Genomic DNA, 57,671 nt, shown 5'->3' with positions numbered 1-57,671 from the left:
GCGATAAGCGCTTTTTGCGGCGCTTGCTTCACAAAATCTCATCCCGGCCGGGCTACAAAAACCCCTTGTTTCAACATTTCTGACACGATTTCAGGCTATTTCAGCGCAATTAGCGCGCAGTTACCGCGCGTGAAATTCATGCCCGTTCTGTCTGCGCGGCACCCCCTGCTGTTTCATGCCGGGGCTGCCAGATCAATCAAAACACGCTCGTTACGGGTGTGGTCCGCAAAAGAGCGATTGGGCCTTCACTGCGGGCGTGTGCTCATGCAAGCGCCCGGGCGTTTCGCCGTAAAGACGCGCTAAAAAGTATTCCAGAACGAAGGCTTGAGCGGGCGCAATTTCTTGCGGGCCGCCACCATGTCCAGATGCATCATGCCCAGAGCCAACGCATCCAGATCGGGCCAGCCTTCACGTTCACGCAAGTCCACAGTGGGGCAATAGCTCTTGCACTTGGTGCACCAGTCCAGCCGCTCGCCGTGCGCTGCTCCGCTTTCGCGCAGCATTTCCATCACGCCTGTGCCGTCCTTGCCGCACGAAGGGCAAATGCCGCGCATGAACTTCCAGTTAGCGCCACACTGGCCGCAATGCAGATGCTTTTTGCCGCCGCCGCCCGCCAGATAGGCGTTTTTTTCGTCCAGCATGGGCTTGTCCAGCCAGCCGATGGTGGCAAAACTGCCGCATACCGGGCAATACCCGTGCTTCCAGCGGCTGCCGGCGTCCCAGGGGGCGTCGCCTTCTTCGGGCAGGCTCTGCGCCACAAGAGTGCGCAAAACAGGGGCCAGCACAAAGCTGAAGGCAAACAGAAGCACTGAGGGGTCAAGGCCGTTTTCTTCGGCCAGGCGTGCCTCTTCCTCACTGTTGCCGGAAAGCATTGCTTCGGCAAAAGCTTCACGGGGGTCAGCAGTTACTGCGCCCGCGCTTTTTTTCTTTTTTGATTCCGCTTTGACCGGAGCCAGCAGCATGGCTTCAAGCGCCGCAGCATGGGGAGCCATGGCTTCAAGGCTGACCACCAGAGGCAGCAGCTTTTCAGCGCTGCTGCGCAGGGGGCCAGCAAGGCCAGCCAGCGACACGCCAGCCAGCAGTGAAAGCCCTTGCTCCAGAGCCTCGGCTTGCGGTTCTGGCAGGCGCAGCCCAGTAGCGCGTACGCTTTCAGCCAGTTCTTCAGTCAACTCTGCCTGAGCAGCCAGTATTGGTTCAAAAGCCCGCAATACGGGTTCCAGAACAGGACGGCGCGCCGCCACGTCCGCCAGGGTCTTTGCCACGCTTTGGCAGGATGAGGCCATTGATGCTCCAAAACCCGGAGGCCTGGGCCCCCGATCGAAAGGTGACAGCGGCGCACGGGAAGCCCCGCACGCCGCACTTGATACAAAGCCGCTCCCGGCCGCAATGACGGCCAGGGCTGCTGCCGGAGAAAATAATTTCGCCGGGGCGTATTCAAGTGCCTCGCCAAGCTGTATCGGCGCTATCAGCCTCTCGCCTGCCCGTAAGCAGGCAGCCTTTAAACGCCGATACAGCTATAGCTACAATGCTGTAAACCAGCATAATTTCAGTTTAGAATTATAGCAATGCCAAACTGAAACCTGACTGAGACACTCTACATAAAGGCCGCGAACTCGTAGTACTTGTCCTTTGTGTCTGCCAAAAGATAGATGACGCTGACGTCTTCCATATCGGCAAGAAAGGCCTTGGGCCAGCGCTTTTTGGCAACTTCAAGGCGTTTTTTGGCAACGGGCAGCAGTTCCTCACGCTCACCGAAAACCATTGCCCCTGTGGGGCAGGTTTTGACGCAAATGGGCTGCATACCCGCAGAAACACGGTCAATGCACATATCGCATTTGGTCAGGCGGCCATTCTTGGGGTCACGCCTCGGTATGTTGTAAGGGCATGCGTCCTGTACGGCCTGGGCGTCTTCCTCACTGAGTTGCGAGGATTTTTCCGTGGCCAGTACGGCTCCGGTTTTTTTATCCTGAATCATTGCGCCGGGTACGGCCATATCCGCCACATCCACGCAGGGGGGCGTCAGGCAGTGGCGGCACTGTTCGGGAAAAAAGTTCCAGACCACGTTGCCCTGTTCGTCCAGATATTCGTGAAAGCGCACAATCTTGAGATTGTTCGGGTTCAGGTCGGGCGGGTTCTGGTGCGTGCCAAGCTGCTTGGTATGATTGGCGGGCAGATCGTGCCACTCTTTACAGGCCAACTGGCAGCCACGACATGCCGTGCACCGCGTGGTGTCAACTAAGAATGTTTTCGGCATAGTATGCTCCTTGTCGGGCGCGTCCCCTCGTGGGGACGCGCCGCGCTCGTTAGCCTATTTCGGTCAGCTTGTCGGCCTTGTGCAGGTTCACGCAGCAGGCCTTGGACTCGGGGATGGTGGTGTTGGGATCATACGCTCCCACAGTCAGCCTGTTGGTGGAGTCGCCGCACTTTGGTGTCGTCCAGCCAAAGGCAAAGGGCATGCCCACAAGGTGAACAGTCTTGCCCATAATCGTGAAGGGCCGTATGCGCACGGTCACCATAGCGATAGCTTCGCATTTGCCTCGCGCGCTTTCCAGCAACACGCCGTCGCCGTTTTTGATGCCTTTTTCCTTGGCCAGCTCGTGGCTCATTTCCACATAGAGCTGGGGTTCGGTTTCAAGCAGGTTGGGCACGTTGCGGGTTTCGCCGCCGCCGCACCAGTGCTCGGTAAGGCTATAGGTGGTCAGCACTATGGGGTAACGCGGATCGGCAGGAGGCGCGATCTGGTCCATAGGCGATTTGTGGTACTTGTACACCGGGCTGCTGAGCTGCTTGGAGAACGGATGACTCGCCAGCGGCGTTTCAGCAGGTTCATAGTGTTCGGGGAAGGGACCGTCGGCAGGTCCGGGGCCATAGAACTGGGAGTGCCCGTCTTTGACCATAATGAAGGGCAGCTTGCCCTTGGGGTCAGACATGGGCGGCCAGGGGCCGTCGGGCACGTCGCCCACCCATTTTGTGCCGTCCCATTCAATGACGACCCGCTTGGGGTTGAAGGGCTTGCCGTTCACATCCACCGAGGCGCGGTTGTACAGAATGCGCCGGTTGAGAGGCCAGCACCACGACCAGTTGGGGAAGAGGCCAATGTTGGCCTGCAATGGCGTCTGGCTGGGGTCACGCCTTCTCGATTTGTTGCCGTCTTCTTCTGTCCAGCTTCCCGTATATATCCAGTTGAGGGAAGAAGTTGTGCCGTCGTCCTTCAAAACGCCGAACGTGGGCACAAGCTGGCCGCGTTTGTAGGTCTTGTCGCCTACCTTGGTGTCGGCCCAGAAGAAACCGTTGATGCGCCTGGCCCATTCTTCGGGATCATACTTGTCAGTCCAGTGCATCTTCATGATGGGCTCGGGCAGCACGCCGCCCTCTTGCTTGTACATCGTGCGGATGGTGTTGAAGAGGGGCACGACGACGTCAGCGAAGTTACGCGCTTCGCCGCCGGGCTCTACCGCCTTATCAAACCACTGGAGCCAGCGCCCGCTGTTGCTGATGGTTCCCGCCTTTTCAATGCGGTGGGCCGACGGCAGCAGAAAGACTTCAGTTTTCTTGGTCTTGGGGTCAACCCCGGGGCGCATCCAGTTGTCCGTGGTTTCGGAGTTGTGGATTTCAGAGCAGACGAGCCAGTCCAGATTGTCCAGAGCCGTCCGCATCTTGTTGGTGTTGGGGAAGCTGTTCATGGGGTTGACGCCCATGATGAAGCCGCCCTTGATCTTGTTATTGTATATCTTGTCCATGATATACATGTACGAGTAGTCTTCGCCCGGCTCCAGCTTGGGCAGCAGGCCGTAACAGAAGTCGTTTTCAGGCGTGGCGGCATCACCGAACCAGCCCTTGAGCAGACTTGCTACGTACTTTGGCCTGTTGCCCCACCAGTTGGCACTGTTGGGAAGCGTGGTGACAGGAGTATTGGCCTTGTTGTACTCGGCCAGGGTCTGCCACGGAGCCTGGGGAGTGCCGTGATACCCGGGGATATTGTTGTACAGCAGGGCGTGGTCTGTGGACCCCTGCACGTTTGGCTCGCCGCGCAGGGCGTTGATGCCGCCGCCGGCAATACCGATGTTGCCCAGCAGAAGCTGTACCAGGCTGGAAAGGCGGATGTTCTGCACGCCCACGGTATGCTGGGTCCAGCCCAGGGCGTAAAGAATGGTGCCTGCCTTGTCGGGCCTGCCAGTTGCGCAGAAGTTCTTGTAGACCTTGAGCAGGTTTTCCTGCGACACGCCCGTGATGTCAGAGACATTCTTGAGAGTGTAACGGGAATAGTGGTCCTTCATAAGGTTGATGACACAACGGGGATTCTGATGCGTGGGGTCGATAACCGGCCCGCCGTCAGCGCCCTTGGCCTTGGCCCACAAGCTTTTGTCGTACTTGCGCGCCTCTGCGTTGAATCCGCTGAAAAGCCCGTCTTCAAAAGCATAGCCGTCGCCTACAACAAAAGCCGCGTCAGTGTAGTTATTGACGTAGTCTTTGTGGTAGCAGCCGTTTTCAAGGATGTAGTTGACCATGCCGCCAAGGAAGGGAATATCCGTGCCGGAACGCAGAGGCACATGGAAATCACACCTGGCGGATGTACGCGAGAATTTGGGGTCGACGTGCATGAGCACGGCCCCGTTGTCCTTGGCTTTCATGATCCACTTGAAAGCCACGGGATGATGTTCAGCGGCATTACTGCCGATAATAAGCACCGAATCGGCATTCTTGATGTCGATCCAGTGGTTGGTCATTGCACCGCGTCCGAACGACTCTGCCAGAGCCGCAACAGTGGGGCTGTGTCAGACCCGTGCCTGGTGGTCCATATGGACAACACCCAGGCCGCGCAAGGCTTGATGGATAACGGCGCATTCCTCGTTGGAGGCGTGCGAGGTGCCCATCCAGAATATGGTTTCCAGACGGTTGACCGTCTGGCCTTTTTCGTTTTTGAGGATCATGTCCTTGTCGCGGGCGTCCTTCACGCGACGTGCAATCTGCTCAAGAGTCCAGTCCCAGTCCTTCTCTTCCCACTTATCGCTGTGGGGAGCACGGTACAGGGGTTTTTTCAGGCGGTGATCGCTTGTGTACATCGAATAGAGAGCCGCGCCCTTGGCGCACAGCGCTCCCTCGGTAATGGGAAAGTCCGGGTCGCCTTCGGTGGAGACAAGCTTGCCGTCTTTTACATAAGCGATGATCTGACACTGAACGGAACAAAAGGGGCAGATGCTCGATACTTCACGAGCCCCTTCAATCTTGAGTTTAACGGCGTAAGCCTGAGCTTCGCCCAAATCGAAGCCCAGGTGCCCCAGCGTGAGGCATATTACCCCCGCACCGACACCTTTGAGAAAACTCCGTCGGGTGCTTTTCATAAGACCTCTCCTTGTTTAAGCCTATCGTATGCGCGGGATCGAGGCAGACAACCGCGCAAAACTGCTTTGGCGAACAAAAAACGCTCGCCCTGATGATAAAATGAATCGTAGTCACCATATTCCAAAAATCGTGATGTCGCAAGATTGTTCGATTATTTATATTGGAGTCTCAGCAGATTGTGACATTTTTCTCTATATAGTAAAATGTCATACCATTACGAATGCATACTCGTTAAACAGCACTGAAAAACTTTTCGCATTGCTGAAATCTGATTCCAGAGCACTGCCACCATCATGCTGAAATACATGCCATTTTATCTGACAATTTTAATACGGGCTTTATCTGAATTTTTTTGCGCTACATGAAAGAAAAACACGCAAAATCTAAACAGACAGGCCGCCCGGATACCGGACGGCCTGTTGACATCACCGCAAAACCTGCGTGCATGTTTTTTCAATACTTTAAAGTCTGCTGAATTCTATTTCAAACTGCCAAGCCTATGCCCGTATCTCAGCTTTCTGCTTTTGCAATCTCGCTACAAAACTAATTTTGATACACTTCAGGCGGAATACTTTTAGCAACATAAATATTGCAAATCTTGGTGTAATTCTGCTCAATAAAATCCTTAAACCCGCTGTCATTAAAATAGCCGTCCACAAAATCAACCCAAAGAACCTTTGGTGATTTTGCCATGATAAGCTCGGGAATATCGTAAAGTTCCTTGCCTCTGGAAAAATGCTCCGTGTCAAGTTGGCTTAATTCTAAATTATGCCAGTAATATCCCTGAACATCCCGCCGGACAGGGCAGACTTCGTGGCTGCCCAAAATCTCTTCATCTTCGCTGGTAACGCGCAACACTATGTCATATTGCCGCTTAACACACCCATCCATGCCATCCATTACAAAGCTGCTTACATTTTGAACAGCATTGTAAAAAACAAGAAGAAGAAGCAAGGCAACAATCGCATTTTTAATCTTGCGATCCTGCAGTATGCTGAAGCTGCTTGAAAGAGTTATGACTAGGAAAGGAAAGAGCGGAATGTAATATTGCTCGTATGGCGTGGGCAAAAGAGCAAAGAAAACGCAGAATCCCAGAAAAATTATTGAAGTAAACTGGAATGGAGCTCTTTTTATGATTCTTACTTCCGCTATAATGAGAGATATGCTGCAGAAAAACAGGGGAAGCTTCAACCGAACCCACCCGTAAACCATTGAAATTTTAAAATTGAACAGCCAGTTCAACTCAAAATAATCTACAAGCACGTGCTCTTCCGACATGAAATACAGCAGATAGCCAAGCACCGAAAGAGGAAGCACCAAAGCTATCAAAAAATCCCGAAGGTAAAGTTCTTTCTTATAGAGCTGGTAGATTGCGCAGAGGCAGAAACCAAAAAGAAGAAAGACGGCTTTTTGAAGAAACAGAAAGGATGCAAAAAAGAGCAGAAAAGAAAGAACTAAACACAGTAGGTTTTTATTTTTCAGATAGATAATGTAATAATACAGGCCTGAAAAAAATGCGCCCACCATAAATATATCAGGTCTCACCAAAAGACTTGAATGAACGATCATATCTATACTTAACAGTACGGTAACAAAAAGAAAGACACTCTTCTTGTCGCCTCCTTTCAATATCGATATCTTATATGTATAAAAAGCCGTTATAAGTAGTGCGCAAAGCGACAAACTGCGGCCGATATAAAGGAGATAGTATGTATCTGGAAAGTTTTTTACAAAAGGAGCAAGAAAAATCCAATATAAAAAATGGTGGTGCTGAAAAAAGTCTCTATAGGGAATTTGCCCTTGCAACATCAGGTATGCGGAATACAAATGTTCGTATTCGTCATGATCCAGCGGGCTAAAGATTACGGAATACCCCAGAATAAGCAGGCTGGCGCAAAAAAGGAATACACAAAGAAAAAAGACTGACGGCCTCATGTCTGCTGAGTTGACGCCAGACGCATCAATCATTGCTGGTTTGGCATCCATACTAAAATGACAGGCCAAGCAGGTACTGCGCCACAAACCGTGTTGCTTTGGACATTCTACGCTTTCCGGTAGGCGGCCTTTCCTGCCTGATACATAACCCAAGCCTCCCCAGCGGCATCAGAGGCTCCATAGATTTCCTATTTTTCTTCATGATATTCGCTTTCAGCGTTAACTTTCCAAATATCATGCTTGCTGACATTACTGCCCAGGATATGGTCCACGCAGAAAAAAGATGTAAGCATGGAATGGTCCATATTATTATATCTGTGCTGACCATTGCGGCCAACGCAGTAAAGCCCGCCCACTCCGGTCAGCCAGCGGCGAAGCGTTTCAATCTCTTCATAGGTATCAAAATATGCGGGGTAGGCTTTCTTGACCTTTTCGCAATGCATATCAAGCACATCTTCGCGGCTGATAATATTCATAGTGACCATTTCATCAATTGCGCGATTGATGAGTTCCTGCTCAGAAAGCTGCCAGAAGCTGTCACCTTCAGAGCAGAAATATTCCATTCCAACCCATACCGTATTCTCAGGGTCCTTGACCAGATAAGGTGACCAGTTGTTGAATATTTGCAGCCTCCCGACCTGAACTTCGGGTTCCTGCACATATATCCAGCAATCGGGCACAATATTGCCCAAGGTCTTCATGGCGGTGGTGTTTTTCAGTTTGAAGCGCTGTACAAGCAACCCTACCGTGATGAAGTCCCGATAGGGCAAGCCAGCGGCTACACGGGCCACATCTTGTGGAATTTCCACGTTGCTCATGGCCTGCATCAGATCTTTGAGCGGCATGGATGATATTACGGTATCGGCCTCAATAACCTGTGTGCCTTCGGCGGTGTCACAAGCCACACCAGTGACGTTGCCATCCTTACAAAGGATACGTCTTGCCGTGTATCCTTTCAAAATCTTACCGCCCATAGACTCGATATCGGCGGCCACCTGTTCCCACAGCTGGCCCGGGCCAAATTTGGGATACCAAAATTCTTCAATCAGTGACGTTTCAGCTTTTCCGCTGTCTTTCTGTCCCAGGGCCTTTTTGACGCTGTCCAGTAAAAGCTTGAAGACAGAAAGGCCCCTGACCCTCTGAGCACCCCAATCGGCGGCGAGCTGTGAAGGATGCCGCCCCCAGACCTTGGTGGTGTAGGATTCAAAAAACATTGAATAAAGCTCACGCCCAAACCGGTTGATATAAAAATCTTCCAGCGATTTTTCCTGCCGCTTGAACACGCAGGACCACAGGTAAGAAAACCCGGCTCGCATGGTGCGCAACAGTCCCATGTTAAGAAAAGTCGCCATCTTGAGGCTGAGCGGATAGTCGAAAAAGCGCTTGGCAAAGTAAATTCTTGAAACACGGTCACGCAACAGCATAACCCTGTTTTCAGTTTCCGGATCAGGCCCGCCGGGGGCAAGAGCGCGCTCCCGATGCAGTATCAGGTCATCCTTGGCAGGAGCGCCCTGCAAGGGCAACATTTTTTTCCACCAGTCCATTATCGTCTGATCTTTGGAAAAAAACCTGTGCCCGCCAATATCCATACGGTTGCCGTTGTGGCATACGGTTCTTGAAATACCGCCAATTTCCTGTGTTTCTTCAATAACAATGACGTCTACTTCACTGTTTTTAACAAGAAGGTCATAGGCTGCCGTCAGTCCGGCAGGACCAGCTCCGACAATGATGATACTTTTCATGCACCGCTCTTTATACTTGCGATAGTTCTACGCAATTGATTGCGTATGCCAACATTGAAGGAAAAATACTTGTGCGCAATAAAGGAATAGATGGTTATGACGCCAACAGAAAAAACATGCGCTACAAATTGCGAAGAAACAGCAAAGCCCGCCAAGGCAACGTCTTCAATTTCGAAAAAAAGAAGTAATTGCATGGAAAAATGGGCAACAACAGCCGTCAGCAGTGTCCCTATTGAGGCAACAACCAAAAATGTTCCAAACTGCTGAGAGAGCTTGCGCCCTTTGTACTTGAAGTTGAGTTTGTAATTCAGAATGAAATTTACGAGCAAGCCTGCGCTGGCTGCAATAAAAACAGAAACGATATAGGGAAACAGATTCGCATTATAAAGCAAATAACCACAGAGAAGGTTCACCAGAGCGGCTGTACCACCAAATGCGATGAAGTATAAAAAGTTTCTGGAAAGCAGAAAATTAAACATACACCACTAAAATCCCTAGTATTCATACCCACCAGGGCCGGACAAATCCGACCTTAAATCCGTAAAGATGTGGTCATTATATTATACGGATCAGTAAAAAAATACAATGCACGTGCACCAGCCCAATAGGCAAAACCTTGTGTATCATAGACTCCCAAACAGGGAGAACTAGAAAAACACACTATTTGTGCCAACGACGATGCCTGATACAGCCTCTTAAACAAAAAAATTAAGGGTAGCCAGCATTTTTTGTGGCTACCTCTATTTTTTATTTATTTGCTATGAAAAGCCTGTACTGCGCTTATTCAATGTCCAAGGTTGGTAAAAATATACTTTAATTCAACAACTTTACCTTGATATCAGCTTACCCTGAGCAGACTGCCCTTAAAATATTCAATATTTCAAAGTTGTCATTCTGCCGATAAATGCAACTCTCGGCAGAATCCACGCCGCGCTGTGGCTACGGCACTTTCGCCCACAGCCTGAAGCTGTTTCTAAAAAAATCTTTTGTCCAACTGGCTTGCGTCAACAGGCCGTTTTTACGAAAAAAGTATACGCGAAAGCACACTTTTCCCGTAAAAACGGCCTGTTGGCTTGGCGCTAAATCATTTATCTGGGGAAGCACTGATTAAAGAGCTTCCTGGAAACGCACAGTTATTTCGTTTGGCAAGGCGCGATCTTTTCTTTGAAGCAGGAGTAGACTCTTCCGTCCTCGACTGTTTTAAAAAAGTGAAGCAACGCAGCCAAACGGAATAAATCAGCGTTCCCTTATAAACAGCCCCTTGAGCATGTAAACGCTACCAAAACCAAAATGCTCTATTTGCCGTACCAGCACTTTGGCCATGTGCAGGTATGGCAGGCAAGGCAGTAGCCCCCCTCGCCCAGACGGGCGAGTTCCGCGCGGGTGATTTCCCGGCTGGCCAACAGGCGCGGCAACACCAGATCCAGAAAGGTTGTCTTGAAGTAAAGCGCGCAGGCGGGCACGCCAAGCACCTGCATGTCGCCGCCAGAACCGGGTATGCGCCCCATAAGGCTCATGGTTCCCGGCAGCACGGGCACGCCGTGCAGTACGTCGGTCAGCCCGGCGTCAACGAGCGCCTGACGGGTTACATCGTCGGGATCAACCGAAAGACCGCCCGTGGTGACCAGCAGGTCAACCCCGGCCTCACGCATGTCAGCCACAGCCTTGGCCATCAGCGCCCTGTCATCGGGGACAATGTCCGTCTTTGCCACGCTGCATCCCAGCATGGTGACCTTTGCCGTTATGACAGGAATAAACTTGTCTTCAATGATGCCCTGAAAAACTTCCGTCCCGGTCACCAGAATACCCACTTGCGCCTTGCGCAGGGGCAGCACGCTGAAAAGCGGCCCGCCTTCCAGAACCTCAAGAGCCTGCGCGAGCCGCTCGCGCGTGATAAAGAGCGGAATGGCGCGCGTGCCAGCCAGAGGGCCATCCTGCTTGACCAGGGTGGCGTCCTGCCGGGAAGCCACCATTATTTCAGGCACAAGGTTAAACTGGCGCATGCGTTCCACATCCACGCTAAAGAGGCCGTCCCTTGCGGCGGTAAATTCCACCTTGCCCTCGCGGGGCGGCAGGGAGTAGGCCACGCCCTCGCCCGCCATGCGCCGGGCAAAAATTTCAGCGGCTTCATTTTCATGCACCAGATCGCTATCGCCAGCGGCAAGGAAAGCAGCCCCATCTTCGGCAGGGCTGTCAGTGACAGCCACATGAAAACGCCCCATCTGTTGCAGACGGCAGATATCGCCCACGCTGATACGCTGCCCGGCCTTGAATTCCGGCCCTTTGAACTGCCCAGGCTCTATGCGGGTCATGTCGTGCGCCACGGTTTTTCCCACAGCTTCTTCCACTGGCACGACGCGCACACCCGTAGCGGCTTCATGACGTTCAGTTGCCCTGATTTCGCGCCGGGCTACCACATAGGGAGCTTCGCCCTGGCAGCCACGGCATACGGGACCATCTTCAACCGGATAGGCCTCACCGCACACAGGACAGCAGACAATGCGCGTCATGTGCTTGTGCCCGATGAAACGGTGCTTCACCGTTATTGGTTCAACCTTGCATATGGTGTCGCCAGCCTGCTCTATTTCGGCCTCAAGCCGCGGCACATCCTGATCTTTTTTGGGTTTTTTCTTAAAAAACCACCCTTCTATTTCCGGGTAGGCGGCCATCTTCACCGGGTCAATGCTCACGCGCACGCCTTCACCGGTATATTTGTCGAAGAGAGACACGGCATAACGGCCCAGATTGTGTATCTTCATCCACCCGTTGCCAATGCTGCACAACGTCAAAAGTTGCACCGCGTCAGGCAGGCACTTGCCTGATTCCACCACGGCTTCGAAAAGCGTGCCTTCGGGCAGATGTTTTTTGGCCAGCTCCACCATATACCCGCCCACAAGCAGGCCGGGAGCCGCATAGCCGTGAAAATTCTCCGCCAACTGGCGAAATTCATCAAAAGTATAGGAGCCAATATTCATGCTCTTCTCCAGATAATGCTGCCCTTATTCAGACAGATGGGGGCTGTGTTTCACACTTATTTAAGTCAATTTGCTCTTTATTGCTACCTGTGAACTACATTTATCCAACATGGCCGGATATCCCCTCGAGGGCAGATGCCAAGGCTTTTCGCCTGGCCCGCTATTTACGGCGCAAAACAATTTTCTGGCTTAACAGCCAGCCATTGCTACGAAAATCACTCTTTTTCTAAAAACCGTGTATTTTATGTTCCAGCATGGCTTGAGCCGAGGCCAGATCTTCAGGAGTATTACAGTTGAAAAAAGGACCAGACTCTTCGGGTTCGTAGTCCAAAAAACTCTGAAATTCCCGCGGCACGACACTGGCGAGCCTCCGTTGCCCCTGCGCCAGAGCGTCTGAAAAATACGGCAGGGCGGCTACCTCGTAAATCGCGGTCAGGGCCTGCACACGGCCTGTAAGCCGCTCACGATACGCTGTCACCAGACTCGTGACCGGAGCCTGGCTTCTGGCCGCAAGCAGCCTGCGCAAGGTGGACGTGTCCATAAATGGCAGATCGCAGGAAAGCGCCAGAACGGCCGCATAGCCGAGTTCTTCAGCCCGGCACAAAGCCGCATGCAACCCCGCCGTGGGGCCAACCCCCTGCACGGCGTCAAAAACACACTCATACCCCTGACGTGGAGCATCCACGCGGCAGGAAACAAAACAGACGGGCAAAAGGGAAAGCAACAGAGAATGGGCACGGGCCAGCATGCTGCCATCGGCGCTTTCTTCAAGAGGTTCTGCCGCCGCTGCGGTTGTCAGTGGCAGCAAGCGCAGCAGGGCCTTGTCCTTGCCCATACGGCTGGAAAGCCCACCCGCAAGCACCACCCCGGCTACCGGACCCCGGCCCTCGTTTAGATTCATGCCCGTTCTCCCCCCTAGCTGTGATCCGTCCCGTCTACGCCTTGCACACACGGGCTGAGCCCATCGCACAATCACACATCCTTCGCGTATTCTTCGCGCACTCTTATAATGTAGCCGCTGTGCTGTTCATGTCAAAACAGGAATGCAATGGGAAACAGATTTTCTCATTGCGCAGAACCGTAACACTTTCAGCAACTATTCATATTACCAATATTTTCTGCAGATGCACGCCTCTGCCGGACACATTGTGCAGCGCCCATGCATTTGCTATGCTGCCTTGCGCTGCCGTCTGCGGGGGGACGCCGTGACTGACGCGGCAAAGGACACGTTTCAGGGAGAGAGCATGGGCCAGGATATTTTTGACCTTATTGTCGTTCTGACGCTGGCATTCTTTGCCGGGCGGGGCTACATAAACGGCTTTGTGGGCGAGGTAGCGGGCATAGTGTCCCTTTTGGGCGGCTTTTGGGTGGCCCACAACTATCACGACATGCTTTCGCCCCACCTGGCCTTTATTACTGACCCGGGCTGGCGTACCATTGCGGCTTATGTTCTGGTTTTTCTGGGCGTACTTATTGCGGTGGCCCTGCTGGCCCGCCTGCTGCAAAAAATTCTTTCATTTTCTTTCGTCAGCTGGGCTGACAGAATGGCCGGAGCCGCGCTGGGGCTTGCCAAGGGGGCGCTTCTGTGGTCTCTGGGCATGATTGTGCTGCAAAAATTTTTCTCCCATGCGGCCTTTATGCAGCACAGCCGCGTGCTGCCCTACTTTACCGCTCTTACGGCGCAGGTTCGGGGCTGGCTGCCGCCTGACCTGGTATCGCGCCTGGGGCTTTAACATCGCATTCGTAACTGGCAAGGAAGCGTAGATTTTATGGAAAAGAACGCAGTTGAAGAGTTGCAGGGTATCATTGACAAACTCACCAGCCCCGAAGGCTGCCCCTGGGATAAAGAGCAGACAGCCCAGACCCTGGCCGACTATGTGATTGAAGAAAGTCATGAGCTGGTCAGCGCCATCCGCTCCGGCAATGTGGCCGATATCCGCGAAGAACTCGGCGATGTGGCTTTTCTGCTGCTTTTTGTGGCCCGTCTGTATGAAAAAGATGGGCAGTTCACCTTTGCCGACGCCCTCAATAACAACAAGGCCAAGATGATCCGCCGCCACCCGCATGTCTTTGGCGATACGGTATTTGACAGTCTGGACGAACAGCTCAAGGCCTGGGAAAAAATCAAACGGGCCGAACATGCTGACGAAGACGGCAAGCCCAAGGGACTGTACGACAGCCTGCCCGAAAGCCTGCCTCCGCTGCTCAAGGCCTACCGCATCCATTCCAAAGCGGCCCGCGTTGGGTTCACCTGGCCGGAGGATGAAGAAGTGGAACAGCAAGTCGAAGCCGAATGGCTGGAATGGCTGGACGCCTCGGCCAACAACGATGCCGAAGCCCAAAAGCACGAACTGGGCGACCTGCTTTTCAGCATTACCGAACTGGGACGCCGCAAGGGCATCAAAGCCAGCGAAGCCCTTGATCTCGCTACCCGCCGCTTTTTGAAGCGCTTTGCCAGAATGGAAGAACTGGCCCGTCAGCAGGGACAGGACTTTGCAGCTTTGAGCCTCGACGAAAAGGACGAACTGTGGAATACGGCCAAGGCAGAGGAAGAGGCCAAGTCCTGACCTCACGGCAAGTGCAGCCAGCACAGCATGCCGGAGCATTCCGGTCTTTTTATGCGGCATCACATCCGGCTTCGCGCTTTGTGCCGCTCTTTTTCTGCGTGCTGCTGGCTTTTCTGCTTTGCGCCTGCACGCCACGGCAGCAAGGCGCGGCACGGCATGGCTCTGGCGCAGCTTCGGCGGCGTCCGCAAAAAACGGCGTTTTGCCACGCGCTGACCCGGGCTACCTGCAATGGCTTGAACGCCAGTCCATGCTTGGCTCCACACAGGAGCTGACCGCCCAGGTCTCCGGCACAGAACTTATCTGGCGCAACAGCGCTGCGGCCCGGCGTGTGCCCTTGTTGCTCTCCGCCGCTCCGGCGTGGCTGGATGTGAATCCGCATACGGTCATATCAGGCCAGCCTTTCTGGAAGGCGCTCGGCTTGTCGGGCCTGCCGGAATCTCTTGGTCAGGCGGGCCTGAACGGGTTGTTTGTCGCCCCCACAGGCGAAAAAGGCGACATCTGGGCCAGCCACAAAATGTCTACCCCCGGCGGTGTCAACGTGACGGCCCTGCGTCTGGACCCGGCTTTGGGCACAGAAGAAGACTTTGAAAAAACAGCCGCCCGCCTGGAAAAACAGAATATCCAGATGGGCGGCGAATTGCCGCCCGCTGCCACGGGCCTTGGGCCGGACTTTATTCTACAGGCGCGTCATGCCTCGCGTTTTGACGGTCTTTATGCAATGATGGCTGTGCCGCAAAAAGATTGGGACGCGCTGCCAGTCACCGGTGATGAATGGGATTGCCTGCCCCTGCGCCCACAGGCGGTACAAACCCTTGTGCAACGCGGACTTTTGCCTCCGACGCTCAGCCGGGACACCCTACCTTGGGCGACTCCCGGCGGCTGGGCGGTCACGGGTGAAGTGCGCGGCGCTGACGGCCAGACCCGGCGCTGGGTATACCGCTACAGCGGCCACGCCCTGCGCCCCGTGCTGTTGTGGCAGGACCCTTCGGGGCAGACCCGGCGTATATTTTCCGCAGCGGTTATCCGCCATACCGGTTTGCAGCAACAAACTCTGGCTGGCCTGCGCCTGGAAGCCCTCATGGGGCTGGATGTGCCAGCCCAAACTGGAAGCGCGGCCCCAGGCCAGACAGGCGGCCAAACAAAAGATCTGGCAAAAGATCTGACAAAAAATCCGGCTCCGGCGGGCCGTCATGCCGAGGCGTCAGCCCTGGCGGAACTGACGCCCGGTCTGGAAGCTCTGGATGCCCTTGCACGCGAAATTCACCGTTATGGCGGTTGGGCCATGCAGGATGACGCGCTGCCGCCATCCCTGACCAGAGCGGTGCTCGATACAGCAATAGATTTTACGCGTGATACGATTACCGAACCCGCCACGGCTTACGCCCTGCTGAGCGGCGACGCCACACCCCTGACCCGGCTTTTGCGCGCCTCACTGGAGCAAGGCGTCGACCACAGCCGCCTGGCGCGCGGGCAGAAGGACGTACAAGGCGTGGATTGGCGGCCCCTGCTGGATCTGCCGCAGGGGCGGGACATGATACGCCGGGCGCAGCAGCTGGCCAAGGCATCGCCAGAAGATACCACGCTGTGGAGCACGCAGGCGGGGCTTGCAGCTCTGACCCTGGGGCTGGATTCCACATCCGCTGCCCGGCCTGAACATGCGGCGGCCATGCGGCAGACAGTTTTGCTGCTGCTCTCGTTTCGTGTGGGGCTTCCCGGCCTGACCTTTGTCAGCCCGCAGGACATGACAGGCGCGCTCAACCTGCCGCAACCCCCAGCGGGCATGCCGGGCAGTATGGGCAGCGTACCCCTGTGGGATGAGCGCCTGGGCGTTACCGGGGGTGTACCTCCTGCGCCGCTGGCTTTTGGCGCTTTGGACAGGCAATGGGCCGACAAGCAGAGTTTTGTTCACGAACTGGCCGCACTTTTGCGGGCCCGGCGGGATGCTGGTCTGGCGGGGGGGCGTGTTGTAAATATTTATTCCGGCCCATCCGGCTGCGTGGGTGTGCTGAGCACCTTGCCCGGCGGCGGCTACTGGTTGCTGGCTGCCAATTTTTCAAACAAAAGCCAGCGGCTTGCCTGCGCCCTGCCAGCCCCGGCGCGTGGAGCCAGAGATATCCTGAAAGGCCAGAACCTGCCCGTGCAAGGGCGTACTGTGGAACTTGACCTTGACGCCCGCCAGTCCCGGCATGTGCTGCTCGTGGGACAGGCGGCAACTTCTGAAGGAGCGTACCAATGACCCAGAACCCCACCAAGCCTGAAGACGACCAGCACAACCGCACGGACACTGTGGATGCTGTGGACCAGGCCCCTTCCAACGGGGCTGGGCAGGGCGCTCAGGCCCATGCGCCCGATGGGGAGCAAAGCGAAAAACTGCTGTGCTCCTGCACGGCTTCGCCTGACCCGCATGAAACGCACTCTGACTCGCAGGATCCGCACCAAGCCCACAATGCGGGCTATGTGCCCGACTCTGCTTCTGCCCAAACGGCTGGCCATATTGCCGGGCAAACGAGTGCCCAGGCTTCGACCAGCCAGAATGAAGAAAAACCCAAGGGCCGGGGCATGCTTTCATCGTGGCGCGGCAGGGCTAGCAAATCCGTACCAGCCAAGGAAAGTGTCGCCGCTGCCGATCCCGCTACTGCTGCCGCCGCTGTACAGCCCAATCCCGCGCAAAAATTTTTTGAAACCGCCAGCCGCGTAGGGCCGTTCTTTTTACTGCTGATACTGCTGGCGCAGGCATGGCCCGCATTTATGGGCAATGGCCTGTACTGCCCGCGCGAAGCCGAAAGCATTCTTATTTTCAACCAGACGAGCCAGAGCGGACTGTGGCTGGCCCCCGCCGCTCCGGGGCTTGCCCACTGGCCCGTGTACCACTGGTATCTGGCGGGCATGCAGTGCCTTCTTGAAATGGCTGGTCCCAGCTTCGGGCACCTGCTCTTCCCCCTCGCTGGCCTTGCGGGCGCAATACTCTGCGTTCTTGGCGTGTGGACTCTTGCCCGCGTGGCAGGTCTCAACTCGCAGGCAGCCCTGGCTGGCGGCATGATTCTTCTTTCCGCCCCGCTTTTTGTTCCTCTGGCCCATTTTACCGGGCCTGAAAGTCTGGCCACTGCCCTTACCCTCTTTTCGCTGGCGCTGCTCTGCCACGGCTGGCAAAAGCCCCATGCCTGGATAAGCCTGCCTGCTGGTTTTGTGCTGGCGGCTCTGGCCGGGCTCACAGGCGGTCTTTTCCAGATCATGCTGCCGCTGATAGCCAGCATTTTCTTTCTTGGCTGGCGCGGTACTTTCCGCCGGGCGCAGGGTCTCGATGGCGTAACGGGTTTTGTGCTGCTGCTTCTTCTGGTGGCCTGCTGGCTTGGCGGCGTCATGCTGTGGCAGCAACCCGAAGGATATTTGAAGTTTCTGGGCGAACGCCTCATGCTGTGGCCCTGGCCCAGCACCAACTGGTGGCTGCCCCTGCTCATAGCCGCTGCGGGCCTGCTGCCCTGGCTGGCCATTGTTGCCTGTGTTTCGTGGGTACGGGTGCTGCGAACCGCTCCCGGCGATCTCGCGTCCTCACGCAAGGACAGGGCTGGCATCGCCTTTATGTGGATAAGCGTGGCCGTGGCCGCCGTACTGAGCTTGACGGCCTATGACCCGGTCAATGCGTCTCTAACCGTTATCTGCCTTGCTGCCCCTCTGCTGGGCAAGGCGCTCTTGCGCCTCACTGGCCTGGGTGGCCGCCTGTTCTTTATTTTCGCCGCGCTTTGCCTGCTGCATGCAGGTATGGCTCTGGCCGCAGCGGGCTTTGGCCCCACGCTGGACTGGATGGGGGGCTTCTTCAAATTCACCCTCACCGCCGACCAGCGTGAAATGGTTCTCGGCCTCAAGGCCCTGCCCATTCTCGGCGTCATATGCATTGTCGCCGCAATACTTCTGGCCCGCATGGTACGCAAAGGCGCCCACGGCGGCATGGGCGGCGCGTTGCTTATCTGCGCAGTCATTGTGATCCTGCTTGCCCAGCCGGGTACCCTGCTGCTTGGCCCGCAACTGAAGGCAGTTCCGCAGGCCAAATTGCGTCATATAGAAGAAATTCTGATGCCCGCCACCGCGCCTGAACTTCCTGCTGCTGAAACTCCCGCGCCTGAAGCAACAACGCCTGCGGCACCTGCCGAAGACGGCGCTACGCCCGAAAGCGCTTCGCCTGAAAACGCTTCACCGGACGCGGCTGCCCCACAGGCTCCTGCCTCTGAAGGTTCCAGCCCGGATTCAGGCAAGCAGCTTTCGCCTGTGGAAGCGGCGCTTGAAAAGGCTGCGTCTGAAGCCGCTGCCTATGATGCCAAGATGATGGAAGAGATGGACATGAAGCACGGCAAGATTCCTGCTGCGCCCGCTGCGGCCCCCAAGGTTGAAGATACTGCGCCTGAAGCAGCCGATACCGCCAAGGTTGCCCCCGCAGACTCTACTGCCGAACCTGTGCCCGCAGCACAACCGGAAGGCGCTCCCGCTGTTGGCGGTGTTGGCGGCGGCGCAAACGACGCCCCGCAGACTTCCGCTCCTGCCCCTGCTTCCGCGGAAGAACAACAGGCGAAATAATGCCACTTCAAGCAGTTGAATAACAGCAGCGCCCTCTGCCAGCAGGCAGGGGGCGCTTTTATCATGGGGATAAAGCTTGAGTAGGCGCTGCGCTTAAAAGGCTGAAAAGTTATTGCCTAGGCCGGAGATTATTTTATCGGCAGATTAGCTTTGATAAGCGAAGCACTTCAAATTAATCAGTTTCAGATAGTATCCGGCTATGCGCAATAAAAAATTACGCTTCTGCCTTGGCCGGGCGCACCTCAAGTCCAGCCTGACGCAACACCGCGCGAGCTCCGGGCAGGTCAAATTCCCGCCAGGGGCCAAGGCTTGATACAGTGTCGCGAGGGTTGGCGGCCTGCTCCACAATAATGGTATTGGCCCCACAACGCAGAGTTTGCGGGGTGGGCGGGTGAACGCAAAGGTGCTGCCCGCCGTCGGGGTATTCAATCCGGGCAACGGCGGTCACGCGCTTCAGGTACGAGTCCGACACCTGCCCGAGCCGCGCCAGCGGCGTGCCCATAATGGGCACCCGCGCCATTACCCCCGTGCCTGACGCTCCCAAAGACCGCGCGCGGCGAGCCTCGGTAAGAATTTCCTGGGCGCTGTGTTCCGGCCCAAGCGGCTCAATAAGATATTGCAGTTCAAGGCCGCCCTTGAGCACGTTCTCAATGGTGCGCATGCGCATATCCACGCTGTGCCCCGTATCCCGGCCTTCCCGCAGCCGCACCACATGATAGGACATGGAAAACCCGGAATCCTTGAGCGCCCGAACCGTCTCCAGACTCATTTCGCCCGTATTGATAACAAGATGGATGTCGTTGCCGATGCGGTCTCGCGTCAGACGGCCCAAACGCTGCAATATTTCCAGAGGATAATGCTGCGTCGTGCGCAAAACCACAAAATCTGCCCCGCCGTCAGCCAGTTGCCCGGCTTTTTCCAAAATGGCCTCTTCGGTAAGGGGCGGAGAAGTTTTATAGGCGTCCCACTGGGCGGCATGACTGCAAAAAGTACAGCCCATATCGCACGGGGTACTGTCAATACCAATGGCCCCCCAGATGAACCCCCGGTTGCCCGCAAGGGCGCGGCTCATGCTGTCTGCCTTTTCCAAAAGGTGAACAACGTGCCTGTCGCTGACAGCCGTATCCAGCAGCATATCTATTTCTTCAGCGCCAAAAACCTCTTTCGTTTCTCTATCACCCGGCATAGCAAGCCTCCTGGCGGCATGACCCGTCATAACCACGCTACAAGCGCGCTTTTTATAAAACCGATATATTCGACTACTCCCGCTATTAGACCAAGTCAAATAACAGAGCAACACACTTTGAATATACTTGGTCAAAGCACGGATTAGAAAACCGGCCTGCACAGCCTCGACAATGCCTGTGCCTCTGACTAGGGTAGAAACAGAATCTGTATTTCACCCCCTGGCTGTTTTTCCGGCAATCCAGAACAGCATCTTGTCGGCGTCCCGTTATGCCGCGGAACAATCACGGATCAAGCATGAAAACGTTAAAGAAACTGAAAACACCGCTCCCCCCTGACGAAGAGCACGGCGCTGATTGTACCGACCGGACGAATTTTTCGGTTCCAGAAAACAGCCACTTTGAAGGGTGCGCCTGCACAGGCAAAAACCTTACCCGGCTGGTGCGGCCTGCCATTCTGGCGGTGCTAGCCCGCGAAAATCTGCACGGCTACCTTATCCTCGAACGCCTGGCCGAAAGGGCCATGTTCAACGAACAACCTGCAGATCCGGCGGGCATCTACCGCGTGCTCAAAAGTATGGAACTGGAAGGTCTTGTGACTTGTGCCTGGGATATGCAAGGCAGCGGCCCGGCCCGCAGGCAATATGCCCTGACAGGCAGAGGCCGATCGTGCCTCAGCCAATGGTTGGGCACACTGGAAGAGTATCTGGCTTCTGTTGAAGATATTGTGGACAACGCAAGAAGCGCACTGGCGGCAGCCCCGCTGGCAAATCCCGTGGCTGCCGCTGCAGCATCCCGGCAAAACCAGACGGCCGCTGGCCCGGTCCAAAGCTGCCGTTGCGCGGCAAAACCTCTATCTGGGTCAATTGACAGTTCAGATCCTTTTAGTGATAGTTAATCATCAAGAGCATTTTTATTTTACGGGTGGTCATTAGAACAGATTAACTTTGAGAGTATATATTCTCAAAGTTAAAGACACGCCCGCTACGGCGTTTAACCGCGCAAATAAATAGCCGTGCTGTCTTCATCCGTAGCTTCGCGGCAACCGTTGCCCCAAGGGTTTACGGATGGCGACAGCGATTGCATGGAAAAACAGGGTTGTTACACATACTGTCTTTAGGCGTAATTTCCTTCGTCGCAGCGCTTAAAGCCTGCGTCGCAACGGCTGAAGCTGCGCTTGCGGTTCCACGGCAGGTACCTGCTCACGCAGCCGCCTGAGCATTTCAAAGTGAAGGTGCCTTGCAAAAATTTACTGTGTTGCGCTGACAGTTGACCAGCAAAACAACTATCACGGCGCACCGCAGCGAACTGTGCGCACCGATTTTACAATCGTCGCATGACGACACCGGAGACTACATGAAACTACAGGCAACAATGGACACGCTGGCGGTGGCTGAACCCGCGCCTTCGGTCTTTTGCGCCTCCGAATCATGTATGCTTTGCAAAAACCGGAGCCTGACACGCTCCGGCATGACTTGAATATTGGCGCTGTGGGGCAGGTTGTCTCGCCTGAATTTCTGAACAGCGCCATTTTGTTACATCACCAGGCGGTTCAGATTTTCCGCCGAACCCTCCTCTTCACAGCGCGCCCCGCACCATGCGGGGCTTTTTTTGGTCCTTGGCAGTATACCCGCGATCAAATCATGCGAAGATCCGGGTCCAGATTGATTTTGAACTGCTATGTTTTTCAAGCTTGTATGCTTTCCTGCAGTTGAAGGCAGTTCGGCCAGTTGAGCCTGACTGCTCGTTTTGCAGCAGCAGGCCAACCTTAAGATGGATCATTTTACTTCTGTATGCTGGAGAAAACCAATGCTTGCAGCCGGAATCGACGTGGGCTCCGTGGCCGCCAAGGCCGTCTTATTTGACTCCGCCGCTCAGGCCGTGGTTGGCAGCGCGCTGCTGCCCACTGGCTGGAACACGCGCGAAGCTGGAGAAGCTGTTCTGGACGCGGCCTGTCATAGGGCTGGCGCCAGCCGTCATGATCTGGAGCAGGTTGTGGCCACTGGCTACGGGCGTATTGCCCTGCCTTTTGCCCAAAAAACCATTACTGAAATCACCTGCCATGCAAAGGGAGCCGCGTGGCTGTTTCCAGGTTCGGGTGTTGTGCTCGACATCGGCGGGCAGGACAGCAAGGCCATCAGCCTGGATGAAAACGGCGGCGTGCGTGATTTTGTCATGAACGACAAATGCGCGGCGGGCACCGGGCGCTTCCTGCAAGTGCTGGCCGGGATTCTGGGTATGCCTCTTGATGAACTGGGAAAAGCCGCGGCCAACGGAAAGCCCGTTCCCATATCAAGCATGTGCGCTGTTTTTGCTGAAACAGAAATCGTCGGCTTGCTGGCTCAAGGAACTGCGCCTGCCGATCTGGCCGCAGGAGTTTTTGTGTCCATTGCCAGACGTATGCGAGGTCTTGCCCGCCGCATCGCCTTTACCGGCCAATGTGTTTTCACAGGGGGCATGGCTACCAGCCCGGCATTTTGCAACTTTCTTGCTCAGGAACTCGATATGTCTGTGCAGGTGCCAGAGCAACCGCAACTTGTGGGCGCTCTGGGCGCGGCCCTTCTGGCAGTTAAGCGAATTGAGCGAAAAAAATGAGGAACAGCCCGCCAAAGCAGGGCAAAACCAAGGAGCAATCATGAAGTGCGCCAGTTTTGACAAAATCACCACAGCCTTTGAAAAAAACGTGCTTAACCTTACAGAAGCCAAACAGAACGGCAAAAAGGTAGTTGGCCAATTCTGCCTTTACTCCCCTTCTGAAATTGCGCTGGCCGCCGGGGCCATTCCGGTTTCGCTCTGCGGCACCAAGAATGACTCCATACCAGCGGCGGAAGAAATCCTGCCCCGCTCCCTCTGCCCTCTCATCAAGAGCAGCTTCGGGTTTGCCCTCAAGGACAGCTGTCCTTATCTGGCTGCTGCCGACATCGTGGTGGCCGACACCACCTGTGACGGCAAAAAAAAATGTATGAACTGCTTGCGCCCTATAAACCCATAGCCCTGTTGCAGCTACCACAAATCCAGAATGATGACGCCTTGGGCTACTGGCGCAAGCAGTTTGAAGATCTGGTACGCCGCCTTGAGCAAGAGTTTGATGTAACCATCAGCGACGAAAAGCTGCGTGAGGCCATCGTGCTTATGAACCGCGAGCGTCTGGCCCTCAAGGCAGTGATGGATCTGGCCCAGCGCAAGCCATCGCCCGTCACTGGAGTTGAACTGGTGGAGATCGCCTTTAAAACTTCCTTTTTCCCCGACAAGGAAGTGGGCATCGCCATGCTGGAAGATCTGGCGGAAGAAATGGGCCGTCTGGCCGATGAAGGGCAAGGTACAACCAGCCCCGACGCCCCACGCATCTTGCTGACGGGTGTTCCCGTCGGTATGGGGTCGCACAAGGTAGTACGGCTTATTGAGGAGTGCGGCGGCAGCGTGGTCTGTCTGGACAACTGTTCTGCCTACAAGAAAACCCGCGTCATGATGGAAGAAGACGGCGACCCGCTGACCGTGATGGCCCGCCGCTATCTGGAAGTGCCGTGTGCCGTCATGTCGCCCAATCCCAACCGTTACGGCGCCTTGCGCCAGATGGCGGCTGATTTTTCGGCAGATGCTGTAATGGATCTGACGTGGCAGGGCTGTCAGACCTACGCCGTAGAAGCCTGGACCCTGAAAAAATTTGTGCAGAATGACCTGGGCTTGCCCTATCTTCAGGTGGAAACCGACTACTCTGAAACCGATACCGAACAGCTCAAGGTTCGCATCGAAGCATTTTTGGAAATGCTGTAAGAAGCCGCGAAAGTAGCGCGACTTGCAGCGCACTTTGCTGCGATTTGTTTGCTTGGCTTAAAACACAAAAAGCTCCCCATTATGGTGGGGAGTTTTTTATTTTCTGTAAGCTCGTCAAACCCTGTTCTTCAGTGCGCATCCGCAGATCAGTCTGCGCCAAGCCCCGCCTGAAATTCCTGCCAGGAAGGCGCAATCTTGTCCTTGTTTGACAGCACTGGCTGATCCACAGGCCAGACCACACCGAGATCAGGATCATTCCAGCGGATGGCCCCTTCGTCTTCGGGGCAATAATATTCCGTGCACTTATAATGAAAATGGGCGGATTCACTGGTGACGGTAAAGCCGTGCGCCAATCCCGGCGGCACCCACAGCTGCCACTGGTTGTCCTGCGTCAGTTCTACACCGTACCATTGCCCGAAACTGGGAGAGCCGGGCCGAATGTCTACAACCACATCAAACACGCTGCCAAGAGAAACGCTTACCAGCTTGCCTTGAGGCCGTGTTTTTTGAAAATGCAGTCCACGCAAAATGCCATAGGCCGATTTTGAGTGGTTATCCTGCACAAAGGGCAGATCAATGCCCGCCGCTGCGTAGCGTTCCTGCTGCCAGGTTTCGACAAAGTATCCGCGTGCATCGCCCCAAATTTTGGGCTTGATGAGTAAAACCCCCGCAATGGGCGTGGCAACTACTTCCATTGGCCTATCCCTGTATCCACAAGATCCAGCAAGTATTGTCCGTAACCTGTCTTGGCCATGGGCCGCGCCAGGACGCGCACGTCATCAGAAGAAATATAGCCATTGCGCCAGGCTATTTCCTCCAGGCAGGCCACCTTGAGTCCCTGACGGTTTTCCACCGCCTGCACAAAGGCTCCCGCATCCATGAGCGAATCGTGGGTACCTGTATCCAGCCAGGCAATGCCGCGCCCCACAAGCTCAACGTGCAGATCGCCACGGGAAAGGTAGGCATTATTGACGTCCGTTATTTCCAGCTCGCCGCGCGCCGAAGGACGCACACTGCGGGCGATATCCACCACGTCGCTGTCATAAAAATAGAGCCCTGTGACGGCAAAATTTGATTTTGGCTTCAGGGGTTTTTCTTCAATGCTCACAACGCGGCGGTTTTCATCAAATTCCACCACGCCGTAACGTTGCGGATCACGCACATGATAGCCAAAAATGGTAGCCCCGCTGGGCCGCGCCATAGCCTCATGTGTGAGTTCCGGCATGCCGTGGCCAAAAAAGACATTGTCGCCAAGCACTAGGCAGGTATTGTGCCCGCGAATGTGATCCTCTGCCAAGAGAAAGGCCTGCGCCAGACCTTCCGGGCGCGGCTGCTCAACATAGTGTATTGAGCACCCCCATTGGGAGCCGTCATGCAGCAAAGCCTGATACAGCGGCAAATGCTCTGGCGTGGAAATAAGGCAGATGTCGCGAATGCCAGCCATAAGTAACGTGGCCAGCGGGTAATAAATCATGGGCTTGTCGTAGATGGGCATGAGCTGCTTGCTCACGCTCAGGGTCAAGGGATAGAGACGCGAGCCTGAGCCCCCGGCCAGAATGATGCCCTTCCACTGGCTCATCGCGCACCTCCCATACCATCTGTACCGTTGCGCTGCCCGTAATTGACGGCAAGCCAGTCCCGGTATGCGCCACTGCGCACATGCTCAACCCAGGTGCTGTTATCAAGATACCATTTCACGGTTTCCCGCAGGCCGGAATCAAACCTGTGCACAGGCTTCCAACCCAGTTCTTTTTCGATTCTGGAGCAGTCAATGGCATACCGAAAATCGTGACCGGGCCTGTCCGTTACATAGGTTATAAGCCCTGCGTAAGCCCCGTGCGCCCAGGGAACCAGTTCATCAAGAATCATGCAGACTGCGTGTACCACTTCCAGATTGGTGCGTTCGGCATGGCCGCCAATATTATATGAACGGCCAACAAGGCCCGCCTCAAGCACACGGGCGATGGCTGCGCAGTGGTCTTCCACATGCAGCCAGTCGCGAATATTGGCCCCACTGCCATAGACGGGCAAGGGTTTGCCCTCCAGCGCATTGAGAATCATCAGCGGAATAAGCTTTTCAGGAAATTGGCGCGGCCCGTAATTATTGGAGCAGTTGGTCAGCAGCACCGGCAGGCCATAGGTTTCGTGAAAGGCGCGCACCATATGGTCGCTGGCTGCCTTGGAGGCAGAATACGGGCTGTTCGGGCTGTATGGGGTGGTTTCTGTAAAGGCCGGGTCGCCGGGCTGCAGAGCGCCGTAAACTTCGTCGGTGGACACATGTAAAAACCGGAAACGCGCTGCCTTGTCGGCAGGCAGGGAACGCCACCAATCCTTGACCACACGCAATAGCGCCGAGGTGCCCAGCACGTTGGTGCGCACAAAGGCGTCAGGATCGACAATGGAACGATCCACATGGCTTTCAGCGGCAAAGTTGACCACGGCGTCAGGCTTGTGGGTCTGGAGCAAAAAAGCCACCAGCTCTTCATTGCCAATGTCACCGCGCACCAGAATATGATCCGGGTCGTCCGCCAGCGCAGACAGACTTGCCGCATTACCCGCATAGGTCAGCTTGTCGAGATTTATAACGCGAATTCCGGCACGGCGGGCCTGAAGCACATAGGCCGAACCGATGAATCCTGCGCCGCCGGTGACGAGTTGGCAGGGCATGGTTGTTTCCTTATTTAGGGCGATTGTCATATAACTACATATTGATCCATCGCACATGGATCCAATAAGTTTTGATATGTTAACCTTAAAAAATTTAAACGCTCAAACACTGCACAACGGTGCAGCGTACCGCAACACGGCATGGTTTTCACAACTGTGAATCAGTTATCCTTCTCTTCCATACACGTCGGCAAAACGCACAATATCATCTTCACCAAGATATGCCCCAGACTGAATTTCAATGAGCACCAGGGGGATGACGCCTGGATTTTTTAAACGGTGCTTTGTGCCAACGGGGATGTAGGTGGACTGATTTTCAGAGAACAAGCGTACCTCATTGCCGTTGGTAACTTCTGCCGTGCCGTTCACTACAACCCAATGTTCTGCGCGATGATGGTGCATCTGCAATGACAGCTCCGCGCCAGGATTGACGATAATGCGTTTGACCTGAAAGCGGCCATCCATAACCAGAGTTTCGTAGCTTCCCCACGGGCGGTACACCAGGGGATGCTGCTTGCACTCCGCTCGTTGGTCGCGCTGCAGACGGCCCACAATCTTTTTCACATCCTGAACCTGATCGCGCGGGGCCACCAGCACGGCGTCCTGCGTCTCCACAACCACCAGGTCGCGCACGCCTATGGCCGTAACCAAACGGTGGTTGGCGTTGAAATAGCAGCCTTCCGATCCTTCGGCCATAACGTCGCCAGAGCAGACATTACCACAATCGTCCGGCTGGCCTGCCTGATAAAAGGCCTCCCAGGAGCCAAGGTCGCTCCAGCCAGTGTGCAAGGGCACCACTGCCGCCAGATCCGTATGTTCCATAACGGCGTAGTCTATGGAATCAGACGGCGAAGAAAGAAATGCAGCATTGTCTGGACGGCAGAATGCTCCATCGTCTTTGCGTTCTGCCCAGGCTGTACGGCAGCTGGCGTAGATCTGGGGAGCATACCGCTCCAATTCTTTAAGATACACTGACGCCCGGAACAAAAACATACCGCTGTTCCACGAAAATCCGCCTTGGGACAACATGCTTGCAGCAACTTCAAGGCTGGGCTTTTCAACAAAGCGGGCAACCTTGAAGCCTTCAGTCCCCAGGCTCTCGCCCTGCTCAATATAACCAAACCCTGTTTCCGGGCCAGTGGGCTCTATACCGAAAGTAACAATATGCCCTCTGGCAGCCAGCTTGGCCGCACGCGCCACGCCATCAAAAAACGTGCTTTCATTATCAATGGCGTGGTCTGAAGGCAGCACCAGCATGAGGGGATCATCCTCCCCGGCTGCAAGGGCAAAAGCCGCCAAGGCTATGGCTGGAGCGGTATTGCGTGGTGCTGGTTCCAGCAATATTTTTCCGTGTACACCGCTCGCGTAAAGCTCCGCAGTGACATAAAAGCGGTGAGCTTCATTGCAAACAATGATCGGTTCCACGCTTTCCGGCGCGCGCCGAGCCCTGAGCACAGTGTCCTTGAACAGGGTTCTTTCGTCCCCCAAATCGACAAACTGCTTGGGATAGGTCTCACGCGAAAGGGGCCACAGACGCGTACCGCTGCCGCCGCACAGAATGACAGGAACTATATCCGGCATGAACATCCTCACAATTCTCACAAGTATGCTGCCATTGATCTTGCGCCTGAAACAAAATTCCTGCGCAGTTGCAGCCAGACACCGTAAACTACACTGCCTGTACCTATAAGACAAAAATACTACTTTTCTAGCCTGTTGGGCGTAATTTTTTTACGCGGGCACAGCCCCGCCCTTTTCTTTTAATAACTGCAAAATTTCTTCGGTCCTGTCTTCCAGGAGCGCTCTATTGCCTCTGGTCTCCACATTCAGGCGCAACAAGGGCTCTGTATTGGACATGCGCAGGTTGAACCGCCAGTCTTCAAACTCAAGATTGACGCCGTCAATGCTGTCTTCATAAACAGCTCCGCCCGCATAGCGGTCACGCACCAGCTTCATGAGGCTGGGAGCGTCCTGAACGCGGCGGTTGATTTCTCCACTGCACGGGTACGCTGCCATACGCTCTGCCACAAGATCCGCCAGTGAACGGCCCGTACGGTGCAGCAAGCCAGCCACAAGCAGCCAGGGCAGCATGCCGGAATCACAGTAGGCAAAATCCCGAAAATAGTGGTGCGCGCTCATCTCGCCGCCGTACACGGCATCCTCGGCCCGCATACGCTCTTTCATGAAGGCGTGCCCGGTTTTGCCCATAATGGGTTGTCCTCCGGCGGCCAGCACAACTTCACGGGTATTCCAGTACACCCGCGTATCATACACGATCTTGCCGCCAGGAACGCGGCGCAGCAGTTCCTGCGCCAGCAGGCCAATGCAGTAGTAGCCCTCAATAAAATTGCCTTCGCCGTCATAGAAAAAGCAGCGGTCAAAGTCGCCGTCCCAGGCCACGCCCATATCAGCTGCTGCCTCGCGCACGGCAGCAGCGGTAGCAGCACGGCGCTCAGGCAGCAATGGATTGGGAACACCGTTGGGGAATGTGCCGTCCGGCTCCATATGCAGACACACGAAATCAAAAGGCAGCGATGCCTTCAAATCTTGCAATACAAGGCCAGCGCAGCCGTTGCCAGCGTCAGCCACAATTTTGAGAGGCTTGCGGCCAGAACCCGGTTCAAGCTGTGTTGCGCCGCTATACTCCAGCAGCCAGCGAACGTAATCGGCCCGAAACGACGCTTCATATATGGCTGAACTGCCTTCATCCGCAGCAGGCGCCCCGCTTTGGGCAAGCAGGCCTTGCACATGGTCACGCAGGGCAAACAGGCCGGAATCTCCACTGACAGGAATAGCCCCGCCGCGTACGAGTTTGAAGCCGTTTTCATCTGCGGGGTTATGGCTGCCAGTAATCATAATGCCAGCATCAAAAGGCTGATTGGCAGCTGCGTAGTAGATTTCTTCCGTGCCGCACAGGCCGATATCCGTAACTTCTGCACCAGCGGCGTTCAATCCTTTCGCCAGGGCATCGCGCAAAATCGGGCCGGAAAGGCGGGCATCGCGCCCCACCACAACCCGGCGTGCGCCGAACACCTCAACAACAGACCGCCCCAATGCATGAGCCAAAGGCGCATTAAGCGTATCTGGCACCCGGCCTCGAATGTCATAAGCCTTAAAGCATGAAAGCATGTGCAGCGAACTTCCTTGATCTAGGGTTTGCAAAAATCTTTTTGAAGCCAGCAAAACAATTCATAAAGTTCTGATCTGAAAACGTCTTTTCAATAGGCAAAATAAAAAGCAAACGCAGCCCCAACCCGCCTTGTTGCTTAAAAATCACAATACTTTTCTTATCTGGCCTGTGCCGTGATTGCGCCTGCAATTTAACAAACAATCAACAGGCGAACAAGAACAAAGCTCCGCATCGTTATAGGATAATATTTAAAACTGTAACATGACAATTCCGAAATGCTTGTCCGGCAGTGAAGCAAATACGCGGCTTTCACCCCAATTTATCGGCAATGATCGCCCGAATGGCTTTACAGAATCGCTGATACCCCCCTCTTGCAGAGCAGGACAGCAACCACAAGCACCATTCGTTCAAGGCCTCTGCAACACGATACAATCGCCACACGCAATGATGTTACCATCAAAAAGCCCCCATCCTTGTGGATGGAGGCTTTTGATAAACAGGATATGTTTGCTGCAAGTGGCCTCTGCAGCGCCTAAACCTCAATAATCGTGGGCATTTCAACTTTGAAATGCTCCGGTGGCTGCATGAGCAGACGCCCGCCGTAGAGGTGCAAGCGCTATTTATTTACGAGATTAAGCGCCGTAGCGAGCGTGTCTTGGACTTTTAGAACATATATTCTCAAAGTTACTCTGCTCTAACCTGTTCAGCTATGGTTAATAGGCGGCGGCAAGCCCGTCGCCCCGGGGATCGATCACCCCCTGAAGCACTCCGCTGGCCTGATTCACAAGGATAGCTCCCGCATGGCCCATCAGAAAAAGACGGGCCCCATACGGGCAGCGGTCCAGCAGCTATAGGAGACAGGCCTTCTGCAGCAAGCTTGTCTGGGGCAATAACCAGCAGGTTTTCCTGCATGGCGATTGTACGTGAAAATGTACTTTTGCCTACCTCATTTGGCCCGCAGATGCATAAAAGCTTGGGCATTATCCTACCTGATATGTTTCTGGAGGCGAGGGTGGTTCTGTATGACCGTCGGGATAGCGCAGGGCGTGCTGTCCATTTTCATCCAGATAGTTCAGCGGTATGCCTTTTTTCAACTCAAGCTCAAGAATAATACGCTGATTTTCAATGGCGGTCTGGACAAGCTCTTCAAAGGTAAGCGACATGCTGCCTCCTTTTTTATAGACTACGAAGAACCTCGCCATCGGCCAACGCTGTGGATGAGGTTCATATGGCAGTCTACTTTTAAGCTGTTTGAGTGGCAAAATTCTCAACTTATCAAAAGGTGCCCCAGTGCGTAAACGCACGGAAGCTAACAAGGCCTCTGTAGTCTTTCAGTAGTAATATATATCTGATTTTTTTTGGCCAACAGCTTTGTGGCGCCATGCAAATGGGTCAGTATGTTTTACTGCAAGCGGTCGTGGTTATGGCTGTACTTTAAGCCGATCCGCCTGAAGTTGCGTTTCTTCCATAATGAAAAAATTCGTGGACAATGTGCTCAGGTTCCCACCCCCATCAAACGCAAGTAGTGCAGCCGCCATTTTGTCACGCCAAGCTATCCAGGCCAATTGCGCAGCCTTGAGCGCGCCCCTGTCTTGTTCAGACTCCAGAGAAACTAATTGCGGCTTTGTAGTTGCTGTTCGCAGCTTGTCCCATATGTCCGTTGCCTGCTGGATACACTGGAGTATAGAGTCCGTTACGCCAGCGGCCTTGTTCATGCACGCATCGAAATAAAAGGCCTGTGCAAGGGGATTAATAGCCTCGCCTTCTTTGCATACATACTGGCGTGTACATTCATTGCCCAATTCATTCCAGAATTGCTGTAATTCAAGGGAAGCCCCAACGTATGAACTCTGCTGCCCGAAAAATTGAACGGCATTGTCCTCCCCGCAGAGGAATGTAAGTTCTTCACCATTGCTGAGCTGTATGGTTGAGCAACAAAAATCTTCACATTCAGCCCCTTGCTACACCCCAGTAACAGTGACTTTTACCAAAACTTTATCTGGGCACATGGATTTATTTGCTGCCAGCGCATTGCTCGTGAGTATTAGTATCGCCGTGTAGATAAAAATAACAGCTCTCATGCATACATCACCTTTGTGTTGTATCTCCAGGGTAACGACCGATAGGGCACAAACAACCTATACTACTGGGAAGACCTGGGATGCCATGACGTTGCTCAATGTTCTCAAACATCATTCGAGAACATTGAAAAATGCCGCGCCTGTAGAGCACGGGTCTTCAACGACCCTTCGTTTCTGGTTGCCTTGACATTTTATGTAACCCCTTATGTAACCCCATTTTGCCCTTGTACTTCTATGCCAGAAACACGCTTTGGGGGGGGGAGACAATGCAGGCATCAAAAATGGCCGTATAGTTTCATAATTAAGCCCGCCCCAAGGAAGGAGCCAACCCCAATTCCGATAAGCTGTGGAACAATGAACCAGAAAAAATTTTTTCTTTCAGAATACTCGACATTCTTCCGTCAGTAAGGATAGCGTCAGGTATCGTGAGTTTTCTTATAAAATCTCCAATCAGCCCCCCAATATAGCCAATCATTGTCCCCCAAATTGACCCTTCCCCGGAAAATATGCCATTGAAAAGTTAGTGTTCCTGACATAGGAGCACACAAATGAAACAAAAATAGATTCAACGAAAAGCGGATAATTGGGATATTGTGGCAAACCGAGACTGGGGTGCCCATTGCCCACAAACAGCGACAGCAGGTCAGCCCGGCGGACAAGAAATATGTGGCGACGATTTCCGCATCGCAGGACGAAAGTGACTCTTGTCTGCCTGTTCGCCCGCATGACGCAGATAACATTTTACAATATAAATAGTAGGATGAGCTTAATACAAGGTCAAACAGGGTCTTTGTATAAACTTCTGCCACTGTGTGACGCTGCATAATCAGCCAATATGGCGCGAGGATCAGGAACAACGTACTGCACATTCTGACAACCACGCTGAAAACAGATTCATATCGCCAGTCGTATGGGGCTGTTTACTATGCTTTCTTACCCGCGTTTGCCTTTATGCGGCCCAGTAGATATAGTTTTAATCATAGTCAATGACATCTGTTTAACTCATCAAAACAAAAAGCCTTAACGTAAGGGTATGACCGCATGGGTGCATTGAGCATACAGCACTTGCTTGTTGTACTGGTGGTTGTGATTGCACTGCTTGGCGCTAAAAAACTGCCTGTAATCGGCAGCGGCCTTGGCAAGACCATAAAAAACTTCACGCAGGCCACCAGCGAACAGGACGAGGTGGATACAACCTCCCGCCGTGCAGCGGCAGCATATTCCGGCTGGCCGTCAACTGAAGATGCGGGGCGGCCCCGGCATCTTTGCCACGCCCCTTGCCCCTTGACTGAGCATTTTACCCCAACGCTGCTCTTTCATCCAAAGTCCTGAGGCAGTGCCAGCACGACAATGCCCGAACAATCAAGGCTGGAGTAATGCAGCCCTCAAAGGCTCCATGCTGGCTGTAAAACCCGCAATTGACGTTACACCACGACGACGCATACGGGCGCGACACTCCCTCCGGCACACTGTGCGCCAGTGGCGTTTACTTGGGGCGAAGCTCAAGCTATCATAGCTGCATATGCCTTTTAAAAATCATTGCCTTTTATTTCCACGACAGGAGAAGTGAGTGATGCTCCTCCGCATCCTACTGCTTTTATATGTACTAGCATCCACATGGGTAATGCCTGCGACCATTTTTGCCCAAGATCCGTCCGAAGCTGCCACCACGGCCTCCGGGCAGAAACTTCGTGTGGCCGTCGCGCCGATGATGTCCCCCAGCGACACATTTGCGTCCTACTTTCGCCTGCTCCAGTATCTGGGCAGCCAGCTTGGCATGGAACTCGAATTCGTACAGCGGAAGACCCATGCGGAGGTGCGGGAACTGCTGCACAGCAACAGCATCGACATGGCCTTCATCTGCTCCGGGCCTTATGCCCTTGATACTACGGATACCGGGCAGAACCTTCTGGCCATGCCTGTTGTGCAGGGCGAGAGTACATACCAGTCTTACGTCATAGTACATGCCTCAAGCCAGGCCAAAAGCCTGAACGATCTGAGCGACAAGACTTTTGCCTTTACTGATCCCGATTCCAACACCGGCTACCTGAACCCTGTTTTTTTGCTGCGCCAGGCTGGATACGCCCCGGAATCCTTTTTCCGCAGCACCATTTTTACCCACAGCCACGACAACTCCATCCTTGCGGTCGCGCGCGGGCTGGTGGACGCCGCCGCCGTCAACAGTCTTGTGTGGGATTACAGTGAGGCCCGGCGGCCCGAACTAACAGGAAAAACAAAGGTTCTCGTCAAATCCGGCGCCTTTGCCATCCCCCCTGTGGTCACCTCCGCCGGTATGGATGACAGCAGGCGTAACAAGATTCGTGACATTCTGCTGCACATGCACGAAAACCCGCAAGGGCGCGCCATGCTGCAGGAGTTGCGTATTGACCGCTTTGTGGTGCCTGAGGACGCATGGTACGCCAACGTGCGCCATATGGCGGCGCCGTCTTTCAGTGAAGGGCCTGCGCATGGGCAAGCTCTCCCTTAAGGCCACAGTTTTGCTGGCAATGGGGGTGCTGGTCGTTTCCAGCTGTCTCCTGACGGCCTTCATTGCGGCCCAGCGGTATTCCCAGAGCCTCGAACAGGCCCTGACACGCCACGCCCACAACATCACCCAAAGCCTTTCCGGTCCTATTGCGGAAATGGTGCTCATCAACGACATCATCGGCGTCCAGCGACTGCTGGACACACAGTTTGACCGTGACCTGTCGCAAGGCTACGCCCTTCTGCAAGTCCAGGGCCGTGTGTATGCACACACCCTTGACCAGCGTGTGCCAGATGCCCTGCTACCTTCACCAGTAAACACTGAAGAAAAAAACGCCGATCCCTCCTACCGTGAAGTACAGGGAAAAACCGTTCCGGCTGACATTACCGAACGCACAGTGACCTTGCCCAACGGCAAAAGGTATCACGAAATTGAGTGGCCGCTGCTTGACGGACATGCGGGTATTTTGCGCATGGGCTTTTCGCAGCACGATATTGAAATGCGCATCAGCCAGTTGTGGAAGGAAACCGCGGGGCTCACCTTCATAATCCTGCTGCTGGCCCTGATAGCCGGCACGTTCTGGCTGCGCAGGGTGGGCCGTCCTCTCGGCGCGCTGTCCCGGGCTCTGGACTCTGTGGGGCGAGGCAACCTTACCACCCGCGTGACGGTAGCCGGACAAAACGAGGTCGCCGTCATGGCCCGCGCTTTCAACTCGATGAGTGAAAAGCTTGAGGGAACCATGCTCTCAATGGAGTCGCAGGCAGCGGCATTGCAACGCTCCCACCGCCAGTTACGCCTGTGCAACGACATTGTAACGGCCTTTGCAGCGCTTGACGGGCTTGAGATTATGGCCCGCCGTCTGCCGGATTACCTGAGCGACATTGTTCCGGTTCCCTACTGCCTGCTTTTTCTGGAGCATGACCGGAACTGTGTTGTCACAGCCCAGGGGCGCGCGTGTACCCCCCTTTTCGGGCGAGACGACTGGGAAGCAGCCCTGCAACTGCTTGAAGGGCGCGAGAGCATTTTCACTACCTCCGGGTTGAAAGAACCTCTCGCCTCGCCTGATGTGAGCGCCTGTCCCGCCCAGACCGTATTTTGCATCGTGCATGAGCATACCCTGTGCGGGGCACTCATCGCCGGGCATAGCGCCAAGGGTATGGATGAGGCCGACCTTGCGGCTCTGGCCCTTGTGCTGAACCAGATCGCGGGCAGTATCAGCCGTGCCTTGCGCTATGAAAAAGAGTCTCGGGGGCAGCGCCTGCACGACGGTGTGGACAACTTCAATGGCCTGCTGGGACGTTCATCACGCATGCGCGCAATTTTTCAGCGCATCGCCGATGTGGCCTCCAGCGACGCCACGGTGCTCATTACTGGCGAAAGCGGCACAGGTAAAGAACTCGCCGCCAGAGCCATCCACAAGCTTAGCGGGCGGCGGGAAAAGCCCTTTGTGGTCATTAACTGCGCTGCCTACCCTGAAAGCCTGCTCGAGAGCGAACTCTTCGGCTATGAAAAAGGTGCGTTCACCGGAGCACTACGACAAAAACCGGGGCGCTTTGAGCAGGCCGACGGAGGCACTGTCTTTCTGGATGAAATAGGTGAAATATCATCTGTAGCCCAGGTTCGGCTGCTGCGTGTATTGCAGACCCGACAGTTTGAAAGGGTAGGCGGCGAGGAAACGCTTACGGTAAACGTGCGCGTATTGGCCGCCACCAACAGGGATCTGGCCGCTGAAGTGCGCAAGGGCCAATTTCGTGAAGATCTGTACTACCGTCTTGATGTCATTTCATTGGTCATGCCTTCCTTGCGCGACAGACCGGGCGATCTTCCCCTGCTGGCACGGCATTTTCTGGAAAATCTGGCCGAGCGCACGGGTCGGCAGCCCTGCACGCTCAGCCCTGCCGCCATACGGTTGCTCATGGCCTACGACTGGCCAGGTAACGTGCGGGAACTGGAGAACATGCTGGAGCAGTGCGCCACCCTGAGCCGCCACGGAGCCATTACCCCCGCGGATCTGCCGGAACGCATGCGCAACTTCAACACGCCAGCCACTTCAAACCGTCCGTCTTCTATCTCCCACTCCTCCGCCGCGCAGACTCTGGAGGACAAGGAGGCGGCTGCCATTCGTGAAGCTCTGGAGCATTGCGCCTGGAGCCGCAAGGACGCCGCCGCACGTCTCGGCATTGGCCGCACTACCCTCTATTCAAAGATGAAACGCTACGGAATCCGCTCGCCTGAAACAGCCTGATTGAACACCGCCAGACTGCACGTTCCGTTTTTGTTCCACATAAAATGCCTGTAAAATAATGCAGATACACTTAAGCAGGCTTTTCGTGTTCCGATTTGGAACGCGAAAAACCTGCTTTGCGCCATATTTCACGTTCATGCGCCATAAAAATCACTTAACACACTGAAATAACAAACAAGGCCCACTCCTTGCTCTAGAAGCAGAAACTCATTTCTGCGCTGGGGCCAAAGCCTGGCACACATAGCTTCATGTACTACTAACTCACAAGGAATCAAGCATGGACAAGGACAACATGATTGAAGGTTTTGATCGTCGCGAATTTTTGAAAAACGCTATGGCCATAGGCGCTGGTGTAGCCGTGGCCCCGCTGCTTGTTTCGGAAGCCAAGGCAGCAACCGCTGCTGTGGCTGCCGCGCCGGCTGCTGCTCCCGCCGGGGGCAAGCTGACTATGGCGGAAGTATTGCGCGTCGCCCGTGAAAAGCTTTACCCCCGCTGCCGTGTATGTCCTGAATGCAATGGCGTGGCGTGTGCTGGCGAGGTGCCCGGTTTCGGCGGATTTGGCTCCGGCCAGGCGTTCAAGAACAACTATGATGACCTGCAGCGCATCCGGCTGAATATGCGCTGCGTACATGACATTACGCATCCCGACATGGAATTTAAAATTTTTGGCGAAACCCTTTCCATGCCTCTTATGGGTGCCAATACCGGCGGCGTTACCTACAATATGGGCGGCAAGATGACCGAAGAAGCCTATATTGAATCCATTGTCGGCGGCTGTATCGGTGCGGGAACCATCGGCTTTGTGGCCGATGGCATAGGCGACCCCCTCGAAACTTTTCAGCGCCGCATGGTAGTTCTGAAGAACAAATTTGGCGGCAAGGGCGTGGTTATCATCAAACCCCGCACCCAGAGCGAAATCATCAAGCGCATACGCCTTATGGAAGAGGCTGGCGCTCTTGCATTCGGCATTGACATCGACTCTGCGGGCCGAGCCGCACGCGCCCTGCCGGGCCAGACCGTTGAGCCCAAAACCATTGCGCAGATGCGCGAACTGGTCAAAAGCACCAGCCTGCCATTCGTTGCCAAGGGCATCATGACCGTTGACGATGCTGAAAAGGCCGTTGAAGCTGGCGCAAGCGTTCTTGTTGTGTCAAACCACGGCGGCCGTGTGCTGGACTATACCCCCGGCACCTGCGAAGTACTGCCCGCCATTGCCGCAAAATTCAAGGGCAAGGTGCCCATTCTGGTTGACGGAGCCGTGCGCAGGGGTGCAGACGTGCTCAAGTATCTGGCCCTGGGCGCGGACGCGACCCTGATCGGCCGCCCGCTGGTTCGTGCCGCCCACGGCGCCGAAGCACGCGGCGTGGAGCTTGCTATGAACACCATCCGGCAGGATTTGCAGGCCATGATGGCTATGACAGGCACTGCCAGCGTAAAAAATGTTTCAAAGTCCATTATTGTGGGAGCGTAGCATGTGCCGCCTGTACCAGACCGCTCTGCTGCTCCTGGTTGTCGTGCTTACGGCAATACCGGCCAGCGGCACAGAGCGGGGAACCATTCGCTTTGGCGGCGGTGGGCAGGGCACGGTTGTATTTGACGGTCAGCTGCACGCCTCAAAGGGTTTTGAGTGCAGAACCTGCCACGATGCTATCTTCCCCACTGCCCACAAGGCCCAAATTTCTATGGAAGACCACTTCAAGGGTGTGGCCTGTTTTACCTGCCATAACCAGGTTGTGGTTTCGCGCAACTGCGGGTTCTGCCACCGCAAGTTTGAGCCCGCCCCTCTTTCCACCACTTTCAACATGGCTGACAGCCCTGAAGGCAATGTGCCTGCACCTGTTGCCCTCAAGAAGACGCGTCAGGAGCTTCAGTCTCCGCTGACCTACGAAGGCGCTTCCACCGTGGGCAGCAAAATCATGCCCGAAGCCGCCCAACTGTTCACCGCGCATACGGGCGTACCCTTTGGGGAAATGGGCATTGCCGGAGCTGGCGCGGGGCTCAAGGCCGTGGCCGCTGGCAAGGTATCTATGGGCGGTCTGGCCAGTGCCATCACAGATAAAGAGAAAGCTCAGGTCGTAGGCTGGCAGGTCATTGGCTACGACGTCATGGGCGTATTTGTGCATCCCTCAAATCCTGTACGCTCACTGACGATGGAGCAACTGCGCGCCATTTTCAGCGGCAGGGAAACCAGCTGGAAAGCCTTTGGCGGCCCCGATATGCCCATCGTGGTGTACAGCGAAGCCCTGGCCGGAGGTCGCGCCACCGTAAAAGCCTTCCAGGATATGGTTCTTGGCGGGGGTACCTACGGCAAGCTGGTGGAACTTGACGACGCCGTCGACTGTGTTGCCGATGTCGCCAAAGACCCTGCCGGTATTACAGCCTCTTCGCTGTCCTTTGCCATACCCGGCGTGGAGGTGTTGAAAGTCAACGGGGCTGCCCCGGAAAAAGTAGCCGTGCAATCCGGCGCGTACCCGCTCAAGCGCCCCTTGACTCTCATCACGCTGCAACCAACAGGCAATATTCAAGCTTTCTTCGACTTTATGCTGTCGCCCGAAGGTCAGGACATTGTCAGCAAGCACTTTGTGCCGGTGAAGTAAAACAAAGGACAAGCCATGCAACAGTACAATACCATATTGCGGCGCCGTCTTTTGCCAGCCTTGCTGCTGGGGGCGTTGCTGACGGCTGCGGGGGTGTTTTTTGCAGCGCCTCCACATCAGGCGGCCGCAGCCGAAGCTGCTCCGCCCGTGCCCAAACAAAAACTCGTGCGCGGCCACTGGTCTGAAAATCCAGAAATTATGCGTAAAAACCATAAAGAACTGCTTCTGGAAGGCATGACCAATGCCGCACGCGCCACAAACCGCAAAGACGATAACACCATAGAGCGCTGCGTCACCTGCCATATCGTGCGTGACGGCGAAAAGCCCGTCAGCGCGGCTGACCCGCGTCACTTCTGCAACCAGTGCCATGCCAAGGCCGGTGTTTCCATTGACTGCTTCACCTGCCACGCATCCCTGCCAACCACAGATCCCGCTGTCATGTCTCCCGAGGTGCGCAATGCCGATACCGTCAAGGAGCGCCTGCAACAATGGCAGAAGTATACGCAGGAACAGGCGGCCAAAGGAACAGGAAAATGAGTATCACTGGAAACAAAAAAACCGCATGTGCGGAATCCTCATGCATGCAGTCGCGCCGCCGCTTCCTGCTGGGAGCGGGCGCAATCCTGCTCGCGCCGGGTGTGCTGCTTACGGTACGCCCTGCCCTTGCGGATGAAACCGGACGCCAGCGCTGGGGTCTGTTAATTGATACGCGGCGCTGCGTGGGCGACTGCTCTGCCTGTGTGACGGCCTGTTCGACCACGCACGGTCTTGTGAGCAACGGCCGCCCGGCCACAGACCCGCAGTGGATCCGCAAGGTGCAGGTCACTGATCCCGGAACCGGCCATGTGGCCCATATGCCCATCATGTGCCAGCACTGCGGCAATGCCCAATGCGTTGAGGTGTGTCCCACCGGAGCCAGCCTCAAACGTGCGGACGGCATCGTACTGGTGGACAAGCATTTGTGCATCGGTTGCCGCTACTGCGTTATGGCCTGCCCGTTCAAGGCGCGCGGTTTCGCACATGAAGAGGTAGAGAATCCAAGCCCGGTCTCACCGCGCGGCAAAGGCTCAGCCGAAGGATGTACCATGTGCGTACACCGTATCAACAAGGGGCAGCTGCCCGCCTGTGTGGAAGCCTGTGCCCGAAGCGGCCACGAAGCCATACTCTTCGGCGATCTCAACGACCCCACGAGCCTCATTGCCAAACGGGTGGTCGCCTTTGGCGCTGCTGCCCTGCGCGCAGACCTGCGTACTGATCCCAGTGTGCGTTATGTGGGGGTGAACTTATGAAATACGTGACCTACCGCCGCATCCTTTTCTCCCGGCGGGCGCTGATTGGTCTGGGCATCTGCGGTCTTGCCACGCTGGCTGGCCTTCTGGCCACCTGGTATATTGAAAGCAACGGGCACTACGTTACAGGCATGAGCAATGCCGTACCCTGGGGCTTGTCGCTGGCCATGGCCACCTTCTGCATTGTCGCGGCTTCGGGCGCGCTTAACGTGGCCTCCATAGCCTCGGTGTTCGGCAAGGAAGACTACAAGCCGTTTTCACGGCTTTCATGTTTGCTGGCTCTGGCCCTGCTCGCGGGCGGGCTCTTCGCGTTGCTGATCGATCTCGGGCGGCCAGACCAGATATTCACGGCGCTCACCCATTTCAACTTTACCTCGGTATTTGCCGTTAACATACTCATCTATACGGGCTTTTTCATCATCGTGGGCCTGTACGGCCTTGTGATGCTGGCAGCGCCTCAGGGCGGTATTGTCCGTCCCTTTGGCGTGGCAAGCTTCATATGGCGACTGATCATGACTACGGGAACGGGCTCGGTGTTCGGCGTACTGGCAGGACGCGGCGGCATGCATTCCGCCATCATGCCGCCGCTGTTCATCGCCCTTTCGCTTTCTCTGGGTCTGGCCATATTCATCCTCGTTCTGGCGGGCCTTGAATACAGCGGCCAGCGTGAGGCTCGCCTTGACGCGGTCTCGGGGCGCATACGCGGCCTGCTGGCGACCCTTGTGGCGGTGTCCTTCTATATGGTGCTGGCCTTGAATCTCATTGGTATTGCTTCCCCGGCGCAGCGTGGGTACGAAGCCTTTGTGCTCTGCACGGGCGGCGTTTATCCGGTGCTGTTCTGGGGAGGCTATCTGGTGGTGGGAACAGTTCTGCCGCTGATCCTGCTGCTGGCTCCTCCATGCCGTGGCAGCCGCGCCTGCCTGCTGGGCGCGGCCCTCGCCACAGCCGTGGGCGGCATGGCCCTCATGTATGTTCTGACCATCGCGCCGCAGGCCTACCCGGCGGATATATTCCCGGGCATGCTGGTGCAGGGCAATGCGTTGTATGCCGGCCCGGCCTCCTATGTCCCCACCATTGGCGAACTGCTGGTGGGCCTGACGGGGTTCGGTCTTGCGGGCCTTATCGTACTTGTTGCCGCACGGATTATTCCCCTGCTGCCCCAGGCCCCGCAAGAAGATTGAAAACAAACATAGCTCCCTACACAACCACGGCAATTGAGTTGCCGTATAAAGCCGAGGCCCGCGTTTCACGCGGGCCTCGGCTGCAATTGGGGCTATTTCTGAAGTCAGTGTGGACATTTCTATACTGCGGTGAGGCGTGACCGCTGTTCATTATTAAGGCAAAGGCAACCAGTCTGAACGGAGGCAATTGCCCAGCAGCAAATTCCAGAAGTCAGATGTGTTCCAACTTACTGATTTTTATTTTTATGGGAGATTTTCAAAGCTTGCAGACGTTCGGCTTAAGGCGATCGTAGGAAACACCCTGCTTGACCACCGGTTCCATCAGCCACGTGGGACGCTCAACGGTATCAATCCACACCGCTTTGTACAGCAGTTCTTCTTCGACATCTGTGATGCCTTCCACATGGCCTGTCAGATCACAGCATGGCTGGGAGTGCAGAAGAAAGCCAGAATAGATATGGAAACTCTTAGTCTGTGTGCCCGCAATATAACCCTTGTACAATTTGACCAGCGCCATGCATTCTTTTGTCGGAGCAGGGATAAACACAACCTTATGACCATGAAAGTAATTCCAAGGCAGCACTGAGAGGTTATCTCCGAGTTGGGCTGTCACAATGAATTTTTCGGGATCATGACCTCGCGCTTCGCCAAGCATACGCTTAAAGGCAAGGGCTGTACGCATGTCCTGAAAGAAAATGACCTGGGCGAAAGGGTGCTGGTCCATAAGGTGCTGGTTAAGAAAATGGGCTGTCGGTTTGTACTTCCCAATACAAAGAACCCCACGCCCAACAGTGGCAGGGAGACAGAAATCATTTCCATTCAACCGATAGCGCAGGATGGTTCCGATTATCTGACCAGCATTGCCGTAGATGCACCTTTTCTCCATCAACTCAGCGCAAGCCGATCCAGTGGAAGCCCAGGCAGATGAAGAGTGCCAGGCACGTCTTCTATTAGCCGCGATCCAACATTGAATTCAGCAGAATGCCCATCACTGGAAGCTTAGAAAGATTATCAAAGTTCATACTCAGGATGTTAGCCAGAGTCGCCAAGGCGTCCATGTGGGATAAGTTAAAAACAACAGAAATCAGCCTTGTACATATAGTGCCTGTAGTACTGCCATAGTTAAGGCCCCACCTCAGTTCGTTATTTGGTCCAAGCTTGTCAGAAACCGTCATTCTATCATGGCCCTAATTTTCCGTGATATTCAGAAGCGCACGAAGATCGGCATTGCTGTCGGAAGCGAACTGGCAAGATGCCTCCCGCTCAAGAATAGCTTCAAAAACAGCTGCCTTGGTCAGGTCGTCATCCAGGCCATAGATATTGGTGGCATTAGACAGACTGAACGCACTTGTAAAGGCATAAGAAAACGAATCCTTTCCTGCCTGGGCAATGCCGACCTTGGAGTTATGGGACTGCTGGCTGGCGGATCATTCGGCTATGAGGCTTTCCAGTTGCCCTCGTGTATATATTCTCGGTTCAAGGGAGGTTTGATAGCCATGGTAGTATCGGCTAGAAGACACAACCTTTGCCGTAGTATTAGGGGTGATGTGATAAGCGGGCAACAAGGTCATCTGGATTCAATCTTCATTGACAACCTTTTTGTACCTAGTTTCATTTTCGTCCTTTCCAAAGGTGGATCTTTGCAACGTGCATTAGTTACCCCCTATATGTTATCAATGACAATCCGGGAAAATTCCATGAAAGACACAACATCTGCCCAACTGTAGCGGACAGACCTTCCTATTTTTGAGTAGGGAATGCCTTTTCCGTGAAATCTGTGAGCCCTGAGCGTTGACAAGCTCACCTTGTGAGGCAACTTACTTCTCGTTCGTCAAGCCATCTATCCAAGCTCTTTTCTCTGAGCACTGCGTCTTTTTCGTTCATTTCCCTGTTCCTCCACAAAAGTTCTCACGAGTACTCTGAGTGTACGCTATGGGCAATGACGCCGATTTTTTTAAAACGGCGAGGGCGCATGGCTCTGAGAGATTTTTAAACTTAGGCGTTCCGAGCCACACTACAAAAAGCAAAAAATGACTTGGGCAGCATGAATCCAGATATACCTGCCCTCATGTTGCTCACGCCAAATATTTCACGCAGAAAGTGAATGAGACGAAATGGTGGAGATGACTACGAAGAAATTGAGAATAGGTACTACCTGCGAGTCCTGCTCCTCTCAAGAAAGGAAGGGCATACCATCGCGAGGCTTTTACTGATTGTTTCTGTTTTTTAGCAGACGTGTTGGGAAGGGCATTGAAAAAACAAAAAAAGGGTTACCTGAATTACAGATAACCCCTTAAAAAATGGTGGAGAAGAAGGGATTTGAACCCTCGACCCCCGCCTTGCGAAGGCGATGCTCTCCCAGCTGAGCTACTTCCCCACGAATTGAAATATCGCAGGAAGAAACCAATAGGCAATACACGTCCTGCTGTCAAGTGCTTTGCACCTGCGCAGCTTTTCCTTCCTGCCAAGATTCCCAATTATATTTATATAGGCAAAGTCAACCGGCCCCACTGGCCCACTGCCCTGCGCACCAAAACCAGAGATTCTTATCTTCAAAAAGGTTTGAATGCTCTACCACTGCACAAGAGACGACACGCTGCAACACTCCGTGGCTCGTTAAAAAATACCGTTTTCGGCAGAACGACAATTAAAAAAAAGTGCTTCAAAGATAATCCGCCCTAAACACCGTCGGCGGCAATGCCCATCAATTCACATATGCGCCGCACACGGTGCCTATATTCATGCCCCCCACGCAAATGCTCACGCCAGGCCAACCGCAGATCCCTTGCATAGGCCGGCCGCGAGCACACAGTGTCCCAGCGCGGCCAAAAATCTTTGGGAGCGTCAAGCCGCACGGCTTCTGCCAAATCTTCTGGAAACAAATCCAGGCCCGGTGTGGCGTCGCTGAACAGTAATCCACCCGCCGCCCAGACATCAAAATGACGTTGGCTCAGGCTGTGCGGCAAAAGCAGGCTCGTCACGTTGACCACCGCCGCTTGGGCGTAAAGCCCGGGCAGTGCCGAATAATAATCCACAGGGGGCTGGATATTCGCACCGGGCAAAAGCTCACGCCAGCCTGCGTCCCCCACGATGCGCATTGACGGGCGCGCCAATTCCACTGTGGGGACAGAAACAGAACCAACATTAGGGTTCACACTGGGACTCACACCGGGATCAATATTCGTTTCGGCGAACGAAGACGCCCTTTCCTCAAGAATCGTCCGCAACCAGCGAACGCGATTGGCGCAGGCGCACGCCTCGGCCCCCAGCCCGGCGCTGCGTATAGCCGGATCAGGCCAGCTGGCTCTGCCAAGCATCTGCTGCCACCAAAAATAATTGGGGCCCCGTGCTGGCGTCTCGTCACATTCCAGCAATGCCAGCGCTTCAGCCAGCATCCCGTCTGGCACCTTGGCTGCGGCGAAAAAGCGTTCTTTCTCAGGAAAGGCAGATCGGCCCACAAAAAGCGGTTCTGGCGCTGCCAAAAAGTCAGGCGCTGCCTGCCGCCACATATGCGGCGCAACAGCCAGCGGCATGTGATGTGCGTGCCGCGCCCCGGCGGCTACAAGCTCCGGCACAAAGGAAGCGTCTGTGACAAATATATGGGCTTCGCGCCACCACGGCAGCCGCAGTGCCGACAATACATGCCAGGGATTGTCCACCAACCATAGGGCCACGGGTATGCCCATGCCCTGGCAAAGGTGAAAAACACGCCCTTCCGCATCCAGCCCACGCAGGTTTACAGACAACACAAGGCGCGGTTTGCCCTGACGAAGGATGTCACGCCAAACAGCATGCACATCAACATGCGCCTGAAAGGCGTCCGGTACAGCTGAAACCGGATGTAATCCGCAAGAATCCAAGGCCTGCACCAATTCCTGATGCAGCAGCTGTCCGTCATGCCCAGGCAAAAGTACGAAACCGCGCGATTCCCCCCTGCCCTTCCGTGAAGCCAGGCAGGCAGGGCTGTCAACGTTTGCTGCATCCGGCGGGGCCAGTGCAGTGCTGTTTTCTGGCGAATTATCTTTCGTCAGCTCCGGGGCACCCAGTAGGGCCGCATCCACACGGCCCAGAAGCGGCCCCCAGAAATCGGGAGCAAGCCGCATGCCCGGGCCATAAAAAAAACACACGCATTGAGCAGCCAAGGCCACGGCCTCTTCCTGCGACACCTTTTTCCAATGGTCGGGCGGCCCCGCCCCGTCCCTTTCATTCAGCGCGGGCAAGGATTGCAGGGTTGGCTCGTGCTCCAGCCAGTAAACAGCGCGAGCTCCAGCCGCGAGAGAGGTTTGCCACGGGCAGCCGGGGCCAAGGCCCAACACCAGCGCGTCTTCCCCCTCGCCCGCACGCCGCCAGGATTCCTGGCCTTCAGGCAGCGTCAGCTTTCGCCCGAAAAAATCGGGCAGGCTTATACGCTGAGGTCTGGATGCTCTATCTGCATTCAATATATTGCCTGACTACCCTTTGCTATCGTGCTGTCACCACAGTTGCGCTGCCCGCTTTATGGCATGGCAGCATGGCAATACTGTACGAATTGCCAGCGCAACGCGGTACGGATTCTGCTGGAAACTACGTCATTTTTAAAAACATCGTTTTTTTTACGCGGTGATCTGTCCAAAGCGCAGCGATCTCAGGCCGTGTCGCCACGAGACAAATATCCTTGTCGTATTAAGAAAACGAGCCTTTTACGCGCAGTGTATTTCCTTGATACTATGCTGGAACAAATGGAAAAATTATCCATAGACACCTGAAAAGCGCTCGCCTGACACGGTTCAGGCTGTGCTGGCATGCAGCATAGCCAATGCATACCACCACGGGCAAGTACGGCACACGAAAAAACCCCGCCACATTTTCTGTGGCGGGGTCAATACTAAAGGAGTGCCTTGGCTGTATTTCTACGGCTGTTTACTGAATCACGCCGCAAGCTATACGAGCGCCGCCGCCGCCCAGAGGAGCGGGCTGGTCGGAATAATTGTCGCCGCCCGCATGAATAATGACAGAGCGGCCCTTGAGATCCTTAACGGCCAGATTGGGGGCGTTCAGCTGGCCCTTGACTTCACCCTTGGCATCGGCAGTGATGGCGGGCAGATCGCCCTTGTGGCCGTGCTTGACCGGGCCTTCATGCTTGCCAGTTTTATCGGGGTCAAAATGACCGCCAGCTGACAGGCCAGCTACTTTCTTGCCGTCTTTTTCAGCTGGAGCGCACGAGGGATTTTCATGCACGTGAATGCCGTGCTGGCCTTCGCTGATGCCCACAACGTCCATCAGAATATCCAGACCACCCTTGCCATCATCGGTAAACGTAATAAAGCCGATGGCTTCACCCACACCGTCGTCAGTAATCTTATTAACAGGAACCTTGACGCTCTCCGCCTGGGCGGCACCCGCTCCGATCCAGAGGGCGCAGCACACAAAACACAAGGACAGCAGAATTTTTTTCATAAGAAGTCTCCTTTGGTTATGGCGTGCAGCGAGACAACTCACCGACACCTGTGAAACCTTACTAATAAGCTAGCGCATCCACTCTGTCTGGTCAACGCGTCAATTTTTTTCGCGGACTATTGCCCCACGCGCCACTTGGCGAAGCGAATAAAAAAGAGTATGGTTACGTGTTGGTATATATTATGAAGGAATATCGAGACCATTACTTCCTCAAGGCCAAGCGCGAGAATTATCCCGCGCGTTCGGTCTACAAGCTTAAGGAACTGGACGCCAAGTTCCGCCTGTTGCGGCCCGGCCAAAAGATTCTGGACCTGGGGGCAGCCCCTGGCTCATGGTCATTGGGCGCGGCGGAAAAGGTGGGTTCCAAGGGTTTGGTTCTAGCCTGTGACATTCAAAGCACGGAGACGACCTTCCCCCCCCAGGTCACCTTCATGCAAGAGGACGTGTTCGACCGCTCTCCGGCCTTTGAGGCCAAGCTGGAAGAACTCGGCCCCTTTGACCTTGTCATAAGCGACATGGCCCCACGCACAACAGGTACCCGCTTCACCGATCAGGCCCGCTCGCTGGATCTGGCCGTGGAAGCGTTGTCTGTTGCCTGCCTGCATTTGAAGCAGGGCGGGTGCTTTGTGGTGAAAATTTTCATGGGCCCGGACGTTCAGGAATTGCTGGCGCCAATGCGCAAAGCGTTTGCATCGGTCAAGTCCTTCAAACCCAAGAGTTCGCGTCCTGAAAGCAAGGAAACTTTTTTTGTGGGCCTTGGCTTTCGCGACAAGCCGAACCAGACTGACCCAGTGGATGCGCCGCCGGGCCGGTAAAACAATTATTCCCTAAAGGTTTCGGAGGTTTTATGTCTGGTCACAGCAAATGGGCCAATATTCAGCACCGCAAAGGGCGTCAGGATGCCAAACGCGGTAAAATATTCACCAAGGCTGCCAAGGAAATCATCATCGCCGCTAAAACCGGCGGCGATCCTGACAGTAACTCCCGCTTGCGCGCGGCCATTGCCGCAGCCAAAGCGGTGAACCTGCCCAAGGACAAGATTGAGGGCGCCATCCGCAAGGGCACCGGCGAAGACGCTGGCGGCGATCTCACCGAAACCTTCTACGAAGGCTACGGCCCGGGCGGCATTGCCGTCATGGTTGAAGTGGCCACCGACAACAAGAACCGCACCGTGGCTGAAGTACGCCACCTTTTTTCCAAGCATGGCGGCTCCATGGGCGAAAACGGCAGCGTTGGCTGGATGTTTGACCGCAAGGGCGTCATCAGCATTGAAAAAAACGCCTATCCTGAAGACAAGATTATGGAAGCGGCTCTGGAAGCCGGCGCTGACGATGTGATTGATGATGAGGACGAATGGACCATTCACACGGCCATGACAGATTTTACTGCCGTGCGTGACGCTCTGGAAGCCGCCGGCATTGCCATGCAGTCTGCCGAGCTTGCCATGGTACCGCAAAATCTGGTGGCCGTTGACTCTGACATGGGCCAGAAAGTACTGCGCCTTATGGACGCGCTGGACGACAACGATGACGTCCAGAACGTTTACGCCAACGTGGATTTTCCTGACGACATGCCCACCGACTAAAGCTTTTCACGCCTGAAGGGGCGAGGATTTGTTCTCAAGTCCTTGCCCCAGGCGAAGCATTTTCCCGTCGTTACGCAGTTCTTTCAAACTGCAACTGCCATTCGGGCTGAAAAGTCAAACTTGTTCCCACACCCCACCTGGGTTAGACTGTACTCCCTCCTCGGCAGCCGAGGGGGAAAATAAAAATTTATTGCAAAGAACCCGAACGTTTTTCGGCGGAGCAAACTGCTCCGGCAACCATCTTTAAGGCAGGCGTTACATGCAGGCATGGGACTTGGAATTTCGCGAGCTCAGCGTGGGCTATGGAAGTCATGTGGTCCTTCGTGACATCAATGCCACACTGCCCGGCGGCAAGGTTTCGGTTATTCTGGGTGGCTCCGGCTGCGGCAAGTCTACCCTGCTGCGCCATATTATCGGCCTTTCGCGGCCACTTTCCGGCCAGGTGCTGGTTGGCGGGCGCGACCTCTTTGCCCTAGGCAAAAGCGACTTTCGCCGTATCCGCCGCCACATGGGCGTGCTCTTTCAAGACGGCGCCCTGCTCGGCGCCCTGTCACTGGTGCAAAACGTCACCCTGCCTCTGAGCGAACACCTGCGGCTGCCTCCCGACACCATCCGTGAAGCGGGCCTGCGGGTACTGCGCATGGTTGGCCTTGAAGATTTTGCCGATTTTTATCCCAACCAGCTTTCCGGCGGCATGCGCAAACGCGCCGGGCTTGCCCGGGCCATCGTGGCAGAACCGCGTGTGCTCCTGTGCGACGAGCCAACCTCTGGCCTTGACCCCATCACCGCCGCCCGTATGGATGACCTGCTGCTGGCCATGCGCCAGCAATACGCCGACATGAGCGTGGTTGTAGTGAGTCACGATCTGGCAAGTCTGCGGGCCATTGCCGACCATGTACTGGTGCTGGCAGATGGCGAAGCGCTGTTTTCTGGCACTCTGGCCGAACTTGAAGCCAGTGAAAATCCCTACTTGCGCCAGTTTTTGCAGCGCGAGGCCGGAGACGAACGCCGCGACCTGCACCAGCCCATTGATCCGGCCGTGAGTAAAGCCCTTGATTCGTGGCTGGCTTCATAACAGCCCGTATTCATATTGCAGCTAAAGTTTTGCGCCAGCATGCGCAGGCCACTGCAACAAACAGATTTTGCCGTCAGGCAGAAGCGGTCAGCATCTTCGGGGCAAGCCCCTGAACCCTGCCGCCCCAGTTTTCAAGAGGTTGGCGCTGCGGTACCCGAACAGCCCAACCTAGTTCCCCAAGGGGCTTGAAACTTTACGACTGCCTCCATATAGTATCGAAGAAAGACTGTAGCGCCAGCTACGGGGGAGTGATGCAAACCTAATGAGTACTGTACGCGAAACCGCTGTGGGCCTTTTTGTGTTGATTGGCCTGCTCTGCGTTGCCTACCTGACCATCAAGCTCGGCAAGATGGAAGTTTTTTCTGGCACGGGCTACGAGCTCAACGCCAACTTTGACTCTGTCTCGGGCCTGCGCGTCGGCGCTGATGTAGAAATGTCCGGGGTACCCGTTGGCAAGGTCACAGGCATCAGCCTGGATTCAGACCCCCTGCGCAATCAGGCTGTGGTACGGTTACGGCTGAATAAAGACATGCACCTTTCCGATGACAGCATTGCCTCTATTCGCACCAGCGGCCTTATTGGCGACAAGTTTATCAGCATTTCCCGTGGCGGATCTGATCACACACTTGCACCCGGCGACACCATTACGGAAACAGAATCCTCCGTCGATCTGGGCACTCTTATCAGCAAATACGCTTTTGGAGGAGTGAAATAAATGTTCACCCATGCATTTTCACGCCGTATCACCCTCACTTTGTGCGGCCTCCTGTTGGCTTTTATTCTTTTGCCTGCCGCAGCGCAGGCCAATTCTCCAGCCAAGCAGGCTCTGGAAACGGCCACTGACCGCATTTTGAGTTTCATAAAAAATCCCGACTACGTGAACCCTGCCACGCGCGGGCCCATTCGTCAGCAGATCGAAGACGAAGTGCTGCACATCTTCGACTTCGGCGAATTTTCTTCACGCACCGTGGGACCGCGCTGGCGCACCTTCACCCCAGCGCAGAAAAAGGCATTCAGCGATGCCTTCGCCGACCTGCTTATCAATACCTACGTCAACAAAATTGACGGCTATAACGGCGAGCAGGTGATCTATACTGGCGAAGTGGCTTCGGCCAAAGGCGACCGCGTTGAAGTTCGCAGCGTCATCACGATGAAGGATGGCAAAAAAGTACCCGTAGCTTACCGCATGTTGCCCAAAAACGGCAAATGGCTGGTTTACGATGTGCTTATTGAAAATATCAGCCTGGTCAAAAACTACCGCACCCAATTTCAGGACATTCTGAATACGGATTCGCCGGAAAACCTCATTGCCCGAATCAAGTCCAAGGCAATGGAAGTGCGGCAGGAACATGGCAAATAAATATTTACCTTGTCAGGCCCGGGCTTTTGCCCTGAGCCTGCTCCTGTTGGCTGGCGTCATTTGTCTGGATAGCGGCAAATCTTTTGCGGCGCAGGGCGTCAAACAGTCTCCGGCGCCTTCTACGGTTTATGGGGGCGCGCCCATGCTGCCCCCCGGAGCAGTTACCGTAACGCCTTACGGTTCTCTGCGCGAATCGGACGAGCTGGATGATTACGATATCGCGGACCTCGGCAGTATCGCCGACCCCTTAGAACCCTGGAACCGCTTTTGGTTCCACTTCAATGATATTTTTTATCTCTACATCGCCAGACCAGCCTATGATGCATGGGTATTCATCACACCGCACCAAATCCGCGGGGGTTTGAAGAACTTCTTTTCAAACCTGCTCTTTCCCGTGCGTTTTGTGAATAACATCCTTCAGTTCCGCTTTATGGAAGCTGGTGTGGAATTTGGCCGTTTTGTCATAAACACCACCTCCAGCCTTGGCCTCGCCGATGTGGCCAAGGGTAAAAAAGCCATTGTGGCTGTTGATCCCACGGGTGAAGACTTTGGCCAGACCCTTGGACGATGGGGCATAGGCCAGGGGTTTTATCTGGTATGGCCCATCATCGGCCCCAGTTCAGCACGTGACACTGTCGGGCGCGTGGGCGACCTCTTTGCCGATCCGCTCTTTTACCTGCAGCCCTGGGAACTTGGCGCCGGGGTCAGTGGAGGCCTTCGTTTTAACGCCCTTGGCGACGTGCTGCCCCTCTATGAAGACCTGAACAGCGTGGCTCTTGATCCTTATATTGCCATGCGCGAAGCCTATGTGAACTTTCGCAAATCGCAGGTCATGCACTGATTTTTCAGCTTGTAAACTGAGACTGTGAACGTAAAAGGCCGCCTCGCAACGAGGCGGCCTTTTACGTTCACGTGCACCCTGCCGCGCGCTTGTCTAAACTTTTTCTTGCCACAGCCGTTATTATGTATAGCGGGTACGCGCTGCCATCCAACGGCTGCACGCGCATATTCCTGCCGGACAACCGGAAAACAAGAGGAAAAAACTGCCTTAAAAAGTTGCACGCATCTTGCAAAAAGAGAATGTGCCCGGCATATATGCCCATTCAGCCGGACATAAAAATATTTGATGAGAGGCGCCTATGGCCACCAGCATATCCGGCTCCAACGCCATTTCCGGCTTGAGCGGCATGGACACCAACTTTGATGAAGTGCTTGCCAAACTCAAGAAGGTTGAATCCACACAGCTCAACCGGCTGACTGCCTGGAAGTCAGACTGGAATCTGCGCTATGAGGCGTTCGGCTCCATTATTGAACAGGTGCAGATCGCCAGCAGCGTGCTTTCAAATTTGGGCAACAAAAACAGCTTTGTCTCCAAAAACGTTTCCAGCAGCAATGACAATGTTCTGACGGCTGTTGCAAACGCTTCTGCCCAGGACGTGCAGCACACCATCAATGTGCTGCAAATGGCCAACAACGCTGTATGGGCCAACACGGGGCATGTGTTCAGCTCAAAAACTGACGTTATCAACGATTCCGGCGTGGATCAGAATTTTACCTTCACCTATGCCGGAACCACCAAGAGCATCAAAATACCGCCCAAGACCACGCTGGAATCTTTTGCCAGCATGGTCAACAATTCTACAGAAAACCCCGGTATTAAAGTCAGCCTTGTGCAGACGGGGACGGGCTACGTTTTTCAGGTGGCTGGCAAGAGCACCGGAGCGGAAAACGACCTGATTGTCCACAACAGCGGTCTTGTGGGCATGAGTTCGGCTGGCAGCACTTCAGTATGGAAGACCAACAGTGCTCTGGACCTCGGCGCCACACTTTCTGATCCTAAAAAATACGCCTTTGACCTGTTTATGGAAGACGGTTCCAAATTCACCGTTTCCATCACAGGCGACAAGACCAACCAGAACCTTGCGGACCAGATCAACACGCAGACAGGCCGCAACGTAGCTACGTTGGACAGCAGCGGCAACCTGACGCTCTCGGGCGTGTCCGCCATGTACCAGCGCGACACAAGCGTGATCGAGAAATCCGCTACCGCCAGCACCAAGGTCACCGTAGGGTCCGACCCCATAAATACGAAGCTGCAAGCTGATCTGACCATGACCCTGAATTACGATGACGGCGTCACAACAGGCACACGTCAGCTCACGATCAAGGCCGGAACCAACCTCAGAGACGCGCTCATCCAGATGGCCCAGAGCACGGGCATGAAGACGGCTGACCTGAGCATGGACAGTTCGGGCAGGTGGTCGGTCAACCTGAACAATATTACCGGTATCACCTTTGATTCCGGCGCGGATCCGGCTGACACAGCCCTGTTCACCACTACCACCACCGCCAGCACTCTGGGTACCCGCATAGACGATACACTGTCTTCCGCCAGCACCAGCATAAACTTCAAGGGCAGCATGCTTTCAAGCAAGCTGGGCGGCAGCAGCGCAGACGGCACCAAAAATTTTACCTACACAATCGTTGACAAGAGCGGCAACACCCAGACCATAACTTTGGCCAACGACGCAACGTATCAGGATCTTGCAAACGAAATACAGGCAAAAACTGGCGTTGCTCCAACAAGTAGCGGCAGCGACCTGTCATTTTCCCTTGACAATACGCTTCAGTTTTACGTCAGCCAGGGTACGGGCGGCGGGATGGATGGCTTGACCACCAGCACCGCTACCACAACTTCGGCCACAGGGCTGACACCGGGCAACCAGTTGGATGCCACGCAGCCCCCGCTCAAATACACGATTACCCTTAACGACGGCACTCAGATAGCTGTGCCTGACATCGCCAGCGGCTCCAGCATGCAGGATGTGGTCAACAGCATCCAGCAGACCTTGTCGACCAACGCCGCCGCCCAGGCAGCCGGTGCAACGGCCAGCCTTGTGAAGGCCGATGGCACCCCCTGGAGCAGCGCAGCCGACGGTGATGCCTTCCTTTCCATCACAAACGTCCAAAGCGTCAGCGGCCCGGGCATCAAGGGACAGGTCGCCTCATCTTCCAACTGGAATATTCAGCGGTCCACCAACGCGCGCTTTACTGTGGATAACTGGCCCATTGAAATGGAGTCGGCCTCCAACAGCGTCAGTGATGTCATTGAGGGCGTGGTTTTTACCATTCAGGACACGGGACAGGCACGCATCAGTGTAAGTACCGACATTACCTCGGTAGAAACGTCCATTCAGACATTTCTGGATGCCGTGAACTCTGTCCTGCTGACTATTCGCGAATTCACCAAATTTGACGAAGACAAGGAAACAACGACCAACGACCCGGATCACGCCAGTAACTCCAACTACAGCCCGTCGCAGCTTACTGCAGAAAAGGGCGGCCTGCTTCAGGGCAACTATGGCGTACAGCTTTTCAAATCGCGATTTAACAGCCTGCTCGGCAGTTCGCCTCCAGGTTTCAAAAGCCGCACCTCCGCAGACGACCTGCTTTCGGGCGATGTGCTGGCGAACCTGGCCAACTTGGGTATCAAGGTCAACAATAATGAAGCCAGTGACAAATTTGGTCTGCTGGAAATAGCGCCCTCATCCAGTATTGCCGCCTTGCAGCAAATGGATCAGGATAACTATACCAACATGATAACCAACAACCTGGAAGCCGTGGTGGATTTTTTTTGTACCGACGGCACAGGTACCAGCACATCCTCGTCTTTCCGCTACGGCAGCCACGTTGCTGGCATCACCAAGGCCGGAACGTATGACGTAAGCTACACGGTTGACGCCAGCGGCAACATTGAAAAGGTTATGGTAGGCGGCGTCGAAGCCAAGCGAGATCTGAGCCAGGCTGGTTATTACTACAGCGTGGGATCTGGTGATGGCCGAGGCCTGGCCATCCTCATCGACGACCTGAGCGAGGGGGAACACACTGGCCAGGTGCGCATCAAGGAAGGGCTGGTGCAAACAGTCAACAGCTTTCTGAAAAGCGAGCTGGTATTCAATGACGTCAACATTTCTGGGACAGACCCCAGCAAAAATGCCGACGCCATAGCCCTTAAATCGCAGAACGGCGCGCTCATGGTCTTGCGCAATAACTACAAGACCATTATGGATAATATCGACAAAAAGATTACCCAGGAGCAAAACCGCCTGTCCCTCTGGGAGACAAGGCAGAAAAGATATTTCGCCAATCTGGAAACATTGTTGAGCAACTACAGCAGCATGCAAAGCCAGCTGGAGTCGCAGATTGCCAAGATGAATAGCAGCAGTAGCTCTTAACGGGCTTGCACAAGGATACAGATATGAACAAAGCGGCGAACGCTTACTTTCAGACCAAGGTTGGCACCACGGATCAGGGGCAGCTTTTGCTCATGCTCTATGACGGCGCCCTTAAATACATTCAACAGGCGCGCACCAAAATGCTTGCCAAAGATTTTGCCGGCAAGGGCATCATGATTTCAAAGGTCATTGATATAGTTAACGAACTTGCCGCATCTCTGAATATGGACAAAGGCGGCAGTTTGGCGGTTAACCTCAATAACCTCTATCTGCTCTGCACCGCCCGTTTGTTGCGCGCCAACCTCAAGATGGATGTGGAATCTCTGGACAGTGTAGAAACCATACTGTCTGGACTGCGTGGAGCCTACGCCCAGATAATAGAAACTCCAGAGGCGCGAAAAGTTGCGGCAGACATTGCAACCCGCATGCAGCCTACGGGATCGGTGACCAAAACTGCGCAGCCCATCATGCAGCACCAGGGCACAGCCGTGCCCCGTGCCCATGCACAGGCGGCCTACGGGCGTAACGCGATGATGCCGCCCCAGGCAATGAACGCCTCCGGTGCTGCCATGGTTGCAGCCGCAGCCGCCCCGCAGCCCAATCTGCCGGGCTATTCTCCGGCTCCGCCCCCGGTTCCGGCTGCGAGCCAGGCTACCATGCCCGCAGCGCCTGCTGCGCACAATGCCCCCTCTGCAACAGGTGCGGCTCCGGTGCAAACAGCCCCCCGAGCGCATGTGCAGGCCTTTGATCAGGCCATGAGTCAACCGCCCGCCGCACCCAGGGGTTTTACCCCGAGCAGGTTACCTGGAGCGTACGGCAAAGTGCCCCCACGCGGTTAATACGCACTGGCTTTGAAAATGTGTATTCTCAAATACAAAACAGAAGGCACATCACGGCAGATTTGAGCATTTTAACTTGTAAAAATTTAACTGCGCAAAATTCCGTTTGAAATACTTACCAGGTATGCGCGCACTACAAAAAAACACATTAAAATCCCCGCTTCTGAACTTCAGAAGCGGGGATTTTCAATTTTTTATGATCTACAGCTGTTTCATAAATATTTTTTTGATCCGGCATCATGCAAATAACCGTTAACATACGTAAAATATATTAAAAACTGCTTCAAAAAAATATGCAGCCAACGTTGTCAGAAGCTGCCTTCGCCATGTCGGCTGTCTACACCCGCATAGTGCAATTTCAATTTTCCGTAGCCCGTATAATTGCCTTTATTTCCGCCTGCACAAAAATCAGAACCTTACCCGCAATTGTGAGCATGGTCACAGATTGCAAGGGGGTTTTGTGTTGTACACTGAACCTGTGCCCGCTACACTGCACCTGCATCCTCAAGGCAGCCGCACGTCTGCCCGGACACACCCCCCAGCCGGGAAAACAGGAGGCTTTATGACAAACCGACAGCACGACGCTCACTTCGACTCCTTTTCGAGCGAAGAGGCTTCACAGCACGCCACAGTGGCTGATGCCCTGTGCACGGGGCTGTTGAGCGCCCTTACGCCAAATGAAAGAGATGCGCTGTCCCGCCATGCGCGCCTGCAAACCTATGCTCCTGGCGTTGCCCTCTTTCAGGAAGGAGATGAAAACGCTGACGCCATGCTGGTGCTGTCCGGTCTGGTCAAGCTGTGCCGCCACAGCAGCCAGGGCAAGGAATGCGTATTGCACCTCGTGCATACCGGAAAATTTCTGGACGCTGGCGTGCTCTTTTATGAAGGGGGCCTCCCTATCTCGGCAGTGGCCCTGCAACCCACCACGGTTCTGAGCCTCAATCGCAGGGCTTTTTTGCATACGCTTGAAAATAATGCGCCTTTGGCCGTTAGTCTGTTGGGGGCCATGAGTCTGCGGCAGCGCCTGCTCATCACCAAAATCGCAGGATCACAAGGGCGCATATCTGTGGCAGGGCGTGTTGCCGCATGGCTCTTGCACCGCTCAAAAATGGAAAAAAGCGCCACGCTGCGACTGGGCGTCACTCAGGAAATACTGGCGCGCCTTATGGGCATCAGCCGCGAAAGCCTCAGCCGCGAGCTTTCGGCGCTTTCCTCAGCGGGCATCATTGACCACAAACGCCGCAGCATCACTCTTCTGGATCACGACGCTCTGGTACAACGCGCCCAAGGGTAACACAGCTTAATTTTGAGTATTTTTACTTGGCAGCGCTCCTTCGCTGGCCCGCCCAGACTCTGCCTGCGAGCCACAAGCACAG

The 57,671-nt window shown here is 54.9% G+C and carries 43 protein-coding genes, 1 tRNA gene and 1 pseudogene; 25 read left to right on the top strand and 20 right to left on the bottom strand.

What is annotated here, in order from left to right:
- Positions 1 to 299 precede the first annotated feature (299 nt).
- From HNQ38_RS06175 to mobA, 8 genes are all read right to left on the bottom strand, one after another.
- Positions 300 to 1,283 carry a formate dehydrogenase accessory protein FdhE gene (locus HNQ38_RS06175; protein ID WP_183718545.1) on the bottom strand — a complete coding sequence of 328 codons (984 nt, stop codon included), beginning with the start codon at positions 1,281 to 1,283 and terminating at the stop codon, positions 300 to 302.
- A gap of 311 nt (positions 1,284 to 1,594) precedes the next feature.
- A complete protein-coding gene (locus HNQ38_RS06170) occupies positions 1,595 to 2,254 on the bottom strand; it encodes a 4Fe-4S dicluster domain-containing protein (protein WP_183718544.1) in 660 nt (219 codons plus the stop codon).
- Positions 2,255 to 2,303: 49 nt separating this feature from the next.
- Entirely contained in the window at positions 2,304 to 5,342 is a 3,039-nt protein-coding gene (fdnG, locus tag HNQ38_RS06165) for a formate dehydrogenase-N subunit alpha (RefSeq protein ID WP_183718543.1), read from the bottom strand.
- Positions 5,343 to 5,886: 544 nt separating this feature from the next.
- Positions 5,887 to 7,329 (bottom strand): ArnT family glycosyltransferase, encoded by a 1,443-nt coding sequence (locus tag HNQ38_RS06160; protein ID WP_183718542.1) that lies wholly within the window; start codon positions 7,327 to 7,329, stop codon positions 5,887 to 5,889.
- A gap of 137 nt (positions 7,330 to 7,466) precedes the next feature.
- A complete protein-coding gene (locus tag HNQ38_RS06155; protein WP_183718541.1) occupies positions 7,467 to 9,020 on the bottom strand; it encodes an NAD(P)/FAD-dependent oxidoreductase in 1,554 nt (517 codons plus the stop codon).
- Positions 9,017 to 9,499 carry a GtrA family protein gene (locus tag HNQ38_RS06150; RefSeq protein WP_183718540.1) on the bottom strand — a complete coding sequence of 161 codons (483 nt, stop codon included), beginning with the start codon at positions 9,497 to 9,499 and terminating at the stop codon, positions 9,017 to 9,019. The genes HNQ38_RS06155 and HNQ38_RS06150 overlap by 4 nt, the downstream gene beginning before the upstream one ends.
- Positions 9,500 to 10,315: 816 nt before the next feature.
- The gene (locus HNQ38_RS06145; RefSeq protein WP_183718539.1) at positions 10,316 to 11,995 is read right to left on the bottom strand and encodes an FmdE family protein; all 1,680 of its coding nucleotides are present in this window, start codon (positions 11,993 to 11,995) and stop codon (positions 10,316 to 10,318) included.
- A 226-nt stretch (positions 11,996 to 12,221) separates the two neighbouring features.
- Positions 12,222 to 12,896: a molybdenum cofactor guanylyltransferase gene (gene mobA / locus HNQ38_RS06140; protein WP_183718538.1), complete on the bottom strand. Its 675-nt coding sequence runs from the start codon at positions 12,894 to 12,896 to the stop codon at positions 12,222 to 12,224.
- A gap of 304 nt (positions 12,897 to 13,200) precedes the next feature.
- On the opposite strand from mobA, the gene HNQ38_RS06135 reads away from it, so the two are divergent.
- From HNQ38_RS06135 to HNQ38_RS06120, 4 genes are read left to right on the top strand one after another with little or no spacing between them, the layout of a single operon-like run.
- Positions 13,201 to 13,728 (top strand): CvpA family protein, encoded by a 528-nt coding sequence (locus HNQ38_RS06135; protein ID WP_343060114.1) that lies wholly within the window; start codon positions 13,201 to 13,203, stop codon positions 13,726 to 13,728.
- Positions 13,729 to 13,764: 36 nt separating this feature from the next.
- Complete coding sequence (gene mazG / locus HNQ38_RS06130) at positions 13,765 to 14,562, top strand: nucleoside triphosphate pyrophosphohydrolase (protein ID WP_183718537.1); 798 nt, start codon at positions 13,765 to 13,767, stop codon at positions 14,560 to 14,562.
- Positions 14,523 to 16,799, top strand: a complete 2,277-nt coding sequence (locus HNQ38_RS06125; RefSeq protein WP_183718536.1) for a hypothetical protein — start codon at positions 14,523 to 14,525, stop codon at positions 16,797 to 16,799. The genes mazG and HNQ38_RS06125 overlap by 40 nt, the downstream gene beginning before the upstream one ends.
- A complete protein-coding gene (locus HNQ38_RS06120) occupies positions 16,796 to 19,132 on the top strand; it encodes an ArnT family glycosyltransferase (protein WP_183718535.1) in 2,337 nt (778 codons plus the stop codon). Before HNQ38_RS06125 ends, HNQ38_RS06120 begins: the two co-directional genes overlap by 4 nt.
- Positions 19,133 to 19,346: 214 nt before the next feature.
- Here HNQ38_RS06120 and HNQ38_RS06115 read toward each other — a convergent pair whose 3' ends face one another.
- Positions 19,347 to 20,318, bottom strand: a complete 972-nt coding sequence (locus HNQ38_RS06115; protein ID WP_183718534.1) for a radical SAM protein — start codon at positions 20,316 to 20,318, stop codon at positions 19,347 to 19,349.
- Between the two features lie 296 nt (positions 20,319 to 20,614).
- On the opposite strand from HNQ38_RS06115, the gene HNQ38_RS06110 reads away from it, so the two are divergent.
- The 4 genes and pseudogenes from HNQ38_RS06110 (at position 20,615) to HNQ38_RS06100 (ending at position 24,090) form a co-directional block, all read left to right on the top strand.
- Positions 20,615 to 21,214, top strand: a complete 600-nt coding sequence (locus HNQ38_RS06110) for a PadR family transcriptional regulator (protein WP_183718533.1) — start codon at positions 20,615 to 20,617, stop codon at positions 21,212 to 21,214.
- 458 nt (positions 21,215 to 21,672) lie between these two features.
- The gene (locus HNQ38_RS14370) at positions 21,673 to 21,795 is read left to right on the top strand and encodes a hypothetical protein (RefSeq protein WP_281377814.1); all 123 of its coding nucleotides are present in this window, start codon (positions 21,673 to 21,675) and stop codon (positions 21,793 to 21,795) included.
- Between the two features lie 330 nt (positions 21,796 to 22,125).
- Positions 22,126 to 22,911 (top strand): acyl-CoA dehydratase activase, encoded by a 786-nt coding sequence (locus tag HNQ38_RS06105; RefSeq protein ID WP_183718532.1) that lies wholly within the window; start codon positions 22,126 to 22,128, stop codon positions 22,909 to 22,911.
- A gap of 40 nt (positions 22,912 to 22,951) precedes the next feature.
- A pseudogene (locus HNQ38_RS06100) lies at positions 22,952 to 24,090 on the top strand (double-cubane-cluster-containing anaerobic reductase).
- Between the two features lie 146 nt (positions 24,091 to 24,236).
- On the opposite strand, the gene rfbC reads toward HNQ38_RS06100, so the two are convergent.
- The 7 genes from rfbC to HNQ38_RS06065 form a co-directional block, all read right to left on the bottom strand.
- A complete protein-coding gene (gene rfbC, locus HNQ38_RS06095; RefSeq protein ID WP_183718531.1) occupies positions 24,237 to 24,785 on the bottom strand; it encodes a dTDP-4-dehydrorhamnose 3,5-epimerase in 549 nt (182 codons plus the stop codon).
- Complete coding sequence (rfbA, locus tag HNQ38_RS06090; RefSeq protein WP_183718530.1) at positions 24,776 to 25,669, bottom strand: glucose-1-phosphate thymidylyltransferase RfbA; 894 nt, start codon at positions 25,667 to 25,669, stop codon at positions 24,776 to 24,778. The genes rfbC and rfbA overlap by 10 nt, the downstream gene beginning before the upstream one ends.
- The gene (rfbB, locus tag HNQ38_RS06085) at positions 25,666 to 26,757 is read right to left on the bottom strand and encodes a dTDP-glucose 4,6-dehydratase (protein WP_183718529.1); all 1,092 of its coding nucleotides are present in this window, start codon (positions 26,755 to 26,757) and stop codon (positions 25,666 to 25,668) included. Before rfbB ends, rfbA begins: the two co-directional genes overlap by 4 nt.
- A 165-nt stretch (positions 26,758 to 26,922) precedes the next feature.
- Entirely contained in the window at positions 26,923 to 28,338 is a 1,416-nt protein-coding gene (locus tag HNQ38_RS06080; RefSeq protein WP_183718528.1) for a mannose-1-phosphate guanylyltransferase/mannose-6-phosphate isomerase, read from the bottom strand.
- Between the two features lie 150 nt (positions 28,339 to 28,488).
- Positions 28,489 to 29,886 (bottom strand): phosphohexomutase domain-containing protein, encoded by a 1,398-nt coding sequence (locus HNQ38_RS06075; protein ID WP_281377813.1) that lies wholly within the window; start codon positions 29,884 to 29,886, stop codon positions 28,489 to 28,491.
- A 981-nt stretch (positions 29,887 to 30,867) separates the two neighbouring features.
- On the bottom strand, positions 30,868 to 31,050 hold the full coding sequence (locus tag HNQ38_RS06070) for a hypothetical protein (protein WP_183718527.1): 183 nt from the start codon (positions 31,048 to 31,050) through the stop codon (positions 30,868 to 30,870).
- Positions 31,051 to 31,308: 258 nt separating this feature from the next.
- A complete protein-coding gene (locus HNQ38_RS06065; protein ID WP_183718526.1) occupies positions 31,309 to 31,602 on the bottom strand; it encodes a lysozyme inhibitor LprI family protein in 294 nt (97 codons plus the stop codon).
- Positions 31,603 to 33,009: 1,407 nt separating this feature from the next.
- On the opposite strand from HNQ38_RS06065, the gene tatA reads away from it, so the two are divergent.
- From tatA to nrfD, 8 genes are all read left to right on the top strand, one after another.
- Positions 33,010 to 33,300 (top strand): twin-arginine translocase TatA/TatE family subunit, encoded by a 291-nt coding sequence (tatA, locus tag HNQ38_RS14460; protein WP_183718525.1) that lies wholly within the window; start codon positions 33,010 to 33,012, stop codon positions 33,298 to 33,300.
- Positions 33,301 to 33,541: 241 nt separating this feature from the next.
- Entirely contained in the window at positions 33,542 to 34,456 is a 915-nt protein-coding gene (locus HNQ38_RS06055; protein ID WP_183718524.1) for a substrate-binding domain-containing protein, read from the top strand.
- The gene (locus tag HNQ38_RS06050) at positions 34,437 to 36,698 is read left to right on the top strand and encodes a sigma 54-interacting transcriptional regulator (RefSeq protein ID WP_183718523.1); all 2,262 of its coding nucleotides are present in this window, start codon (positions 34,437 to 34,439) and stop codon (positions 36,696 to 36,698) included. The genes HNQ38_RS06055 and HNQ38_RS06050 overlap by 20 nt, the downstream gene beginning before the upstream one ends.
- 277 nt (positions 36,699 to 36,975) lie before the next feature.
- The gene (locus tag HNQ38_RS06045) at positions 36,976 to 38,169 is read left to right on the top strand and encodes an alpha-hydroxy-acid oxidizing protein (RefSeq protein ID WP_246388018.1); all 1,194 of its coding nucleotides are present in this window, start codon (positions 36,976 to 36,978) and stop codon (positions 38,167 to 38,169) included.
- A 1-nt stretch (position 38,170) separates the two neighbouring features.
- Positions 38,171 to 39,295, top strand: a complete 1,125-nt coding sequence (locus tag HNQ38_RS06040; protein WP_183718522.1) for a substrate-binding domain-containing protein — start codon at positions 38,171 to 38,173, stop codon at positions 39,293 to 39,295.
- 15 nt (positions 39,296 to 39,310) lie between these two features.
- On the top strand, positions 39,311 to 39,832 hold the full coding sequence (locus tag HNQ38_RS06035; RefSeq protein WP_183718521.1) for a hypothetical protein: 522 nt from the start codon (positions 39,311 to 39,313) through the stop codon (positions 39,830 to 39,832).
- Positions 39,829 to 40,584: a sulfate reduction electron transfer complex DsrMKJOP subunit DsrO gene (gene dsrO / locus HNQ38_RS06030; RefSeq protein ID WP_221277833.1), complete on the top strand. Its 756-nt coding sequence runs from the start codon at positions 39,829 to 39,831 to the stop codon at positions 40,582 to 40,584. Before HNQ38_RS06035 ends, dsrO begins: the two co-directional genes overlap by 4 nt.
- The gene (gene nrfD / locus HNQ38_RS06025; protein ID WP_183718520.1) at positions 40,581 to 41,765 is read left to right on the top strand and encodes an NrfD/PsrC family molybdoenzyme membrane anchor subunit; all 1,185 of its coding nucleotides are present in this window, start codon (positions 40,581 to 40,583) and stop codon (positions 41,763 to 41,765) included. Before dsrO ends, nrfD begins: the two co-directional genes overlap by 4 nt.
- A 256-nt stretch (positions 41,766 to 42,021) precedes the next feature.
- Here the strand turns inward: nrfD and HNQ38_RS06020 are convergent, their stop codons facing one another.
- The 4 genes from HNQ38_RS06020 to sodC form a co-directional block, all read right to left on the bottom strand.
- Positions 42,022 to 42,489, bottom strand: a complete 468-nt coding sequence (locus HNQ38_RS06020; protein WP_183718519.1) for a hypothetical protein — start codon at positions 42,487 to 42,489, stop codon at positions 42,022 to 42,024.
- A 1,577-nt stretch (positions 42,490 to 44,066) separates the two neighbouring features.
- Positions 44,067 to 44,142, bottom strand: a tRNA-Ala gene (locus HNQ38_RS06015).
- A 301-nt stretch (positions 44,143 to 44,443) separates the two neighbouring features.
- Positions 44,444 to 46,204, bottom strand: a complete 1,761-nt coding sequence (locus tag HNQ38_RS14170) for a glycosyltransferase family protein (RefSeq protein WP_246388017.1) — start codon at positions 46,202 to 46,204, stop codon at positions 44,444 to 44,446.
- 460 nt (positions 46,205 to 46,664) lie between these two features.
- On the bottom strand, positions 46,665 to 47,201 hold the full coding sequence (sodC, locus tag HNQ38_RS06005) for a superoxide dismutase family protein (protein ID WP_183718518.1): 537 nt from the start codon (positions 47,199 to 47,201) through the stop codon (positions 46,665 to 46,667).
- 182 nt (positions 47,202 to 47,383) lie between these two features.
- On the opposite strand from sodC, the gene HNQ38_RS06000 reads away from it, so the two are divergent.
- From HNQ38_RS06000 to HNQ38_RS05960, 9 genes are all read left to right on the top strand, one after another.
- On the top strand, positions 47,384 to 48,016 hold the full coding sequence (locus HNQ38_RS06000) for an RlmE family RNA methyltransferase (protein WP_183718517.1): 633 nt from the start codon (positions 47,384 to 47,386) through the stop codon (positions 48,014 to 48,016).
- A 32-nt stretch (positions 48,017 to 48,048) separates the two neighbouring features.
- A complete protein-coding gene (locus tag HNQ38_RS05995; RefSeq protein WP_183718516.1) occupies positions 48,049 to 48,786 on the top strand; it encodes a YebC/PmpR family DNA-binding transcriptional regulator in 738 nt (245 codons plus the stop codon).
- 259 nt (positions 48,787 to 49,045) lie between these two features.
- Positions 49,046 to 49,861 carry an ABC transporter ATP-binding protein gene (locus HNQ38_RS05990; protein ID WP_183718515.1) on the top strand — a complete coding sequence of 272 codons (816 nt, stop codon included), beginning with the start codon at positions 49,046 to 49,048 and terminating at the stop codon, positions 49,859 to 49,861.
- A 262-nt stretch (positions 49,862 to 50,123) separates the two neighbouring features.
- Positions 50,124 to 50,576 (top strand): outer membrane lipid asymmetry maintenance protein MlaD, encoded by a 453-nt coding sequence (gene mlaD, locus HNQ38_RS05985; RefSeq protein WP_183718514.1) that lies wholly within the window; start codon positions 50,124 to 50,126, stop codon positions 50,574 to 50,576.
- The gene (locus tag HNQ38_RS05980; RefSeq protein ID WP_183718513.1) at positions 50,577 to 51,221 is read left to right on the top strand and encodes an MlaC/ttg2D family ABC transporter substrate-binding protein; all 645 of its coding nucleotides are present in this window, start codon (positions 50,577 to 50,579) and stop codon (positions 51,219 to 51,221) included.
- Complete coding sequence (locus tag HNQ38_RS05975) at positions 51,211 to 52,062, top strand: MlaA family lipoprotein (protein ID WP_183718512.1); 852 nt, start codon at positions 51,211 to 51,213, stop codon at positions 52,060 to 52,062. Before HNQ38_RS05980 ends, HNQ38_RS05975 begins: the two co-directional genes overlap by 11 nt.
- Before the next feature lie 298 nt (positions 52,063 to 52,360).
- A complete protein-coding gene (fliD, locus tag HNQ38_RS05970) occupies positions 52,361 to 55,456 on the top strand; it encodes a flagellar filament capping protein FliD (RefSeq protein WP_183718511.1) in 3,096 nt (1,031 codons plus the stop codon).
- Positions 55,457 to 55,479: 23 nt separating this feature from the next.
- The gene (fliS, locus tag HNQ38_RS05965; protein ID WP_183718510.1) at positions 55,480 to 56,295 is read left to right on the top strand and encodes a flagellar export chaperone FliS; all 816 of its coding nucleotides are present in this window, start codon (positions 55,480 to 55,482) and stop codon (positions 56,293 to 56,295) included.
- 562 nt (positions 56,296 to 56,857) lie between these two features.
- Positions 56,858 to 57,589 carry a Crp/Fnr family transcriptional regulator gene (locus HNQ38_RS05960; protein WP_183718509.1) on the top strand — a complete coding sequence of 244 codons (732 nt, stop codon included), beginning with the start codon at positions 56,858 to 56,860 and terminating at the stop codon, positions 57,587 to 57,589.
- Positions 57,590 to 57,671 lie beyond the last annotated feature (82 nt).

Source organism: Desulfovibrio intestinalis (genome assembly GCF_014202345.1).
Taxonomy (GTDB): Bacteria; Desulfobacterota; Desulfovibrionia; order Desulfovibrionales; family Desulfovibrionaceae; genus Desulfovibrio; species Desulfovibrio intestinalis.
The sequence above is the reverse complement of the archived record's forward strand: the minus strand, read 5'-3'. Positions and strand labels throughout refer to the sequence as shown.

Coding starts and splice junctions, on each gene's coding strand:
- HNQ38_RS06175 (WP_183718545.1), bottom strand. CDS start 1,283: ATGGCCTCATCCTGCCAAAGCGTGGCAAAGACCCTGGCGGACGTGGCG.
- HNQ38_RS06170 (WP_183718544.1), bottom strand. CDS start 2,254: ATGCCGAAAACATTCTTAGTTGACACCACGCGGTGCACGGCATGTCGT.
- HNQ38_RS06160 (WP_183718542.1), bottom strand. CDS start 7,329: ATGGATGCCAAACCAGCAATGATTGATGCGTCTGGCGTCAACTCAGCA.
- HNQ38_RS06155 (WP_183718541.1), bottom strand. CDS start 9,020: ATGAAAAGTATCATCATTGTCGGAGCTGGTCCTGCCGGACTGACGGCA.
- HNQ38_RS06150 (WP_183718540.1), bottom strand. CDS start 9,499: ATGTTTAATTTTCTGCTTTCCAGAAACTTTTTATACTTCATCGCATTT.
- HNQ38_RS06145 (WP_183718539.1), bottom strand. CDS start 11,995: ATGAATATTGGCTCCTATACTTTTGATGAATTTCGCCAGTTGGCGGAG.
- mobA (WP_183718538.1), bottom strand. CDS start 12,896: ATGAATCTAAACGAGGGCCGGGGTCCGGTAGCCGGGGTGGTGCTTGCG.
- mazG (WP_183718537.1), top strand. CDS start 13,765: ATGGAAAAGAACGCAGTTGAAGAGTTGCAGGGTATCATTGACAAACTC.
- HNQ38_RS06120 (WP_183718535.1), top strand. CDS start 16,796: ATGACCCAGAACCCCACCAAGCCTGAAGACGACCAGCACAACCGCACG.
- HNQ38_RS06115 (WP_183718534.1), bottom strand. CDS start 20,318: ATGCCGGGTGATAGAGAAACGAAAGAGGTTTTTGGCGCTGAAGAAATA.
- HNQ38_RS06110 (WP_183718533.1), top strand. CDS start 20,615: ATGAAAACGTTAAAGAAACTGAAAACACCGCTCCCCCCTGACGAAGAG.
- HNQ38_RS14370 (WP_281377814.1), top strand. CDS start 21,673: ATGAAACTACAGGCAACAATGGACACGCTGGCGGTGGCTGAACCCGCG.
- HNQ38_RS06105 (WP_183718532.1), top strand. CDS start 22,126: ATGCTTGCAGCCGGAATCGACGTGGGCTCCGTGGCCGCCAAGGCCGTC.
- rfbC (WP_183718531.1), bottom strand. CDS start 24,785: ATGGAAGTAGTTGCCACGCCCATTGCGGGGGTTTTACTCATCAAGCCC.
- rfbA (WP_183718530.1), bottom strand. CDS start 25,669: ATGAGCCAGTGGAAGGGCATCATTCTGGCCGGGGGCTCAGGCTCGCGT.
- rfbB (WP_183718529.1), bottom strand. CDS start 26,757: ATGCCCTGCCAACTCGTCACCGGCGGCGCAGGATTCATCGGTTCGGCC.
- HNQ38_RS06080 (WP_183718528.1), bottom strand. CDS start 28,338: ATGCCGGATATAGTTCCTGTCATTCTGTGCGGCGGCAGCGGTACGCGT.
- HNQ38_RS06075 (WP_281377813.1), bottom strand. CDS start 29,886: ATGCTTTCATGCTTTAAGGCTTATGACATTCGAGGCCGGGTGCCAGAT.
- HNQ38_RS06070 (WP_183718527.1), bottom strand. CDS start 31,050: ATGTCGCTTACCTTTGAAGAGCTTGTCCAGACCGCCATTGAAAATCAG.
- HNQ38_RS06065 (WP_183718526.1), bottom strand. CDS start 31,602: ATGAACAAGGCCGCTGGCGTAACGGACTCTATACTCCAGTGTATCCAG.
- tatA (WP_183718525.1), top strand. CDS start 33,010: ATGGGTGCATTGAGCATACAGCACTTGCTTGTTGTACTGGTGGTTGTG.
- HNQ38_RS06055 (WP_183718524.1), top strand. CDS start 33,542: ATGCTCCTCCGCATCCTACTGCTTTTATATGTACTAGCATCCACATGG.
- HNQ38_RS06050 (WP_183718523.1), top strand. CDS start 34,437: ATGGGCAAGCTCTCCCTTAAGGCCACAGTTTTGCTGGCAATGGGGGTG.
- HNQ38_RS06045 (WP_246388018.1), top strand. CDS start 36,976: ATGGACAAGGACAACATGATTGAAGGTTTTGATCGTCGCGAATTTTTG.
- HNQ38_RS06040 (WP_183718522.1), top strand. CDS start 38,171: ATGTGCCGCCTGTACCAGACCGCTCTGCTGCTCCTGGTTGTCGTGCTT.
- HNQ38_RS06035 (WP_183718521.1), top strand. CDS start 39,311: ATGCAACAGTACAATACCATATTGCGGCGCCGTCTTTTGCCAGCCTTG.
- dsrO (WP_221277833.1), top strand. CDS start 39,829: ATGAGTATCACTGGAAACAAAAAAACCGCATGTGCGGAATCCTCATGC.
- nrfD (WP_183718520.1), top strand. CDS start 40,581: ATGAAATACGTGACCTACCGCCGCATCCTTTTCTCCCGGCGGGCGCTG.
- HNQ38_RS06020 (WP_183718519.1), bottom strand. CDS start 42,489: ATGGACCAGCACCCTTTCGCCCAGGTCATTTTCTTTCAGGACATGCGT.
- sodC (WP_183718518.1), bottom strand. CDS start 47,201: ATGAAAAAAATTCTGCTGTCCTTGTGTTTTGTGTGCTGCGCCCTCTGG.
- HNQ38_RS06000 (WP_183718517.1), top strand. CDS start 47,384: ATGAAGGAATATCGAGACCATTACTTCCTCAAGGCCAAGCGCGAGAAT.
- HNQ38_RS05995 (WP_183718516.1), top strand. CDS start 48,049: ATGTCTGGTCACAGCAAATGGGCCAATATTCAGCACCGCAAAGGGCGT.
- HNQ38_RS05990 (WP_183718515.1), top strand. CDS start 49,046: ATGCAGGCATGGGACTTGGAATTTCGCGAGCTCAGCGTGGGCTATGGA.
- mlaD (WP_183718514.1), top strand. CDS start 50,124: ATGAGTACTGTACGCGAAACCGCTGTGGGCCTTTTTGTGTTGATTGGC.
- HNQ38_RS05980 (WP_183718513.1), top strand. CDS start 50,577: ATGTTCACCCATGCATTTTCACGCCGTATCACCCTCACTTTGTGCGGC.
- HNQ38_RS05975 (WP_183718512.1), top strand. CDS start 51,211: ATGGCAAATAAATATTTACCTTGTCAGGCCCGGGCTTTTGCCCTGAGC.
- fliD (WP_183718511.1), top strand. CDS start 52,361: ATGGCCACCAGCATATCCGGCTCCAACGCCATTTCCGGCTTGAGCGGC.
- fliS (WP_183718510.1), top strand. CDS start 55,480: ATGAACAAAGCGGCGAACGCTTACTTTCAGACCAAGGTTGGCACCACG.
- HNQ38_RS05960 (WP_183718509.1), top strand. CDS start 56,858: ATGACAAACCGACAGCACGACGCTCACTTCGACTCCTTTTCGAGCGAA.